General features: G+C 63.2%; 54 protein-coding genes (2 of these 54 only partly in view). 28 read left to right on the top strand and 26 right to left on the bottom strand.

All coding sequences use genetic code 11. The annotated features are described in order from the left end of the window. Both tssF and VPH40_RS18195 read right to left on the bottom strand, forming a co-directional pair. Window positions 1–1,542: the 5' portion of a type VI secretion system baseplate subunit TssF gene (tssF, locus tag VPH40_RS18200; protein WP_328574121.1), read on the bottom strand. The gene continues 324 nt to the left of window position 1, outside the view; the window shows 1,542 of its 1,866 coding nt (coding positions 1–1,542); the start codon lies at window positions 1,540–1,542; the stop codon falls past the left edge of the window. A 78-nt stretch (window positions 1,543–1,620) separates the two neighbouring features. After that, window positions 1,621–2,433 (bottom strand): outer envelope protein, encoded by an 813-nt coding sequence (locus VPH40_RS18195; protein ID WP_081922859.1) that lies wholly within the window; start codon window positions 2,431–2,433, stop codon window positions 1,621–1,623. Window positions 2,434–2,873: 440 nt separating this feature from the next. Here VPH40_RS18195 and VPH40_RS18190 point away from each other — a divergent pair, with 440 nt between their 5' ends. From VPH40_RS18190 to VPH40_RS18165, 6 genes are all read left to right on the top strand, one after another. Further along, a complete protein-coding gene (locus VPH40_RS18190) occupies window positions 2,874–4,388 on the top strand; it encodes an ABC transporter ATP-binding protein (protein WP_328574120.1) in 1,515 nt (504 codons plus the stop codon). Then, window positions 4,381–5,457 carry an ABC transporter permease gene (locus tag VPH40_RS18185; RefSeq protein ID WP_305056875.1) on the top strand — a complete coding sequence of 359 codons (1,077 nt, stop codon included), beginning with the start codon at window positions 4,381–4,383 and terminating at the stop codon, window positions 5,455–5,457. The genes VPH40_RS18190 and VPH40_RS18185 overlap by 8 nt, the downstream gene beginning before the upstream one ends. Continuing rightward, the gene (locus VPH40_RS18180; RefSeq protein ID WP_099665241.1) at window positions 5,450–6,379 is read left to right on the top strand and encodes an ABC transporter permease; all 930 of its coding nucleotides are present in this window, start codon (window positions 5,450–5,452) and stop codon (window positions 6,377–6,379) included. Before VPH40_RS18185 ends, VPH40_RS18180 begins: the two co-directional genes overlap by 8 nt. 21 nt (window positions 6,380–6,400) lie before the next feature. Continuing rightward, window positions 6,401–7,477, top strand: a complete 1,077-nt coding sequence (locus VPH40_RS18175) for a BMP family ABC transporter substrate-binding protein (protein WP_305054365.1) — start codon at window positions 6,401–6,403, stop codon at window positions 7,475–7,477. Window positions 7,478–7,598: 121 nt separating this feature from the next. Next, on the top strand, window positions 7,599–8,435 hold the full coding sequence (locus tag VPH40_RS18170) for an HDOD domain-containing protein (RefSeq protein ID WP_077400451.1): 837 nt from the start codon (window positions 7,599–7,601) through the stop codon (window positions 8,433–8,435). Between the two features lie 150 nt (window positions 8,436–8,585). Beyond that, complete coding sequence (locus VPH40_RS18165; RefSeq protein WP_328574119.1) at window positions 8,586–10,196, top strand: M28 family peptidase; 1,611 nt, start codon at window positions 8,586–8,588, stop codon at window positions 10,194–10,196. Window positions 10,197–10,242: 46 nt separating this feature from the next. Here the strand turns inward: VPH40_RS18165 and VPH40_RS18160 are convergent, their stop codons facing one another. Together VPH40_RS18160 and VPH40_RS18155 are read right to left on the bottom strand one after the other, a co-directional pair. Next, window positions 10,243–11,463: an MFS transporter gene (locus VPH40_RS18160; protein WP_251349868.1), complete on the bottom strand. Its 1,221-nt coding sequence runs from the start codon at window positions 11,461–11,463 to the stop codon at window positions 10,243–10,245. Window positions 11,464–11,686: 223 nt separating this feature from the next. Further along, a complete protein-coding gene (locus VPH40_RS18155) occupies window positions 11,687–12,685 on the bottom strand; it encodes an LLM class flavin-dependent oxidoreductase (RefSeq protein WP_289918190.1) in 999 nt (332 codons plus the stop codon). Window positions 12,686–12,899: 214 nt separating this feature from the next. Between VPH40_RS18155 and VPH40_RS18150 the strand changes: the two genes are divergently transcribed. Together VPH40_RS18150 and VPH40_RS18145 are read left to right on the top strand one after the other, a co-directional pair. Continuing rightward, window positions 12,900–14,405 (top strand): dipeptidase, encoded by a 1,506-nt coding sequence (locus VPH40_RS18150; protein WP_289913371.1) that lies wholly within the window; start codon window positions 12,900–12,902, stop codon window positions 14,403–14,405. A gap of 194 nt (window positions 14,406–14,599) precedes the next feature. Beyond that, window positions 14,600–15,727: a peptidase M24 gene (locus tag VPH40_RS18145; protein WP_328574118.1), complete on the top strand. Its 1,128-nt coding sequence runs from the start codon at window positions 14,600–14,602 to the stop codon at window positions 15,725–15,727. Between the two features lie 117 nt (window positions 15,728–15,844). Here the strand turns inward: VPH40_RS18145 and VPH40_RS18140 are convergent, their stop codons facing one another. Continuing rightward, window positions 15,845–16,333, bottom strand: coding sequence for a hypothetical protein (locus VPH40_RS18140; RefSeq protein ID WP_328574117.1), 489 nt, complete (start codon window positions 16,331–16,333; stop codon window positions 15,845–15,847). A 220-nt stretch (window positions 16,334–16,553) separates the two neighbouring features. Here VPH40_RS18140 and VPH40_RS18135 point away from each other — a divergent pair, with 220 nt between their 5' ends. Further along, the gene (locus tag VPH40_RS18135) at window positions 16,554–16,832 is read left to right on the top strand and encodes a hypothetical protein (protein WP_143451371.1); all 279 of its coding nucleotides are present in this window, start codon (window positions 16,554–16,556) and stop codon (window positions 16,830–16,832) included. A gap of 21 nt (window positions 16,833–16,853) precedes the next feature. On the opposite strand, the gene VPH40_RS18130 is transcribed toward VPH40_RS18135, so the two are convergent. From VPH40_RS18130 to VPH40_RS18110, 5 genes are all read right to left on the bottom strand, one after another. Then, the gene (locus tag VPH40_RS18130) at window positions 16,854–17,279 is read right to left on the bottom strand and encodes a VanZ family protein (RefSeq protein ID WP_328574116.1); all 426 of its coding nucleotides are present in this window, start codon (window positions 17,277–17,279) and stop codon (window positions 16,854–16,856) included. A 549-nt stretch (window positions 17,280–17,828) separates the two neighbouring features. Further along, window positions 17,829–18,593, bottom strand: a complete 765-nt coding sequence (locus tag VPH40_RS18125) for an SDR family NAD(P)-dependent oxidoreductase (RefSeq protein WP_099665232.1) — start codon at window positions 18,591–18,593, stop codon at window positions 17,829–17,831. A gap of 87 nt (window positions 18,594–18,680) precedes the next feature. Continuing rightward, window positions 18,681–19,202, bottom strand: a complete 522-nt coding sequence (locus tag VPH40_RS18120; RefSeq protein WP_251349873.1) for a TPM domain-containing protein — start codon at window positions 19,200–19,202, stop codon at window positions 18,681–18,683. After that, window positions 19,202–20,038 carry a TPM domain-containing protein gene (locus VPH40_RS18115; RefSeq protein ID WP_289899917.1) on the bottom strand — a complete coding sequence of 279 codons (837 nt, stop codon included), beginning with the start codon at window positions 20,036–20,038 and terminating at the stop codon, window positions 19,202–19,204. The genes VPH40_RS18120 and VPH40_RS18115 overlap by 1 nt, the downstream gene beginning before the upstream one ends. Before the next feature lies 1 nt (window position 20,039). Beyond that, window positions 20,040–20,654: a LemA family protein gene (locus tag VPH40_RS18110; RefSeq protein WP_034759964.1), complete on the bottom strand. Its 615-nt coding sequence runs from the start codon at window positions 20,652–20,654 to the stop codon at window positions 20,040–20,042. Between the two features lie 167 nt (window positions 20,655–20,821). Here VPH40_RS18110 and pyrF point away from each other — a divergent pair, with 167 nt between their 5' ends. Beyond that, a complete protein-coding gene (gene pyrF, locus VPH40_RS18105) occupies window positions 20,822–21,646 on the top strand; it encodes an orotidine-5'-phosphate decarboxylase (protein ID WP_328574115.1) in 825 nt (274 codons plus the stop codon). A gap of 43 nt (window positions 21,647–21,689) precedes the next feature. Here the strand turns inward: pyrF and sbcB are convergent, their stop codons facing one another. After that, a complete protein-coding gene (sbcB, locus tag VPH40_RS18100; protein ID WP_328574114.1) occupies window positions 21,690–23,138 on the bottom strand; it encodes an exodeoxyribonuclease I in 1,449 nt (482 codons plus the stop codon). Window positions 23,139–23,285: 147 nt separating this feature from the next. Between sbcB and VPH40_RS18095 the strand changes: the two genes are divergently transcribed. After that, a complete protein-coding gene (locus tag VPH40_RS18095) occupies window positions 23,286–23,900 on the top strand; it encodes a DUF5610 domain-containing protein (RefSeq protein WP_289899920.1) in 615 nt (204 codons plus the stop codon). A 106-nt stretch (window positions 23,901–24,006) separates the two neighbouring features. Here the strand turns inward: VPH40_RS18095 and VPH40_RS18090 are convergent, their stop codons facing one another. The 5 genes from VPH40_RS18090 to VPH40_RS18070 form a co-directional block, all read right to left on the bottom strand. Next, entirely contained in the window at window positions 24,007–24,972 is a 966-nt protein-coding gene (locus VPH40_RS18090; protein WP_092612043.1) for a GGDEF domain-containing protein, read from the bottom strand. 258 nt (window positions 24,973–25,230) lie between these two features. Continuing rightward, window positions 25,231–25,608: an HPF/RaiA family ribosome-associated protein gene (locus VPH40_RS18085; RefSeq protein ID WP_034781728.1), complete on the bottom strand. Its 378-nt coding sequence runs from the start codon at window positions 25,606–25,608 to the stop codon at window positions 25,231–25,233. Window positions 25,609–25,832: 224 nt separating this feature from the next. Continuing rightward, window positions 25,833–26,498 (bottom strand): DUF1345 domain-containing protein, encoded by a 666-nt coding sequence (locus VPH40_RS18080; RefSeq protein WP_099665226.1) that lies wholly within the window; start codon window positions 26,496–26,498, stop codon window positions 25,833–25,835. A 38-nt stretch (window positions 26,499–26,536) separates the two neighbouring features. Next, window positions 26,537–27,808 carry an MFS transporter gene (locus tag VPH40_RS18075; RefSeq protein ID WP_328574113.1) on the bottom strand — a complete coding sequence of 424 codons (1,272 nt, stop codon included), beginning with the start codon at window positions 27,806–27,808 and terminating at the stop codon, window positions 26,537–26,539. Between the two features lie 71 nt (window positions 27,809–27,879). Then, the gene (locus VPH40_RS18070; RefSeq protein WP_251349880.1) at window positions 27,880–28,905 is read right to left on the bottom strand and encodes a CDP-6-deoxy-delta-3,4-glucoseen reductase; all 1,026 of its coding nucleotides are present in this window, start codon (window positions 28,903–28,905) and stop codon (window positions 27,880–27,882) included. Window positions 28,906–28,917: 12 nt separating this feature from the next. On the opposite strand from VPH40_RS18070, the gene VPH40_RS18065 reads away from it, so the two are divergent. From VPH40_RS18065 to VPH40_RS18050, 4 genes are all read left to right on the top strand, one after another. Further along, complete coding sequence (locus tag VPH40_RS18065) at window positions 28,918–29,835, top strand: SDR family oxidoreductase (protein ID WP_328574112.1); 918 nt, start codon at window positions 28,918–28,920, stop codon at window positions 29,833–29,835. 83 nt (window positions 29,836–29,918) lie between these two features. Next, the gene (locus tag VPH40_RS18060) at window positions 29,919–30,179 is read left to right on the top strand and encodes a hypothetical protein (RefSeq protein ID WP_034759943.1); all 261 of its coding nucleotides are present in this window, start codon (window positions 29,919–29,921) and stop codon (window positions 30,177–30,179) included. Between the two features lie 235 nt (window positions 30,180–30,414). Further along, window positions 30,415–30,639, top strand: coding sequence for a hypothetical protein (locus VPH40_RS18055; RefSeq protein WP_251349881.1), 225 nt, complete (start codon window positions 30,415–30,417; stop codon window positions 30,637–30,639). Window positions 30,640–30,881: 242 nt separating this feature from the next. Beyond that, window positions 30,882–31,121 carry a hypothetical protein gene (locus tag VPH40_RS18050; RefSeq protein ID WP_029496207.1) on the top strand — a complete coding sequence of 80 codons (240 nt, stop codon included), beginning with the start codon at window positions 30,882–30,884 and terminating at the stop codon, window positions 31,119–31,121. An 87-nt stretch (window positions 31,122–31,208) separates the two neighbouring features. On the opposite strand, the gene VPH40_RS18045 is transcribed toward VPH40_RS18050, so the two are convergent. From VPH40_RS18045 to VPH40_RS18035, 3 genes are all read right to left on the bottom strand, one after another. Next, window positions 31,209–31,982, bottom strand: a complete 774-nt coding sequence (locus VPH40_RS18045) for a glycine-rich domain-containing protein (RefSeq protein ID WP_328574111.1) — start codon at window positions 31,980–31,982, stop codon at window positions 31,209–31,211. A gap of 189 nt (window positions 31,983–32,171) precedes the next feature. Continuing rightward, entirely contained in the window at window positions 32,172–34,031 is a 1,860-nt protein-coding gene (locus tag VPH40_RS18040; RefSeq protein WP_328574110.1) for a CHASE domain-containing protein, read from the bottom strand. A 201-nt stretch (window positions 34,032–34,232) separates the two neighbouring features. Next, complete coding sequence (locus tag VPH40_RS18035; protein ID WP_328574109.1) at window positions 34,233–35,999, bottom strand: glutamine--tRNA ligase/YqeY domain fusion protein; 1,767 nt, start codon at window positions 35,997–35,999, stop codon at window positions 34,233–34,235. Window positions 36,000–36,160: 161 nt separating this feature from the next. Between VPH40_RS18035 and VPH40_RS18030 the strand changes: the two genes are divergently transcribed. The 4 genes from VPH40_RS18030 (at window position 36,161) to VPH40_RS18015 (ending at window position 38,745) form a co-directional block, all read left to right on the top strand. Continuing rightward, a complete protein-coding gene (locus VPH40_RS18030; protein WP_010395442.1) occupies window positions 36,161–36,454 on the top strand; it encodes a DnaJ domain-containing protein in 294 nt (97 codons plus the stop codon). A gap of 96 nt (window positions 36,455–36,550) precedes the next feature. After that, entirely contained in the window at window positions 36,551–37,063 is a 513-nt protein-coding gene (locus tag VPH40_RS18025; protein ID WP_034781751.1) for a hypothetical protein, read from the top strand. Beyond that, on the top strand, window positions 37,053–37,853 hold the full coding sequence (locus tag VPH40_RS18020; protein ID WP_034781755.1) for a hypothetical protein: 801 nt from the start codon (window positions 37,053–37,055) through the stop codon (window positions 37,851–37,853). Before VPH40_RS18025 ends, VPH40_RS18020 begins: the two co-directional genes overlap by 11 nt. Before the next feature lie 19 nt (window positions 37,854–37,872). Beyond that, on the top strand, window positions 37,873–38,745 hold the full coding sequence (locus VPH40_RS18015; protein ID WP_077400518.1) for a hypothetical protein: 873 nt from the start codon (window positions 37,873–37,875) through the stop codon (window positions 38,743–38,745). 28 nt (window positions 38,746–38,773) lie between these two features. On the opposite strand, the gene VPH40_RS18010 is transcribed toward VPH40_RS18015, so the two are convergent. Further along, window positions 38,774–39,676: a LysR family transcriptional regulator gene (locus tag VPH40_RS18010; protein WP_328574108.1), complete on the bottom strand. Its 903-nt coding sequence runs from the start codon at window positions 39,674–39,676 to the stop codon at window positions 38,774–38,776. Window positions 39,677–39,783: 107 nt separating this feature from the next. Between VPH40_RS18010 and VPH40_RS18005 the strand changes: the two genes are divergently transcribed. Continuing rightward, window positions 39,784–41,058, top strand: coding sequence for an MFS transporter (locus tag VPH40_RS18005; RefSeq protein ID WP_289918211.1), 1,275 nt, complete (start codon window positions 39,784–39,786; stop codon window positions 41,056–41,058). A 5-nt stretch (window positions 41,059–41,063) separates the two neighbouring features. Here VPH40_RS18005 and VPH40_RS18000 read toward each other — a convergent pair whose 3' ends face one another. Then, window positions 41,064–41,708 (bottom strand): hypothetical protein, encoded by a 645-nt coding sequence (locus VPH40_RS18000; RefSeq protein ID WP_328574107.1) that lies wholly within the window; start codon window positions 41,706–41,708, stop codon window positions 41,064–41,066. A gap of 177 nt (window positions 41,709–41,885) precedes the next feature. Between VPH40_RS18000 and VPH40_RS17995 the strand changes: the two genes are divergently transcribed. After that, a complete protein-coding gene (locus tag VPH40_RS17995; protein ID WP_070257487.1) occupies window positions 41,886–42,212 on the top strand; it encodes a hypothetical protein in 327 nt (108 codons plus the stop codon). A 5-nt stretch (window positions 42,213–42,217) separates the two neighbouring features. Here the strand turns inward: VPH40_RS17995 and VPH40_RS17990 are convergent, their stop codons facing one another. Both VPH40_RS17990 and VPH40_RS17985 read right to left on the bottom strand, forming a co-directional pair. Next, entirely contained in the window at window positions 42,218–43,081 is an 864-nt protein-coding gene (locus VPH40_RS17990; protein ID WP_328574106.1) for a LytR/AlgR family response regulator transcription factor, read from the bottom strand. Continuing rightward, window positions 43,078–44,196 (bottom strand): sensor histidine kinase, encoded by a 1,119-nt coding sequence (locus VPH40_RS17985; RefSeq protein WP_305054381.1) that lies wholly within the window; start codon window positions 44,194–44,196, stop codon window positions 43,078–43,080. Before VPH40_RS17985 ends, VPH40_RS17990 begins: the two co-directional genes overlap by 4 nt. 197 nt (window positions 44,197–44,393) lie before the next feature. Between VPH40_RS17985 and ugpQ the strand changes: the two genes are divergently transcribed. Next, window positions 44,394–45,137, top strand: a complete 744-nt coding sequence (ugpQ, locus tag VPH40_RS17980; protein WP_328574105.1) for a glycerophosphodiester phosphodiesterase — start codon at window positions 44,394–44,396, stop codon at window positions 45,135–45,137. 115 nt (window positions 45,138–45,252) lie between these two features. On the opposite strand, the gene VPH40_RS17975 is transcribed toward ugpQ, so the two are convergent. Then, on the bottom strand, window positions 45,253–47,310 hold the full coding sequence (locus tag VPH40_RS17975) for a TonB-dependent receptor domain-containing protein (protein ID WP_328574104.1): 2,058 nt from the start codon (window positions 47,308–47,310) through the stop codon (window positions 45,253–45,255). Window positions 47,311–47,468: 158 nt separating this feature from the next. Between VPH40_RS17975 and VPH40_RS17970 the strand changes: the two genes are divergently transcribed. From VPH40_RS17970 to VPH40_RS17945, 6 genes are all read left to right on the top strand, one after another. Next, the gene (locus VPH40_RS17970; protein WP_305054384.1) at window positions 47,469–47,927 is read left to right on the top strand and encodes a Fur family transcriptional regulator; all 459 of its coding nucleotides are present in this window, start codon (window positions 47,469–47,471) and stop codon (window positions 47,925–47,927) included. A gap of 119 nt (window positions 47,928–48,046) precedes the next feature. Then, window positions 48,047–50,659, top strand: coding sequence for an alanine--tRNA ligase (gene alaS, locus VPH40_RS17965; protein WP_328574103.1), 2,613 nt, complete (start codon window positions 48,047–48,049; stop codon window positions 50,657–50,659). Between the two features lie 235 nt (window positions 50,660–50,894). Further along, a complete protein-coding gene (locus VPH40_RS17960) occupies window positions 50,895–51,122 on the top strand; it encodes a sulfurtransferase TusA family protein (RefSeq protein ID WP_010395510.1) in 228 nt (75 codons plus the stop codon). 256 nt (window positions 51,123–51,378) lie between these two features. Then, entirely contained in the window at window positions 51,379–52,128 is a 750-nt protein-coding gene (locus VPH40_RS17955) for an electron transfer flavoprotein subunit beta/FixA family protein (RefSeq protein ID WP_034759884.1), read from the top strand. Between the two features lie 40 nt (window positions 52,129–52,168). Beyond that, on the top strand, window positions 52,169–53,101 hold the full coding sequence (locus VPH40_RS17950; protein ID WP_077400542.1) for an electron transfer flavoprotein subunit alpha/FixB family protein: 933 nt from the start codon (window positions 52,169–52,171) through the stop codon (window positions 53,099–53,101). A gap of 92 nt (window positions 53,102–53,193) precedes the next feature. After that, the gene (locus VPH40_RS17945; RefSeq protein ID WP_328574102.1) at window positions 53,194–54,984 is read left to right on the top strand and encodes an acyl-CoA dehydrogenase; all 1,791 of its coding nucleotides are present in this window, start codon (window positions 53,194–53,196) and stop codon (window positions 54,982–54,984) included. 88 nt (window positions 54,985–55,072) lie between these two features. Here the strand turns inward: VPH40_RS17945 and VPH40_RS17940 are convergent, their stop codons facing one another. Beyond that, window positions 55,073–55,699, bottom strand: a complete 627-nt coding sequence (locus tag VPH40_RS17940; protein ID WP_328574101.1) for a glycine zipper 2TM domain-containing protein — start codon at window positions 55,697–55,699, stop codon at window positions 55,073–55,075. A 136-nt stretch (window positions 55,700–55,835) separates the two neighbouring features. Further along, window positions 55,836–55,936: the 3' portion of an NINE protein gene (locus tag VPH40_RS17935; RefSeq protein ID WP_305056856.1), read on the bottom strand. Its footprint extends 334 nt past the window's final position; only the last 101 of its 435 coding nucleotides appear in the window; the start codon falls outside the window, past its right edge; the stop codon is at window positions 55,836–55,838.

The raw sequence follows: 55,936 nt of genomic DNA, 5'->3' as shown, positions 1-55,936 counted from the left end.
TTTCTGGAATTCGCCCAGTCCCGCTTGCGTCAGGCTCGAGTAATTGAGCGACAGGTGTGCAATCAGGCGCCAGTGCGTGTCCGCCTGAAAGCGCATGCTCGGTGACGGTTTGCGCAGGAAGCGTGCGGGGATGCCGTCGGGCACGTCTTCGGCCAGCAGGTCGCCGCCGGGCAAGCCGTAATGCAACTGCGTGGGCAAGTCGCGGTTGCTGCACAGCAGCTGCGTCGAGACGGTGGCGCTGGCCGGGCTGTCCGGGGAGAATTGCGGGTCGATCAGGCTTAGGCGCATTTCATGGCCGGGGCTGATGGCGGCCACGGCTTCGTCGCGGCGCGCCAGCCAGTATTGACCATACTCCTGGCCACGCTCCTGGTCATATTCGGCCTGGGCGCCTTGCAGCGAGGCATACAGCGGCAGGAAGGCGCTCAGGCGATCGCCGGCCTGATCCTTGCGCACCACGGTGACGGCTTCGATGCTGTGGATGTCGTAGGCAAACGCATGCGTGGCATCGGCCACCAGGGCGTAGTCGGGCTCGGTATGCGTGAGGCGGATCGGCACGCCGGACTTGGCAAACAGGTTGACGACGGGCGTGCAGCCGAGCCGCAGGTTGTCGCGGCTGGCGCCGGACAAGAGCCGCGCTTCGTGGCTGTCGCTGCGCACGCCCTTGAGCGGCAGGTGCAAGGTGAATTGGCGGCACTGTTTCGGCAGCAGGGGCGCCAGCAGCGACCATCCGATATCGATGAAGTGAAATTTTTCCGGAAAGGCAAAGTATTCGGTCAGCAGGCGCAGGGCCGGGTGCGAACGGGCGGAAATGGGGATCAGCGCCTCGTCGTCCGCATAGCCGGCCGGCGCCAGCAAGGTGCCATTGACGGCTTGCCACGGCCCGTGTTCGTCCAGCGCCACGTAGGCGCCCGCGCCGTGCAGGAACAGGGCGTCGAGCAGGGCGGCGCGCACGGACGGTTCGCCATCGGCAAACAGGCGCAGGCTGGAAAAGCCGGCCTGGTCCAGGTGGTACTGTTCGCTGCTGCTGGTGAATTGAATGCTCAGCAAGGCGCTGGCGCCGGCGGGCAGGCGCAGGCCGGGCGGCGCGTCGAGGAGCGGTGAGAAATGCAGGCGAGAAATGGTCAGCGGCGCCAGGGTCACGTCATACGCGCTGGTGAACTTGCAAGCCACGCCCTGCACCGGCTGCGAGCGCAGCACCGTGCCGCGCGCCACATGCGCAAGCTGGGCCAGTTGGCCTCCACCCGGTGCTTCGTCGGCGGCGATGCGCACGATGGAGCACGAGGGAAACGGCCGCAGGTAGTGCGGGTACAGGGTTTCGAGCAGGGAATGGGTAAATTGCGGATAGGCGTCGTCGAGGCGCTTGGCGACCCTGGCCGTGAGCAGGGCGACGGACTGGATCAGGCGCTCGATGTGCGGGTCTTCGCATGTCTCGCCGGCGATCAGCAGGCGCCCAGCCGCCTTCGGATAGCGGCTGGAAAACTCGCGCGTGTACTGGCGGAACAGGCCCAGCTCACGCTCGTAATACGGCAATAGTTGTTCCACGGTCGCGCTCTCCGCCAGCAGGAAAGCTCCATGCTGGCATCAGGCGCGACCGTGTGTGTTGATGCGTAACAATGAATTTTAGAAATGGTACTCCGCGCGTATCATCGGCGTCTTCGCCGTCTGGCCCACGTTGCCCGTGGTGGCGGGCGAGTTGCCGAACTTGTTCTTCCAGTACTGGTATTCCAGGCCCACGCGGAAGGTGTTCTTGGCGCTGCCCAGGGCCGCGCCCACGTCGAACATCACTTGCATGTCGATATTCGTTTCCACCGCCGTCTTGCGCCCCACTTCATCGTTGCCTTTTGAATCGATGAGATTGAAGAAACCTTCGAACGAGAACAGCGGCGACAGGGGGATGCCCCAGGCGCCCGTCAGCATGGCGTGCGTTTTATACGTGTAGCGGCCCGTCACTTGCGAAATGGGCGGGAAGGCGCCGCTGGGGGCGTTGCTTTCGCGCAGCAACAGCAGGCTGGTGTTGAAGAAACCGGGCACGTCCCACATCAGGGTGGGGCCGGCCACCAGCATGCGCTTGCGCGAGTTGTAGCCGACGTCATTTTTCGTGTTGACGTCGAAGCCCAGGGTGACGCCGACGCCGCGCACGGGGCCGAACTTGATGTCGCTGCCGCGCACCTTGCCGATGTCGATGGTGTTGCGGTAGACCAGGTACGCCTCTTGCGCGCCGGAGGTTTTACCCAGCGCGCCAGGGTCCTTGCTGTCGGACATGAGGAAATCGAGGTTGACGAAGTTGCTGCCGTATTTGTAGCCGCTGGCGTGCGTGATGGCAAAGATGTTTTTCTTGATGTCGTCCGGATTGAACGGCTCGCGGTAGTCATTGCCGGCGCGCCAGCTCAGCGCGGTATCGCTCCATTCGGCAGCCTGGGCGGTCGCGCCCATGCCCAGGGTGGTAGTGAGGCAGAGCAACAGACACGGTATGGTTTTTGGCACTTTCGGCTCCTGATGGCGGTGTTGGAAAACGGGAAATGAAATAGCAGGGGGCGTAGCCCGCATGAAGCGCTGCGATGGGGCATATTGCGCGCCGTTCAATCCATGATGCGAGAAGCGCCGCGTCGGGCGATATGTCTTGGCTGCATACTTACTATCAGTTCTTGCATATAATCATCGCACCTTCTTACCCTTGCGGGGCAAGGCGGCCGCTGTAAAGCTGATAATTTTTTTCAAAATTGTATACAGGTGTTGTTTTTTTGTGGAAATAGAAATGCGCGCCGCCGCGTCATCCCCCAAGCGCCGCGGATGCCGATACGATAGAGACAAGAGCTTGAATTTCTCCACCGGCGACGATGCCGGCGACCTTGCAGCGAGGCACGAAAAAAACAATGACGGCACGCCTGGAATTACTCGATATCAGCAAGCGCTATCCGGCCGTGGTGGCCAATGACGGCATCTGCCTCACCGTCGCGCCCGGACAGATCCACGCCGTGCTGGGCGAAAACGGCGCCGGCAAATCGACCTTGATGAAAATCATCTACGGCGCCGTGCAACCGGACGGCGGCCGCATCCTGTGGAATGGCCGTGAAGTCGAGATCGCCAACCCGTCGGCCGCGCGCGCGCTCGGTATCGCCATGGTGTTCCAGCACTTTTCCCTGTTCGACACTTTGACGGTGGCGGAAAACATCGCCCTCGGCTTGCCGGCCGGTACCAACATGGCGGAGCTGGCGCAGCGCATCGAAGCGACGGCGCGCCAGTACGGCCTGGACCTGGAACCGCAGCGCCACGTGCATACGCTTTCCGTCGGCGAATGCCAGCGCGTGGAAATCGTGCGCGCCTTGCTGGCCAAGCCGCAACTGCTGATCCTCGATGAACCGACGTCCGTGCTGACGCCGGGCGCCGTGGAAAAACTGTTTACCACCTTGCGCCAGCTGGCGGCCGAAGGCTGCAGCATCCTGTACATCAGCCACAAGCTCGACGAGATCCGCGCCCTGTGCCATACCTGCACGGTGGTGCGCTCCGGCAAGAACGCGGGCGTGTGCGACCCCTCGCAGGAATCGGCGGCCAGCCTGTCGCGCATGATGATCGGTGCCGAGCCGCCCGCCGTCACGCGCGTGGCGCGCACGCCGGGCGCTGCCATGCTGAGCGTGCGGCAGCTGGATCTGCCGAAGAGCCACCCGTTCGCCACGCAATTGACGGATATCAATTTTGACGTGCGCGCAGGCGAGATCGTCGGCATCGCGGGCGTGTCCGGCAATGGCCAGCAGGAATTGCTGGCCGCGTTGTCGGGCGAGGACATGCGCGCGGCCGCCGGCAGCATCGTGCTGAACGGCACGCCGGCGGGCCGCTTGCCGCCGGGACGCCGCCGTGCCCTGGGCTTCGGCTTCGTGCCGGAAGAAAGGCTGGGACGGGGCGCCGTGCCCGACATGGGACTGGCCGACAACGTGCTGTTGAGCTTGCAGACACCCGCCACCATCCGCCACGGCTTCCTGCGCCGTGACGCGATCGCGCGGCGGGCGGCCGCCATCATCGCCCGCTTCCAGGTGAAGGCGGGCGGGCCGCAGGCGCTGGCGCGCAGCCTGTCCGGCGGCAACTTGCAGAAATATATAGTCGGACGCGAAGTCATGCGCGAACCCACCGTGCTGGTGGTGGCGCAGCCGACCTGGGGCGTGGACGTGGGCGCGGCCGCGCAAATCCGCGCCGAATTGCTGGCGCTGCGCGATGCGGGTTGCGCGCTGCTGGTCGTGTCGGAGGAACTCGATGAATTGTTCGACATCAGCGACCGCTTGCTGGTGATGGCAAAGGGAAAGATCTCGCCGTCGCTGGACGTGGGCGAAGCCAGCGTGGCGCAGGTGGGACAATGGATGAGCGGGCTGTGGCCGCAGGAGGCCATCCATGGCTAAGTTCGCCTTGCGGCTGGAAGCCCGTCCCACACCGTCGCGGTTGATGTCGTGGCTGTCGCCCGTGCTGGCCGTGCTGCTCACGGTGCTATGCGGCGCGCTGTTGTTTCTTGCGCTGGGACACGATCCGCTGGCGGGACTGGCCGTCTTCTTCGTGGAACCCTTGCGTGACGCGCACGGCTGGTCCGAGCTGGGCATCAAGGTGGCGCCCCTGCTCTTGATCGCCGTGGGCCTGGCCATCTGTTTTCGCGCCAACATCTATAACATCGGCGCGGAAGGGCAGCTGACCCTGGGCGCCATCTGCGGCGGCGCGGCCGCCCTGTACCTCGATGACGGTGTCGGCGGCGCGGCCATCATCGGCGTGTCCTTGCTGGCTGGCATGGCCGGCGGCATGGTGTGGGCGGGCCTGGTGGCCTGGCTGCGCGACCGCTACAACGCCAGCGAAATCCTCGTCTCGCTGATGCTCGTCTACATCGCCCAATTGTTGCTCAGCTATCTCGTGTATGGCGTGCTGCGCGACCCGGAAGGATTCAATTTCCCCCAGTCGAAACTGCTGTCCGACGGCTTGCTGCTGCCAATGATCGTGACGGATACGCGTTTGCACATCGGCATCGTATTCGCCTTGCTGGCCTCCTTGGGCGGCTGGCTGTATCTGTCGCGCAGTATTTCGGGTTTCCGCCTGCGCGTGGGCGGCATGGCGCCGGCCGCCGCCCGCTATGCGGGCTTTTCCTCGCGCAAGACCTTGTGGTCGTCCCTGCTGATCTGCGGCGCCCTGTCGGGCCTGGCGGGCGCCTGCGAAGTGCTGGGGCCGATGGGACAGTTGACGCCCACGGTGTCGCCCGGCTACGGCTTTGCCGCCATCATCGTCGCCTTCGTGGGGCGCTTGCATCCCGTGGGCGTGATTTTTTCCAGCTTCGTCATGGCCCTGTTTTATATCGGCGGCGAACTGGCGCAATCGCGCCTCGGCTTGCCCAGCGCCATCACGGGCGTGTTCCAGGGCATCTTGCTGTTTGCCTTGCTCGCTTGCGACGTGCTGATCCAATACAAACTGCGCTGGAGGAAACATGGATAACCTGGCTTTCACCATCGCGCCCCTGATCGCCGCCAGCATCAATGCGGGCACGCCGCTGATGCTGGCCGCCCTCGGTTTATTGGTGAATGAAAAGGCGGGCGTGGTGAACCTGGGCGCGGAAGGCATGATGCTGGTCTCCGCCATCACGGGCTTTGCCGTGGCCGTCAACACAGGCAGTCCCACCCTGGGCTTTCTCGCGGGGGCGGGCGCCAGCATGCTGCTGTCCGGCTTCTTTGCCTGGCTGACCGTATGGCTGGGCACGAACCAGTACGCGACGGGCCTGGCCTTGTCTCTGTTCGGCGCGGGCGCGTCCACGTACATCGGCTTGAAGTATGTGGGCAACAGCCTGCAGAATGGCCGCTTCGGCATCCCTTACCTGGAAGACATTCCTGTGCTGGGGCCGGCCCTGTTCCGCCAGCATGCCATGGTGTATTTATCCTTGCTGCTGTGCGTGGCCATCGCCTGGTTCCTGTACCGCACGCGGGCGGGCCTCGTGCTGCGCGCCGTGGGCGAGTCGCCCGCTTCCGCGCATGCGCTCGGCTACCCCGTGCGGCGCATCCGCCTGGCGGCCGTGCTGTTCGGCGGCGCCTGCTGCGGCCTGGCCGGCGCCTTTTTGTCGCTCGTCTACACGCCCTTGTGGGTCGAGGGCATGGTGGCGGGGCGGGGCTGGATCGCGCTGGCGCTGACCACCTTTGCCACCTGGCGCCCGGCGCGCGTGGTCGGCGGCGCCTACCTGTTCGGCGGCATCACGATATTGACTTTCCACGCGCAGGCGCTGGGCGTGCCGATCGCGTCGCAACTGCTGTCGATGCTGCCGTATCTGGCGGCCATCGTCGTGCTCGTGCTCATTTCCAGCAATGCCAATTACATCAAGCTCAACATGCCCGCTTCGTTGGGGAAAAATTTCAATCCCGGAAATTAATCACTCACCACAAGGAAAACCATGTCCAAGAAACTAGTATGCGCCGCCGTTTGCAGTGCTGTTTTGATGCCCGTCATGGCCGCCGCTCCCGCGACGGTGCCGCTGAATGTCGGCTTCGTGTATATCAGCCCCATCGGCGACGCGGGCTGGACCACCCAGCATGACCTGGCCCGCAAGGAAATGGAAAAGGCGCTGGGCAGCAAGATCACCACCAAGTATGTGGAAAACGTGCCGGAGAGCGCCGATGCGGAACGGGTGATCCGCGACCTGGCGCAAACGGGCAGCAAGCTCGTCATCACGACTTCGTTCGGCTACATGAATCCCACCTTGAAAGTGGCGAAGCAATTTCCTAATGTGAAGTTCATCCACCTGACTGGCTACAAGACCGCCGTCAACGTGGCCAACACGAATGCGCGTTTTTATGAAGGCCGCTACCTGGCCGGCGTGTTGGCGGGCAAGATGAGCAAGACCCATGTGGCCGGTTATGTGGCGGCGTTCCCGATCCCGGAAGTGTTGCAGGGAGTGAACGCTTTCACGCGCGGGATGCGCAGCGTCGACCCGAAGGCGGAAGTGAAAGTGGTGTGGGTGAATAGCTGGTTCGACCCGGGCAAGGAGCGCGACGCGGCCATCACGCTGATCGGCCAGGGCGCCGACGTGGTCACCCACCACACGGACTCGACCGCCGTGGTGCAAGCGGCGGAAGAGAAGGGAAAGTATGCGATCGCCTACCATTCGGACATGAAAAAGTACGGTCCGAAGGCGCAGCTTGCCGCCGTCACCCACCATTGGGGCGACTACTATACGAAGCAGGCGCAAGCCGTGCTGGACGGCACGTGGAAGTCCAGCAGCACCTGGGGCGGCATCAAGGACGGCATGGTCAAGCTGGAAGGCATCAACGCCGCCGTGCCCGCCGACGTGAAACAGTTTGTATTGGCGCGCGAGAAAGACTTGGTAGCTGGCAAGCTCAATCCATTCAGCGCGCCGATCAAGGATAACGATGGCAAAGTGCGCCTGGACAAAGGCGTGCTGGACGATGCAGCGCTGACGAAGATGGATTATTTTGTCGAAGGCGTGGCAGGGAAAGTTTCCGGAAAGTAATAGGTTTGAGTATAAACTTGCTGTAATATTGCCGGAAACGGGAGCAGGGCCGGGGATACATGCGCGTTCCCGGCCCACCCACAGAGCAGAGCTTGAACAAGCCCGTACCGGAGATTGACCCATGGATAGACTGGAAGTATTCAAGATTATCGCGCTGCAAGCGAGCAAGGGCGAGCTGACGTTCCCCGCCAACGTCAAGGCTACCTTGAAGCTGCAGGAAGCGCTGGACGACCCCGATTGCCATATCGAAGCGGCCGCCCGCATGGTCATGGCCGAGCCGCTGTTGTCGGCCAGGGTCGTGGCCTTGGCCAACTCGGCCGCCTACAACCGTTCCGGCAATGAAATCGCCAACGTGCGCGCGGCCGTCTCGCGCCTGGGCTTTGCCACGTTAAAGTCGATGGTGGCGTCCGTCATCGTGCGCCAGCTGGGCAGCCAGATCACGGACCCGCAATTGCGCGCCAAGGCGGCCAAGCTGTGGGAACACACGGCCCACGTGGCCGCGCTGAGCCAGGTGATCGCGCGGAAAGTCACGCATGTCGATGTGGAAACGGCCATGTTCGCCGCCATCGTGCATGAAGTGGGCGGCTTTTATCTGCTGTCGCGCGCCGAGGAATATCCGGGTTTGCTGGACGACAATACCGAAGACTGGATCGAATACGGCGAAAAGCTGATCGGCCGCGGCGTGCTGCGCCAGCTGCAGGTGCCCGACATGGTCTTGCAGGCCGTGGAAGGCATGTGGCATGGCGGCAGTCCGTTCCCGCCCCGCACCCTGGGCGCGACCCTGGTGCTGGCCAACGATCTGTCGCCTGTCGGCTCGCCCCTGCATCCGCCGGAAAGCGCCGCGCGGCGCCAGGCGGCCGCGAAGATCGACTTCGGCATCGGCGGCAGCACCTTGCACACCATCCTCGACGAATCGGCGGAAGAGATCGAATCGCTGGCGGCGGCCTTGCTCGTGTAATTGCTGGTCTGACGCAGCTTCCATCGCCCATCCCCGCCCTTGCCGCGGGGATTTTTTTCGTCCGCATTTTGATCCATCTTTCCCCATGGCATACAATCGCCGGCTCGGCTATCCGCCGGACCGCTTTCCTCCTCTTACCCAAAGGATATTATGCAGAAGCTGTTTTCTTCCCTCGCCCTGACTGCGCTGGCGTTTTCCGCCCAAGCCGCCAGCGGTTTGCCCATCGTGCAGGAAGCGCCCCTGCGCGCCCACCTGGCCTTCCTGTCCAACGATTTATTGGAAGGCCGGGGCACGGGCCAGCGCGGCGCCGACCTGACGGTGGCTTACCTGGAAACCCAGGCGCAGATGGCCGGGCTGCAACCCGTGCGCGGCAACAGCTACCGCCAGAGCGTGCAAATTGCCGGCGTGAAATCCCTGCCGCAAGAGAGCAGCCTGCAAGCCGTGGCGGGCGGCAAGGCCGTGCCGCTGGCGTTCGGCCCGGACTGGGTCTGGGCCACGGGCGACTCCGTTGCCGCGCATACCTTCGATGCGCCGCTCGTGTTCGTCGGCTACGGCATCACGGCGCCGGAAGAAGGCTGGAACGATTTCAAGGGGGCCGATGTCAAAAACAAGATCGTCGTCATGATGGTCAACGACCCGCAGCCGACGCAAGCCGAGCCGAACCGTTTCGCCGGCAAGGCGCTGACCTATTACGGCCGCTGGACTTACAAATTCGAGGAAGCCAGGCGCCAGGGCGCCGCGGGCGTGTTGCTGATCCACACGAAACCGTCGGCCTCGTATGACTGGAGCGTGGTGCAGAACAGCTGGAGCGGCAGCGAGCGCTTCCAGTTGGCGGACCGCACTGCCGGCACGCCGCTGCAGGGCTGGATCGCGGAAGACGCGGCGCGCCGTCTGTTTGCGGCCGGCGGGCAGGACCTGGACGCCTTGCGCGCGCAGGCGGAAAACAAGGATTTCAAGGCCGTCGCGCTGAACGCCAAACTGTCGGGCGAGATGAAATCGGCCGTGCGCAAGGTGGAGCAATTCAATATCGCCGGCATGGTACCGGGCACGGACCCGAAACTGAAGGATGAAGCCGTCATCTACAGCGGCCACTGGGACCACCTGGGCAAGCAGGGAGACAGCGGAGACACGATCTACAACGGCGCCGTCGACAATGCTTCGGGCACGGCCGGCTTGCTGGCCATGGCGCAGGAAGCCGTCAAGCAACCCGCGAAGCGCACGCAGATATTCCTGTGGGTGGCGGCCGAGGAGCAAGGGTTATTGGGCAGCGCCGCCTACGCGGCCGACCCGCTGTGGCCTTTGGACAAGACGGCGGCCGCGCTGAACCTCGACAGCTTGAATTTCGTGGGCGCCACGCGCGACATCGGCGCGCAGGGCAGCGAGCGCACGGAATTGGGCGCGATCGCCGCCACGGTGGCCAAAGCCATGGGCATGCACATCGCGGCAGCCCGTCCCGACCTGGCGGGCGGTTATTTCCGCAGCGACCATTTCAGTTTTGCCAAGGCGGGCGTGCCCGCGTTTTCCATCAATGGCGGACGCGAGTACATCAAGGATGTCGAGGCATCGAAAGCCAAGGCGGCCGCCTACGGCCCCCGCTACCATCAAGTCACGGATGAGTACGATGCCAGCTGGGATTTGTCCGGCATGACGCAGCAGGCGCAGTTCACCCTGAACTTGGGGCAAGCCGTGGCAAATGGCGCGAAGATGCCGGCCTGGAAGGCGGGCGATGCGTTCGGCAAGGCGCGCGCGCCAGCGAAATAGGGACGAAAAAAAACCGCTCGGCCGAGCGGTTTTTTTTCGCGCTGGTTCAGGTGGCGCTTGCCCGTTCCAGCCGGCGCTGCGTGTGGCGATACTTGCTCCACACCAGCAGCATCAGCAGCGGCATGGCGCCGCCCACCATGCACAGGGCGGGCCAGCCGCCGGCGGCAAAGCTGGCGCTGGCCAGGGCCGAGCCTGCCGAGGCGCCGATGAAGCCGCCCGCGATGAAGACGGTGGTAACCCTTGCCCGCGCATGCGGCGCCAGTTTATAGATGATGGATTGGTGCGTTACTTGCAGGCCCATCACGCCCATGTCCAGCAGGACGATGCCGATCAACAACAGCACCAGCGAATGGGCGCCAAAGCCGATCAGGGCCCAGCCTGCGATCGAGGCGACGGCCAGCAGCCAGGTGGCCTGGCGCGCGTAGCCGCGGTCGGCCATGCGGCCCGCCGTGTTGGCGGCAAAGGCGCCCGTGGCGCCGGCCAGGCCGAACAGGCCGATCTGCATTTCCGAGTAGTGATACGGCGCGCCGCTGAGCAAGAAGGTCAGGCCTGTCCAGAACACGCTGAAGGTGCCCAGGCCCAGGCCCGAGAACAGGGCGCGCTGGCGCAGCAGCGGTTCCTGGCGGATGATGTCGGCCAGCGAGGCCATCAATTTTCCGTATTGCAGCTTGCCGCGTGGCGCCTCGTTTGGCAGGATGCGGCGCAGCATGACGAGCAGGGCGGCCACGACGATGGCGGCCAGCACGTAGACGGTGCGCCAGCCGCCGCTGATCTGCGACACCGTGCCGGACACGGTACGCGCCAGCAAGATGCCCAGCAACAAGCCCGTCATGACGGTGCCCACCATGCGGCCCCGGCTGTGATCCGGCGCATACGACGCCACCATGGCCGTGACGACCATCAATGCGCTGGACGTGATCCCCATCAAGACGCTGGCGATGGCAAAGACGATAATATTCTGGCTGGTAGCGGCCAGCAGCAAGGCGCCGATCTTGGCGATCAGCATCCACGTCAGCAACTGGCGGCGGTTCAGCACGTCGCTGAGGGGCACGAGGAACACGATGCCCAGCACGTAGCCGATCTGCGTGGCCGTGACCAGGTAACCGGCTTGCGGCACGCTGACGCCGAACGAGGCAGCCAGCATGGACGTGAGCGGCTGCACGTAATACAGGCTGGCGACGAGCACGCCGGCGGACAGGGCGAATAACAGGATGCGGGTGGAGCTCAGCAGGGTGCTGGCATCGACGGAAGAGCTTGCAGATTTCATGCGGTACAGCTTTCTTGGAATAATGCTTTTGGATGAGCATGATAGCGGGGCTGCACATTTCCTGCCGGGCCGGGCCGATTTTGCGGCAGGGGATAGGCAAGACGGCAGGCAAAACGGCAGGCAAAACGGCAGGGAAACACGCCAGGCAAAAAAATCCCGGCGATCGTTGCCGACGGCCGGGAAAAGGGTATAGGGGGATATACCGAGGGAGGAAAACGTTCAGTTACTGTTGCCGGGCCAGCTCCGCATGCACCTGCGCCGTGATTTCATACGAGCGCAGCCGGTGCTGGTGGTCGAAGATCTGCGAAGTGATCATCAGCTCGTCGGCGCCCGTTTCGGCGATGAAGGCGGCCATCTTCGCCTTGACGGTGTCCGGCGCGCCGATGGCTGTGCACGACAGGACGGAATCGAGCATGGCGCGTTCCTGCGGACCCAATTGTTCCAGGTAACCGGGCACGGGCGGCTGCAGGCGCGACGGGCGGCCCGTGCGCAGGTTGACGAACGCTTGCTGCATCGACGTGGCGCGCAAGTGCGCTTGCTCATCCGTGTCGGCTGCAAACACGTTAAAGCCCAGCATCACGTACGGTTTCGCCAATTGTTTTGACGGCTTGAAGTGTTCGCGGTAATACGCCACGGCTTGCATCATCATCTGCGGCGCGAAGTGCGAGGCGAATGCATACGGCAAGCCCAGGTGGGCGGCCAGCTGGGCGCCGAACAGGCTGGACCCGAGTATCCACACGGGTACTTTCGCGCCCTTGCCGGGCACGGCCAGCACGCGCTGGCGCGGCTCGTCGGACATGTAGTCGATCAATTCCAGCACGTCTTGCGGAAACTGTTCCGCGTCGGATTGCAGGTCGCGGCGCAGGGCGCGCGCCGTCGTCTGGTCGGAGCCGGGCGCGCGGCCCAGGCCCAGGTCGATGCGGCCTGGATGCAGCGCTTCCAGGGTGCCGAACTGTTCTGCGATGACCAGCGGCGAGTGGTTCGGCAGCATGACGCCGCCCGCGCCCACGCGGATGGTCTTGGTACCGGCCGCCACATGGGCGATCACGACGGCCGTGGCGGCGCTGGCGATGCCGGGCATGCCGTGGTGTTCGGCCAGCCAGTAGCGGTTGTAGCCCCAGCGCTCGCCGTGCTGCGCCAGGTCGAGCGTGTTCTTGAACGACTGGCTGGCGTCGCTGCCTTCGGCGATGGGGGCCAGGTCGAGTATGGAAAATGGAATCATGGTAGCGATATCGGGACGTGGTGGAAAATCACAATGGACGATTTGTCTATCCCCTGACCCCAGTAGGGTCGGCCTTGGAAGCGGCAGGGATGACAGGCTGTGCACATGATAATGCGAATCGGGAATTTGCGTACTGATCGGTAAAAAACTCGTATCGATTGGAAATCGGTGCGGGCGATGCTAGAGTTGGCCTCCCTACTTTATGCGCCCCGCCATGTTCAAGAAACCCATCCTGCTGACTTTGATGAGCCTGCTGCTGCAGCCCTCCGTTCACGCCGCGCCCGTCAGCCAGCAGGCGCAGGACACGGCCCGCTACGCGCTGGCCACCTATCCGGAACCGCTGATCGCCAGCCTGGCGAAGATGATCAGCTACAACACGGTGGCCGACCCGGCCGTGCCCTTTGCCGACAATCCACAGCACACGGGCTTCAAGCGCTACCTGGCGGCCGAGGCGCAGCGCCTGGGATTCGACTTCCAGGATCACGGCCACGTGCTCATCATCGGCATGGGCAGCGGCAGCGAACGGGTGGGCGTGATCACGCATGGCGACGTGCAGCCTGTGAACCCCGCGAAATGGGCCCGTTCGCCGTTCGAGCTGGACCGCAGCAGCGAACCGGGCAAGCTGCTGGGACGGGGCACGGAAGACGACAAGGGGCCCATCGCCACGGCCCTGTATGCGATGAAAGCCATCCAGGACAAGCAGGTGCCGCTGAGCAAGCGCATCGAGCTGTACGTGTACATGGCCGAGGAATCGGACTGGGAACCGTTGAAACAATTCCTGAAAACCCATACGCCGCCGCAGGTCAACATCACCATCGATGCGGAATACCCGGTGGTGACGGCCGAGAAGGGCTACGGTTCCATCAAGCTGACCCTGCCGCCGCGCACGGCCTTGCCGGCCAAGGGCGGCCCCGTGCTGGCGAAGCTGGCGGGCGGCTTTTTCGGCAGCCAGATCCCGGAAGACGCACAAGCCGTGATCGACCACGCGCCAGCCGCGCTGGAAGCGGCCATCCGCGCCCGCGCGCAGGGCCAGCAGGGCGTGCGCTACAGCTACGCGCGCACTGGCGATACCTTGACGGTAACGGCGCTGGGCGTGTCGGCCCACTCGTCGAAGCCGGAAGACGGCGTCAACGCCATCAGCATGCTGGCCGACGCGCTGGCCGTGCAGCCCTGGCAGGGCACGCAGGCGGCCGACATGCTGTCGTTCCTGAATGAACTGGTGGGTACCGGCATCTACGGCGAGCGCTTCGGCCAGATCGCCTACCGCGACGGCTTCATGGGACCGATGACGGTAGCGCCTACCGTGCTCAAGCAAGATGGCGGCGCGCTGGAACTGAACATCAACCTGCGCCGTCCGCAAGGCAAGACGGCGGCCGTGCTGCAGCAGCAGGTGACGGCCGCCTTCGATGGCTGGAAGGCGCGGCGCCAGGTACCCGCTACCCTGCAGGTGCAGATCGGCGAACCGTGGCTGCAGACGGACGCGCCGCAGATTCCCACCCTGCTGTCCGTGTTCGGGCACTACACGGGCATCGCGCATCCGCAACCGGTCGCCATCGGCGGCGGCACCAATTCGCGCCTGTTCCCGAACGCCGTCAGCTTCGGCCCGGCCATGCCGCACACCGTGTACACGGGGCATTCCGAACACGAGTTCATCACGGAAAAACAGCTGCTGCTGAATCTACAGATGTACACGGCTGTCCTGATCGAGCTGGCGAAATAGCGGCTTGCAAAAACAGAGGGAAGTCATAGACTGCAAGCCTGAGACGCATCCGGGCACTGAACTTTTGATGGGGGCGCCGGTCTTACGTTTCCATGTAGGAAGGGAGCAGCTATGCATGCACAACAGGAGACCCGGCTGGCGCCAGGCAGGGCAGGCGGCGTGGCGCCGCGCCGGCGCCCGCACGAGGGGCGGTCATGAACTGGCCGCTGGAACTGGAAGTGGCGCACAAGCTGGCGCAGATGCGGGGCTGGCTGGAAGACCAGCGTGCCGGCGCCGTGCGCCTGCGCGGCGTGGATTGGTTTGCGTGGGCCACGGCGGGCGCGTCGAACAGCCACTACCATACGGCCGAGTGCGGCTGCGCGGAAGTGCTGGTGACGCGCGACGCCGCCTATATCTTGACGGACGAAGCCGAAGCCATGCGCATGCGCGAGGAAGAGGTGCGCGGGCCATGGACGTGGCAAGTGTCGCCCTGGATGCAGCCGCAGCTGTATGAATTGCGCGAGCATTTCGTGCAGCATGCGGCCGGGGGCGCGCCGGTCCTGTCCGACCGGCCGGGTTTGCACGAACGCAGCCTGCCCGTAGCTTTGCGCGAAGAGCGTCTGGTGCTGCTGGAATCGGAACAGCTGCGCTACCGGCAGGTGGGGCAGCTGGCTGCCCGCGCGGCCGCGGATGCGTTGCGCCAGGCCCGCCCCGACTGGAGCGAGCTGGAACTGGCTGCCGCCTGCGCGCGGGCGTTGTGGCTGCGGGGCTTGCAGGCCGTGCACGTGCTGGTCAGCGGGGCGGAGCGTCAACAGCGGTATCGTCGCGCACCGCCAGCCCAGGTGGAGCTGGGCCCGCAAGCCGTGCTGGCCCTGTGCGCACGGCGTTTCGGCCTGTGCGCTAGCCTCAGCCGTCAACGGCGCTTCGGCCCGGCGCTGCATCGCGCCGATGGCGCGGCGGTGGTCATGGACGATGCCGATGCGGCCATGCTGGCGCTGGAAGCGGTGGCGCTCGATGCTTGCGAAACGGGCCATGCGCTGAGCATGGTGTATCACGCGCTCGACAGCGCCTACGCGTATGCAGGCCAGCCCGACACGGTGCGCACCAGCCGGCAGGGCGGCATCCACGGCTACCTGGCGCCCGAAGTGGCGGCCGGCGCGCACACGGAAATCATCCTCAAGCGGGGCATGGCGCTGGCCTTCCACCCCAGCCTGCCCGGCAGTACGGTGGAAGACACGTTTTTGCTCGACGGCAGCCAATTGCACAACCTGACGCATGACCCGGCCTGGCCCTCGGCCCTGGTGCAGGGGCGCAGCCGGCCGCTGACCCTGGCCTTGGCTTGAAAATGATAACTGCGTGCCAACTGCGTATCAAGTGCGCGCCAAGTACGTGCCAAGTGCGGCCAGGCGTGGAGGAAATCGGCCAGCGCCGGCCAGCGTTGATACCGATCAATATACCGATCAATAGCGCTGCATCACGCCTTTTTGCACGCTGACCTTGTCGCCGATCTGGAAGGCGGGCTGGGTGTTTTGCACAAAGGTGCGCGTCGTGCCGTCGTCCAGGCGCAAGGTGACGCGGTACAGCATGTTGCCCGCCGCCCCCGAGGTGCTGCCGGCCGTGCCCGACGTGCCCGCCTGCATGTCGCCACTGCCTTGGTCCATGCTGCGCGGCACGGTTTCTATCGACTGCACCGTGGCCGAGCTGATGTTCATCGTGGACTGGTTCGCGTCGTTGCGCATGTCGCTGCTCATGGCGCTCTGGGCGTTGCTGGTATCGGCGGCCGTGCTGCTGGCGGTGCTGGCCGTGCTGCTTTGCGGCGTCGTGCCAGCCGGTGCGGCATAGGTTTCGCCGCTATTGCTGCGCGCCAGACTGGTTTTGTCCGTGGAATGGCAGGCTGCCAGCAAGGCGCATGTCAGGCCGGTCAGCAGCAGGGTGGTTTTTGATCTCATCTTGGTCTCCTCATGGTCGCACACTCAGGATCGGCACCCGCGGTGATGCGGATGGCGGCGATTGCTGCATGTAAGAGCATGGCGGAACAGGGATGTTCGGCGGCCGTCATTGTCGATTGAGCTAGATCAAGTGTCTAATTGCCGTGCTTGGTATAAACGATGCTGGCAATTACCACTTCGTGCGGCTGCACGTTTCCTCACTGTTCAATCGGGAGAAAAAATGTCATCTGGCCCTACAGCAAAACTGATCGATGAATTGGTGCTGGCCATCGGCGGCACTGCGCACGATGTCCGTGCGCGCCATGTGCTGGCCCAGGCCTTGCATGGCCTGGTGCGGCTGGCGCGCTCGGAACAGTTGCTGGAGATGCAGCGCGATACGGCACGCGCCATGGGGGCCGGCAGCCGGCGCGAGACGCGCGCCCTGATGCGGCGACTGGGCAAGCGGGGCCAGGGACAGTTGCGGCTGGCATTGCAGGATAGCGAAGCGGACCGCGCCTGACGGGCGCGAGCCATCCCCCGTTCAGGCTTCGGGCAGCGGCGCGTCCTTGCCAAGGGCGGCGGCGACCATTTTCGGCCACAGGAAATACAGCGGCAGGCAGACTGCCGTGGCGGCCGTGATATCGACCACCCAGTCGCTGACGGCGCCATGGCGGTAGGGCAGGAAACTTTGGATGAATTCGTCCAGCGCGCCCATGGCCGCCACCATCAGCACCGACAGCAGCGCCCGGCGCGCCATGCCGCCGCCCGTGCCGCTGAACAGGATCAGGGCCAGCACGCCATAACCGAAGGAATGCAGCACGCCGCCCGACGCATACTGGCCCACGTCCGCGCGCACGCCGGGAATATCGCCGATCAGGATCACCAGCACATATAGCACCAGCGCGGTGCGGTAGCGCAGGCGTTCGTAACGGTCGGCAAAACACAGTTCGGGCAAGGGTGCGAGCATGAGGCGTCAGGACAGGTGGAAAGGACGCCACAATATCATGGGCAGGGCGGGCCACCGTGTTTTTGCGCAAGAGCTTGCTGGACGGGCAAAAAAAAGGCCCGCGGGGGCGCGGGCCAAAAACCCAAATGAAATGGGTCAAGAGTTGAGAGTTGCTCGGTACTTACCATGTCGTGCGCCTTGCGGGCGCCCGCCACGGTCATGAAAGGGGAGTGGTGTGCCATCGCGGCACACCTGTCTGTAGTCAGGCATATCGGTTGCCTGTACAGCAGATGAAGCAAGTATAGGAGGTGAAGATGACGGCCTGATGACACGCCGCAACATTTTTTTGCGGCAGCGCAAATTGTCGGAAAGAGTGTGGAGCATGGCAAGAATAGCCATGTTTCAAGACTGATAGCGAAAAAAAAGCCCGCTGGTGAAAGCGGGCTTAAAACTATTTTCTTGGAGGAGAATAGTGGAGACAGGTGCATTATGCTGCGTTGCACGATATGTGTCTAATGATCTTTTCGGATAACCATTATTCTTTTTTGATATAACTTGCCGCGCCTGCCTTCATTCCTTCACGGCCACCGTGTAATTGAGCGCCATGCGCCCGCCATCGACATAGATGGTCTGGCCCGTCATGTAGGTGGCGTCGTCGCTGGCCAGGAAGGCGGCGATGCCGGCCACTTCTTCCGGTTCGCCGCAGCGGCCCAGCGGCGTGCGCGACAAAATCGTGTGGCGCGCTTCCGGGCTCGACAGCACCGCCTGCTTGGCCAGTTCCGTCAGGATGGTGCCTGGCCCGATGCCGTTGACGCGCACGCCGTGCGAGGCCAGGTTCAGGGCCATGACCTTGGTCAGCTGGTTGATGGCGCCCTTCGACACCACGTACGGCACCTGGTTCGGAATGGCCAGTTCCGCATTCACGCTGGACATGTTGATGATGCAGCCGCTGTTGCGCTTGACCATTTCGCGCGCCACGGCCTGGCCGCACAGGAACATCGATTTCAGGTTGATGCGCATGACCCGGTCGAAATCGTCTTCGCAGACGTCGAGGAAGTCGGCCGCGTGCGTGACGCCCGCATTGTTGACGAGGATATCGATGTGGCCGAACTGCGCCAGGGTTTCCTTCAGCATGGCGTCCACGTCCGCCTTCTGGCTGACGTCGGCGCAAAAGAAGCGCGCCTGCGGGCCGAGGGCAGCGGCCGCCTGTGCGCCTTCTTCCTTGATGTCGACCAGCATCACTTGCGCCCCTTCGGCGATCAGGCGGGTGGCGCAAGCCAGGCCGATGCCTTGCGTGGCGCCCGTGACGATGGCGGTTTTATTGACTAATTTCATGTGTGCTCCTCGGCGGGGTATGGGGGCCGCGCTGACAGGAACACCAGCCCGCGCGGCAATGGGCAGATTTTAATCCCTGGGCAGGAATCAGAGGAGGATGGGCTCGTTCGGCAACTGGTTGCCGCGCGTGCCGTTGGCGGGGAAGTGGCTTTGCAGCAGGGTATTGAGCTGCGCCAGCGCTTCCAGGGTGCTGTCGTGGTAATTGCCATCCTTGAACCCTTTGGTCATGGTGCGGCACACGGCTTGCCACTGTTCCGGCGTGACGCGGCGGCCCACGTTGCGGTCGGCCACGATATCGACCTGGTGCTCGGCCAGGTTGATGTAGATCAGCACGCCGACGTTGTCTTCCGTATCCCACACGCCATACTGGGCGAACAGTTCGCGCGCCCGCTCGCGGTTGCTCACGCCCTGGTACGCCATGCCCGGCGTCAGGGCCGCTTCGACGATCAGGCGCACTTCCGCCTGGTGCATCGCTTCACCGCCGGCGATGGCCGTCTCGATGGCTTTCAGGGTGCGTTCGGGAAAGGCGTGCCGCGCCGTCGCCGGCGTGCCCCGCAAATGTTTCAATGCCCGTCCGCAGCGTTGTCCGAATGTCAGTTGTTTCGTCATTACCAATCTCCCGAGGCGCCGCCGCCGTCAAATCCTCCGCCGCCGCCACCGAAACCACCGCCGCCACTGCTGCCACCGCCAAAACCACCGCCGCCGCCGAAGCCGCCACCGCCGCGGTTGTTCAGCGCCTGGCTGAGGATGCTGCCCAGCACGACACCGGTGGCGCCGCTGGACCAGTTGCTGCCGCGCTGCAGCCGCGTCGGCCCGCCGCGCGAGCGGAACAGGGTCAGCACGACGAGGAAGCCGAAGAACAGCAGCGGCAGCCAAAAGGTCATGCCGCCCGCTTCCACGGTGGCTGGCGCCTTTTGCTGTGCCGCAGCGGGGAATTGCTCCTGGTTCAGCAGGGTGGCAATCGAGCCCACGCCGGCCACCAGGCCGCCGTAGTAATCGTTTTGCTTGAAATGGGGGGCGATCACGTCTTGCAGGATGCGTTTCGATTGCGCATCCGTCAGCACGCCCTGCACGCCACGGCCCGCCTCGATGCGCAGGCGGCGCAGGGACGAGGGGTTGTCCTTCGCCACCATCAGCAGCACGCCGTCATCGACGCCCTTGCGGCCCAGCTTCCAGGCATCCGTCACGCGGATGCTGTATTGCTCGATGGCTTCCGGTTCCGTGCTCTTGACCAGCAGCACGGCGATCTGGCTGCCCGTCTTGGCTTCGTAATCGGCCAGCACGCCTTCCAGCGCCGCCTTTTGCTTGGCGTCCAGCATGCCGGCGTTGTCCGTCACGCGCGCGGCCAGCGGCGGCACGGGCTGCAAGCCCTGTGCGCCGGCTGGCGGCATCGTCCACAGCAGCAGCGCCGTCGCCAGCGCCGCGAGATAGGACCAGGCTTTCATCTTATTTGCCAAAGTTGACGGTCGGTGCGGTCGAGATGGCTTTTTCATTTTCCACCGTGAACGATGGCTTGACCTTGTAGCCGAAGACCATGGCCGTCAGGTTGTTCGGGAAGCTGCGCGCATGCACGTTGTAATCCTGCACGGCGACGATGTAACGCTGGCGCGCCACGGTGATGCGGTTTTCCGTGCCTTCCAGCTGCGACTGCAAGTCGCGGAAGCTGGTGTCGGCCTTCAAGTCCGGGTATTTCTCGGACACCACCATCAGGCGCGACAGGGCCGACGACAGCTGCCCCTGCACTTGCTGGAATTTCTCGAACGCGGCCGGGTCGTTCAGCACTTCGGGCGTGATCTGGAAACTGGTGGCGGCGGCGCGCGCCTTGGTCACCGCTTCCAGCGTTTCGCGCTCGTGCGTGGCATAGCCCTTGACGGTATTGACCAGGTTGGGGATCAGGTCGGCGCGGCGCTGGTACTGGTTGACCACTTCGCCCCAGGCGGCCTTGGTGGCTTCATCCTTGCTCTGGAAGTCGTTGTAGCCGCAGCCCGTCAGGATGCCGGCCAGGACGGTGACGCTCAGCGCCAGGCGCAGCCATTTGGTGAATTGATTGGTGATTTGCATGATGGGTTCCGTGCAGAGTAAGGGAGGTGAGGCAAATATACCTGAAACGGCCCGTAATGTCGGTTTAATAAGCGCCGGCCGCCGGCCCCGACCGCCTTGTGACGCCGTGGCAAGCCTGCGCCGCGTTACAATACGGGGTTTGCAACTGAATATAGAGAAGGTGTGCCGTGAATTTCATCAATAAATTATCCGCCGCGTGGACGGCCAATAATTCCCTGCTGTGCGTGGGCCTGGACCCCGACCTGGCGAAACTGCCGGCCGAACTGCGCGACCTGCCTGATGGAATCACCACCTTTTGCACGCGCATCATCGATGCCACGGCCGACCTGGCTTGCGCCTTCAAGCCGCAGATCGCGTATTTTGCCGCGCTGGGCGCGGAAAAGCAGCTGGAAGACATCTGCCGCTACGTGCGCGAGAATTATCCGCACATCCCGCTGATCCTCGACGCGAAACGGGGCGACATCGGCGCGACGGCCACGCAATACGCGCGCGAAGCGTTCGAGCGCTACGGCGCCGACGCCGTCACCGTGAACCCGTACATGGGCGAGGATTCGCTCGATCCCTACCTGGCGTGGAAAGACCGCGGCGTGATCATCCTGTGCCGCACGTCGAACCCGGGCGGCTCGGACCTGCAATTCCTGAATACGGACGGCGAACCGCTGTACCAGCGCGTGGCGCGCCTGGTGGCCGAAAAGTGGAATAAAAACGGCCAGTGCGCGCTCGTCGTCGGCGCCACCTTCCCTGAAGAACTGGCGCAGGTGCGCGCCATCGTCGGCGACATGCCGCTGCTGGTGCCGGGCATCGGCGCCCAGGGCGGCGACATCGCCGCCACCGTCGGCGCGGGCCAGACGGCGAACGGCATGGGCATGATGATCAGCTCGTCGCGCGCCATCATCTATGCCACGCCGCAGGCGGGCGAAGACTTCGCCGACGCGGCGCGCCGCGTGGCGATTGAAACGCGCGATGCGATCAATCAACACCGCGCGGTTTAAGTCGCATGCATAAAAAATGCCGGGCTAGCCCGGCATTTTGCATTTAGTCACGCTGTGGTGCGACGATCTCTGCGTAATCGTAGAGTTCTCCCAGAATTTCCTCGCCCCGCTCATCGACGGATTCCGACAGCACGTCGATTTCCGTAAACAGCATTTCGATGGTGCGGGCGCCGGCGTCGCCGTCGAACAGGCGGGCGGCGCGGTGCTGTTCCCAGCGCAGGCTTTCCGCTTCGCTCAGGGTTTGCGGGAAATTGCGGGCGCGGTAGCGGAACAGCAGTTCCTGCAGGCGTTCATCGGCAAACGAGGGGCGGGCCGTGGCCAGCTTGGCCGGCGTGTCGCGGCGCAGCGATTCGAGCAGGCGGCGGTCATCGTTGCTGACGAAACCATTGTACAAATCTTCATCCACGTCCAGCGCGGCATTCGCGCCCGGGCGCTGGAACACTTCGGCCCAGACGGCATCCATGTTCGGCGCCGTGGCGGCGAATTGCGCGTTGACCTTCGCCGCGTCCAGATCGATGCTCCATTGCGCGGCCATGGCTGGCGACAAGGTCTTTAAATTGCCGACCAGCATGGGCGACTTGTTCAGGTGCACGCTTTTCACGGGCAGGCGCGTCATGCCTTCCGGCATGGCGTCCTTGCGCGTGAACAAGCGCGTGCGGATGGTGTCGGCGTCCAGGGTAAACAGTTCGCGCGGGTCATAGGCGCAATCCCAGACGAGGATTTCATTTTTATTGCTCGGATGCGTGGCCAGCGGCCAGACGACGCCCAGGCAGCCCCGTTCGGCGGGGAACATGCCCGACACGTGCAGGAAGGGCTGGCGCTCGCTGGCGGCCAGGTGCATGCCCATTTCGCTGGCGACCCTGTCCTTCTTGTGCAGGGCCAGGCAGAATTCGAACAGTTTCGGCTGCTTTTCCTTGATCAGGCGTGCCAGGGCGATGGTGGCGCGCACGTCGGACAGTGCATCATGCGCCGCTTCGTGGACCAGGCCATTGGCCTTGCTCAAGTGTTCCAGTTTAAAACTGGTCTGGCCATCGTCGCGCTTCGGCCATGCGATGCCTTCCGGGCGTAGCGCATGCGTCATGCGCACCACGTCGAGGATGTCCCAGCGGCCGCAATGGTTCTTCCATTCGCGCGCATACGGGTCGATCAGGTTGCGCCAGAACAGGAAACGCGTGACTTCATCGTCGAAACGGATGGTGTTGTAGCCCACGCCGATGGTGCCTGGCTCCGAAAAGGCCGCTTCGATGGTGGCGGCGAACTGGTGTTCGGGCACGCCCAGCTGCAGACACTGTTGCGGCGTGATGCCCGTGATCAGGCACGATTGCGGGTCGGGCAGGAAATCATTGGCAGGCTGACAATACAGCATGATGGGTTCGCCGATCTCGTTGAGGTCGGCATCCGTGCGGATGGCGGCGAACTGGGCCGGGCGGTCGCGGCGCGGCTGGGCGCCAAAGGTTTCGTAGTCGTGCCAAAGAAAGGTCTGGTTAGTCATTGATGGTCGTTGCTTGATTGGTTATCCGGGCCGCCAAAAGCGGCCGCTGCTACAGTTTTCTGAAAACCTGCCGATACTACACGAGAGGATGGTCATCATCGCGTTTCCCGCATGGTGGCATACATTGCCCGTTCAAGGAGGTCTATCGTGTCAATTCCCATCGCCGCAAGCGGCAATTCCACCCCTTCCGTGACTTCCGTCAGTACGGGCGTTGCCGGCAAGGACGATAAAGTCCAGCAAAAGGACGGCGTCAACGCTGAAATGAGCGTGAATGACCGCACCAAGCTGCAATTGAACGCGTCCATCATGCAGGCGTCGCTGAACGTGTCGATCGGTTCCGAGAACGAACCGCTGGCGCTGCTGTACAAGACGGCCATCACCAACATCAATGAAGCGCTGAAGGGGCAGTACGGCGAGGACGCGATCCAGAACGCGGCTTCGCAGGACAACAGCGCCGAAGCGACGGCGAACCGCATTGTATCGCTGTCGACGGGATTTTTTGATGCCTTCAAGAAACAAAATCCCGGCCTGGACGACGATACGGCCCTGACCAAGTTCATGGACACCATCAGCGGCGGCATGGAAAAAGGCTTCAAGGAAGCGCGCGACATCCTGGGCGGCTTGAAAGTGCTGAATGGCGACATCGCCGGCAATATCGACAAGACGTACGAGCTGGTGCAAAAGGGCTATGCCGACTTCATCGCCGCGCACAGCAGCAAGAAGGATGATGCCGCCAAGCCGGCCGACAGCAAGGCCGCCTGATCATTATTACGCCGGAAGCGCCTGAGAAAATGTCCAGGGCTAGGCGCATTGCCGAAGGCAGTACGAATGTACGACGAGGCAATGCAACGACGCCATGGGCTTTTTATCAGGTGCTTACCCGGTTGCGGCCGCCGGCTTTTGCCCGGTACAGCGCCGCGTCGGCCGCGGCGATCAGCGCATGGTCGTCCTGTTCGGCCGCCAGGCTGGCCACGCCGAAGGAACCCGTGATGTGCGGCAAGGCGCTGCGCATGTCGGCGAAGATGACGGCGAGCTGCATGCGCTCGCACAAGCGCTCGGCCACCCGCAAGGCCACGTGTTCGTTGGTATCGGGCAAGATCACCATCATTTCCTCGCCACCGTAGCGCACGGCGAAATCCGTGGGCCGCAGGGCCGCGCCCAGCACTTGCGCGGCGATGCGCAGTGCCTGGTCGCCCGCCTGGTGGCCGTGCGTGTCGTTGAAGCGCTTGAAATGGTCGAGGTCTATCATCACCAGCGACAGCGGCGAGCCGCTGGCGTGGGCCGTGACGATCATGTTGGGCAGTAAATCCGTCAGCCAGGCGCGGTTGTACAAGCCCGTCAGGCTGTCGACCATCGACAGCTGGCGGTAGAATTCGCCCAGTTTCTGGCGCCGGCGCAGCAGGGCATTGGCGGCGCGGATGCGGAAGGACAGCAGCCGCAGCAGGTTGCGCGCCAGGCCGTTCGACTGTTCGATCAATTCCCAGACGATGGCCGCGTCGATCACCAGCAAATCGGTTTCTTCCAGGGCGGAAATGGCGGCCAGGTTGCTCGCTTCATCGAGCACCGATTGTTCGCCCACGCTTTCGCCGGGCAAGACCTTGCTGACGGTGCCGTCATCCATGCCCGTGTGGGTGTCGGCGGCCACGGCCAGCGAGCCGCGCAGGACGATGTACAGGCTGGCGCCTTGCGTGTCGGCAATGGCTTCGCCCGCTTCCAGGCGCATCACGGGGCAGGGCGCCAGCATGGCGGCCGTCTGGCTATCCGCCCCATCGCGAAATAGCTGTAAATCGCCGATGTTGCAGCCTGAAGCGCCGAAGTTGCCGATCTGTTCCACAATCACACTTTCAAAAAGCCGGCGCGCGAGCAGGGGGCCGGTAGCTTCATGATAGCGTAAAGCGGCCTTGGCTGTAACGCCAAAGGCTTGCTTGAGGTCACTTACTGTGAGAAATACGACAATTATTTCATTGCCGCGTCAATACGCTGGAATGCTTGTGGTTTTGTTATGGATATTGCCGCGCGCGAAAGGCGGGCCGGATGTGCAAAGGCAGCCTTGAACGGCTGCCTCAGTCTCTGGAAATCCTGCGGGTGGGGATTACTCGGCGGTTTCTTCCGCTTCGGCCGTATCGATCACGGCATTCTTGCCGGTGGCGTGGCGCTTGCTGTCTTGCAGGCGGCCCAGGGCGCTATCGATGGCGCGTTTCAGTTTATCGGTGGCGCCGGCAACGGATTGATGCACGGTGGCGTTCTGTTCGGTCACGGCGATCGGTTGATAGCCAGCAACGCGTGCTTCCATGACGCAGCGGATATCGTCGGCGCCGCCTTTCGGGCCATTCGTGTCGCTGATGTGGACTTCGATGCGGGTCAGGTTGTCGCGGAAGCGGTTCAGTGCGCTTTCAAGTACGGATTGCACATGTTCGTTCAGTCCAGCGGTGTTGGCGATGGTGCTGTCGGTATGAATATTGATTTGCATATGCTTACTCCTGTCAATTCAAAAAAAACCCATCTCAGGCGCCTTGCATGGCAGTGGGCAAACCCGCTGCCAGGGCGCGTCGGCGCCTGGTTCTTGCCTCATGCACTTGATCCCTGTGCATGACTTATCTTACTCCTCTTTCCAGTATTTCAAGAGGGTGCGCACGATTAAGATGAGCTTAACCCTTCAGCCAGGTCAAGTTTCCACTACGAAATTATTTACCCTCAGCCATTGATGAGACCGGCCGCGATATTGATCGACAGCCCCAGCACGACCAGGTTGAAGAAAAAGCTCAGCACGGATTGTCCCAGCACGATTTGCCGCATCATGCGCGTCTGCACGGAAACGTCCGACGTTTGCACGGCGACGGCGATGGTGAAGGCGAAATACAGGAAATCCCAGTAGTCGGGGCTTTGCTCGTCGTCGGGAAACTTCAGGGGGCGCAGCGCGGGATCGGCCTGGTAGTACAGGTGGGCATAGTGAAAGCAGAACAGGGTGCCGACGAGGAACCAGGAACCGACCAGGGTGAGGATCGTCAGGCCGTAATGCAGCGCGCGCTCGTCCGGCGCCATGTCTTTCATCGAGGACAGCTGCGAAACGATGGCTACCAGGCTCATCACGGATGCGACGGACAGGGCCGACAGGACGGTTGCCGCCCGCTCATCCTGGCGCGCCGCCATGGCTTTGACCTTGTGGTGGTTGGCGCGCATCATCATCCAGGCCATCGTTGCCAGGTAGAACCAGACGGCGACATTCCACGCCGTCAGCAGGCGCGTCATCTGTTGCCAGGATGCGGGCAGCAGCAGGCCGGCCGCCACGCCGATGGCCGTGGCCATGCTCAGGTGGGGGCGGCTGCGGATGAAGCCGTGGAATGGAAGCGTGATTTTCATGGTGCGGATTCGTCAGTGAGGATAGCGCATCTTAGACCTTATGCGCTCGCCGCGGTGGCCGTCCTGGCGGCCGCTTCCTTCTCGTGGTGGGGGAAGCGGTCCATGCGCGACAGCACGGGGAACAGCACGGCCCACACGCCCGTCACGGCCAGGGTGGCGGCGCCGCCGAAGAGCACGGCGCGCACGAGGCCGAACCAGCCGGCCGTCAAGCCCGATTCGAATTCGCCCAGCTCGTTCGAGGCGCCGATGAAGACGGCGTTCACGGCGCTGACCCTGCCGCGGATCTCGTCCGGCGTCTCGAACTGCACCAGCAGGTGGCGGATGTAGACGCTGACCATGTCGCCGGCGCCCATCAGGAACAGCGCCGCCAGGGCCAGCGGGAAATAGCTGGTGCTGCCCAGCACCAGGGTGCCCAGGCCGAAGACGGCCACGCCGCCGAACATCCACGCGCCCACGCGGCGCGTGATGGGAAACATGGCCAGCGCGATCGAGCACAGGGCGGCGCCGGCGCCCGGCGCCGTGCGCAGCAAGCCCAGGCCGCTGGGTCCGGCATGCAGCACGTCATGCGCGAGCGCCGGCAGCAGGGCCGTGGCGCCGCCGAACAGCACGGCAAACAGGTCGAGCGAAATGGCGCCCAGCACGATGGGCTTCGACCAGACGAAGCGCAAGCCTTCGAGCAGGGTATGCCAGCTGACGGGTTCGCGTTTCACCACTTGCGGCGCCGGGGTGGTGGCGCGCATCAGCAGGACGGACACGACCAGCAGCGCGGACGAGATCAGATACACCACCTTGGGGCCGAAGTAGTACAGCAAGCCGCCCAGAGTGGGGCCGAGGATGATGGCCACGTGCGAGCTCGACGAACTGAGCGCGACGGCGCGGCTGAAGTGTTGCGTGGGCACCATGTTGACCAGCACGGCTTGCGTGGCCGGCATCATGAAGGCGCGCGCGCTGCCGAACAGCACCAGCACGGCAAACACGGGCCAGACGACGGAAATATTGCTTAACGTAAACGCCAGCAGGGCCAGCGCGCACGCCAGTTGCGCCGCCAGGCACCACGCGATGATGTTGCGGCGGTTGTAGCGGTCGGCCACGTGGCCGGCCGGCAAGATGAGCACGAGGAAGGGGGCGAATTGCGCCAGGCCGATCAGGCCCAGGTCGAACAGGCTGCCCGTGATCTGGTACACCTGCCAGCCGATGGCCACGCTTTGCATCTGCACGGCCACCGTGCCCAGCACGCGGGCGGAAAGATAACAGGCGAAGTTGCGGTGACGCAGGATACTGAAGCCGTTGCCGGCAGAGGCGAGAGACATGAAATTTCCAGGAAACAGCGGGGTGGAGCGGCAGCGGATGCCGCGCCAGCAGCACCCCGCTGCCTGGATGCTTACTTGGCCAGGTCGGCTTCCGTGGTGAAGGCGTCCGCGTAAAACTCGTCGGCCGGCAATTGACACAATTGCACGAAATCGCGATTGGCCGACTCGACGACGATCGGTGCGCCGCAGGCATACACTTGATACGCGGACATGTCGGGCAAGTCGGCGATGACGGCCTGGTGCACGAAGCCCGTGCGGCCTTGCCACGCGTCTTCCGGCAGCGCGTCCGACACGACGGGCACATAGGTGAACTGCGGCAAGTCGGCGGCCCACTGGCGGCACAGGGCGTCCATGTACAGGTCGTGCGGACGGCGGCCGCCCCAGTACAGGGTGATCGGGCGCGGCGATTGCTCGTTGATCATGTGCTCGACGATGGCTTTCAAGGGGGCAAAGCCCGTGCCCGAGGCCAGCAGCACGACGGGCTTGTCGGAATCTTCGCGCAGGAAGAAGGTACCCATCGGGCCTTCGAAGCGCAGGATGTCGCGCTCCTTCATGCTGCCGAACACCTGGTCGGTGAACAGGCCGCCCGGCATGTGGCGGACGTGCAGGCTCACGGGGCCGCCTTCGACGGGCGCGCTGGCCATGCTGTAGCTGCGGCGTTTGTTGTCGCGCAGCATGATTTCGATATACTGTCCGGCGCGGTAGTGCAGGCGCTCGCTGGCTGGCAATTGCAGGGTCAGCACGACGACGTCGGGCGCGACTTTCTCGATGGTGGTCACGCGCGACGGCATTTTCTTGATCGGGTAATCGCTGCTGCCCGCCACTTCGCGCGCCTGCACCACCAGGTCGCCCTGGGGCACGGCGCAGCACAGCAGCGAGTAGCCGGCCGCCGCTTCATCTTCCGTCAGGGAGCGGGCCTGGTATGGCTTATGCTGTACGCTGCCGGACACGATCTTGCCCTTGCAGGAACTGCAGGCACCGCTTTTGCAGCTGTACGGCAGGCCGACGCCGGCGCGTATCGCCGCCGACAGGACGGTTTCGTCCGCTTCGCAGCTGAATTGGTGGCCGCTGGGCTGAACAGTAATTTGAAAAGTCATACAATCCTTGAGATGAAAAATATGTTAATGCACTCTTTGCGCAAGCCGTTAGGCTTGCCGCGCTTGCTGATCCTGGGCTGCGGCGACGTCGGCATGCGGCTGCTGCCCCTGCTGCGCGCGCGCTTTCGCGTCTTTGCCGTCACCAGCCAGCCAGCGCGCTGCGCGCAGTTGCGGGCGGCCGGCGCCGTGCCCATCGTGGCCAACCTCGACGAGCGCGCCAGCCTGAAACGGCTGGCGGGACTGGCGACGATGGTCGTGCACCTGGCGCCGCCCATGTCGTCGGGCTTGCTGGACCGGCGCACGCGCAATCTGGTCGCCATTTTACCCGAGCATGCACGCATGGTGTATGTGAGCACCAGCGGCGTGTATGGCGATTGCGGCGGCGCCTGGGTCGATGAGACGCGGCCGACGGCGCCGGCGAATGCGCGCGCGAAGCGGCGCGTGGACGCCGAACAGGTCTTGCGCGGCTGGGGCGCGCGCCGCGGCGCCAGCGTGGCCATCCTGCGCGTGCCGGGCATTTATGCGCAAGACCGCCTGCCGCTGAAGCGCTTGCGCGAAGGCACGCCAGCCCTGGAGGCTAGCGACGATGTGTACACCAACCATATCCATGCCGATGACCTGGCGCGCGTCATCGAGCGGGCCCTGTGGCGGGGCAAGCCGGGACGCGTGTATCACGCCAGCGATGACAGCGAACTCAGGATGGCCGAGTATTTCGATGCCGTGGCCGATACGTTTGGCCTGCCGCGCCCGCCGCGCCTGCCGCGGGCCGAGCTGCGGCAAGTGGTCACGCCGATGCTGCTGTCGTTCATGTCCGAATCGCGCCGCCTGCACAATACCCGCCTCAAGCGCGAGCTGGGCGTGCGCCTGCGCTACGCGCGCGTGGCCGATGCCTTGCAGGCGATGGCAGCCGATGGCGCCGGCATCGGGTAAAATGGCCGGTTATCTGCGCACTTTGCTGGGCCGGCGCGCAGCGCGCCGTTCCCGCGCTGCGCCACTCACTTAAGGACTACAGCATGAGCACCCTCACTTACGAAGAATACCTGGACGAGGTCACCACCGTCCTGACGGAACTGTACGACCTCGACGACGAGGCCGCCATCAAGCTCGTCGTGGCCGCGCAGGACGCCGAATTTTTTGTCCCGCACGATGCGCATGAGGAAATGCGTACCGTCGAACAAGCCAAGAAAGATGCGGTCACCTTGTTCGAGCGCAAGCAGAATCGCCAGCAAACGCAGGAAAAGCAGCAGCAGCGCGTGCGCCAGCAAAAGAAATAAGAATATGGGCCTGGCCGCTGGGGCCATGGCGCAGTACGGGTCTCGGCGCAACACCGGGGCCGTGACCTTTGACGCAGCGCAAACGCGTCATGGCGCGCTGGCGATATGGTGAGCAATGTCGTCACGCGTCTGGGCTCTTGTGACGGGCTCTGCATAGCGTGACGCTGTTTCCCGTCAGCAGGAGCGAGCCATGCGAGCTACGAGTCACCCCAGCAAGGAACAGGTACGCGCTTACATGCGCCGTCGCGAACGTGCGCTGCAGCCGCCGCCGCCGCCCGATGAAATCCGCCGGCAACTGGCCTGGTGCCGCGTGGATGCCGTTTCGGGCACGTGCCCGCTTGCCACCCCGGCCGGCGTGGCCGCGCAAGGCTGGCATCTATCTGCCGAAATGGCGCGTCTGAGCGCCCTCATGGCCATAGCTTGGCTCATGCATAGCGGTGTTGCTCATCGTAAAAATTGATGACTTGCAGCAAATTTTTCCAATTTGAGTTATCCTCTAGCACATTCCAAGTGCGTCAATTCTCTTCAATTATCACAATTTTGCGTTAAGTTACGCAAAAATCAACAATAGCGTGTATTATATTGTTTGCGGCGTAAAAGCCGCATAAGTGATGGCGCTTTTTAGTGTGTTTACCCTGAATTATTGCAGAAGAGACATTCGGTTTCTTTTTGCTCTAATACAACAAGTACGGATTTTCGATCATGTCTCTCAAACAAATTACCTCTTTGCCTACCTATAACCCGAATCGCGTCCTCGATGCGATCATCGACAAGCTGCAACTGAAAAACGATGCCGCCTTGTCGCGAGCCCTGGAAGTGGCGCCACCGGTCATCAGCAAGATTCGTCACAATACCTTGCCGATCGGCGCCACGATCCTCATCCGCATGCATGAAATCAGCGATTTCAGCATTCGTGAACTGCGCGAGTTGATGGCTGCCTAAGAGCGCCTGACAGACGGCAAACTGAGAGGTGCCGTCTGGGTACGTCAGGCTTGCCGCGTGCGGCAGCCACATCTGTTTTCCGCTTTTCTATTGCGGGTCGCGGTTCAGCACCGGACGATCGACATAGAAGCGCCCCATTTCCAGGCCAGTCGAGGACGACTTGACCACCGCTGCGGCCAGTGAGGCAGGGGCGCTGGAAAATGCGGTGTTGGCAGCCCCGGTCGCGCGGCCCGAATACGCCGTCGCCTGTACCGCCGCACTGGAAAACGCCGTTTGCACGGCCCGGCCCGAGTAAGCCGTCGCTTGCACCGCCGCACTGGAAAACGCCGTTTGCACGGCCCGGCCCGAGTAAGCCGTCGCTTGCACCGCCGCACTGGAAAACGCCGTTTGCACGGCGCGGCCCGAGTAAGCCGTTTCCTGCACCGCACGTCCCGAATACGCCGCCTGTACGGCGCGCCCCGAATACGCGGTTTCAGCGCGGATATAATCTTCCCCGAACGTTTGTTCATACAACTGCTTCATGCGCTCGCCCACGCGATGGTGCGCCGCTTCGTCGTCCTCGCCGCGCAAGCCGATGTAGGGGAAGTGATGAAGGAAGTAGCCGAACACCTGTTCGCAGTCGGCCGCATATTTCAGGGTATCGAGGATGTGGTAGTGCCAGAAGGTATCGACATCCATCAAGGGCGCCGTCTCTTCTTGCGGAAACTGTTTCATCAGGATCAGGAAGCGGCGGTATTCGAATTCCACCGCGTTGGCCTTCTCCAGACTCCATCCTTCGCCTGACTCCCGGTGCATCAGTTTGACCTTGATCGCGTCCAAATTCAAATCGGCAATAGCCTTGAAACTGTCGTTCGTATCCATGAATGTCCTTTGGTAAAGAGCGTTGTGGGAAATACGGTGAAACAAGGGAAAGCGGCGCGTGTGTACTCCTGGCAAGTAGTCGAGGAATGCCTTGCCCATGGCGGGCAGGCGCTAAGTTGTTCTACATCAATATTGCATCTTATTACGAAATATGCAAGCTGAGCTTGATTCATGCGGGGCGCGTGCCGGTCAGCCGCTGGCCCGGCTTTCTTCCTCGTAGGGAAACGCGGTGGCGTCCGCGCCCAGCGGCACGCTGACGTGCACGCTCATGCCGGCGCCGGGGCTGCTTTCGATGTAAAAAGTGCCACCCAGTAACTTGATGCGTTCTTCTATCCCCACCAGGCCAAACGAACCGAGCTTGTTGCGCCCGTCGATGGCCGCGCCCACGCCGTTGTCGCTGACGCTCATCGACACCGTATCGCGGCACTTTTCCAGCTTGACCTGCACGCGGCTGGCATTCGCATGCTGGGAAATATTGCTGAGCGACTCTTGCAGGATGCGGAACAGGGCCGTCGCGCATTGGTCGCTGAGGCAAATGTCGTCATGGCTTTCGCTCACTTCGCAGGCGATGCCCGTGCGCTGGCGAAATTGCGCCACCTGCCATTCGACGGCCGCATTCACGCCCAGGTCCAGCACGGTAGGGCGCAAGTCGTTGATGATCTGCCGCACGCTCTTGATGGTGGCGTCGATCTGCTCCAGGGTTGAGCGGGCGCGGGCGTTCAGGCGCGGGTGGCGGCGCTGCGTGCGCGAGGCAAGCATGTCGGCGTCGATGCGCAGGACGAGCAGATTCTGTCCCAGGTCGTCGTGAATTTCGCGCGCGATGCGCTTGCGCTCTTCTTCCTTGATCTGGTCGGCGTGCGCGGCCAGGCGGCGCAGTTTCTGGTGCGACAGTTGCAATCGGATCTGGCTGGCGCGCAACTCCTCCGTCATGCCCGTCGCCATCTGGATGGCGCGCCGGCGCGACGACGCCAGGGTGTGGAACAGCACATACAGCAGCATGGTGCTGGCAAAGCCGATCAGCAGGGCCAGCCACGGCAGGAAGGCGTCGAAGCGCGAATACAGGTCGCTCTTGCGCACGCTGAACAGCGCTTGCCAGGCGCGGCCATTGTGCTCGATCAGCAGCGTGCTGCTCAGGTAGCGGCCCGAACTGCCGGGCTGCCACCATGGCGCATGCATGCCCGCCGTCGTGCTGTCGAAGATGGGGCGCATGTCGTGCGGCAACTGCAGCGGCACGTCCCGCTGTTGCAGCGCCTGCGGGCCGATATCGAACAGGGTCAGGCGGACGTTGCGTACCGGCATGTCGGCCAGCGCGCTGCGCATCATCGTCACCAGGTCGTAGCCGATGCCGACGGACCCCTGGTAGGCCGCGCGCCTCTGCTCCACCGTCTCGACGGGCATGCCGAAGCGGTACACGGGCAGGCGCATGGCCATGCCCGTCAACTGGGGACGGCCGTCCATCGGCACGGGCACGCCGGAATTGCTGATGTGGCCGGAATCGCGCGACTGCGCCAGCGCTTCGGCGATCTGCGGGCGCGAGGCGATGTCGTAGCCATACTTTTCCGGGGCGCTGGCAATCGGCTCGATGTATACGAGCACGGAATACTGGGCGCGCGGGCCGGGCGGGTGGATGGCAAACGCCGGATAGCCGTCGCGCCCGGGCGGATAGTCGCGCCGCATGGCCGTTTCGTAGGCGGCGCGCTGCGTCTCGTCGAGTTCCTGGCTGTAATTGAGATTCATCACGCCCGGATAGTTCTGTTGCAGGGCGATGTTGGCCACGTAGCGGTGGAATTGCTCGCGGCTCACGTGTTCGTTGGCCTGGAACAGGCTGGCCGTGCCGCGCAGCAGGTTGGCATACGACTTGGTGCGCGATTCGATGTTTTTCTGGGTGTTGCGCGCCAGATTGTTGAATTGTTCGCTGGCATCGCTTTCGATCGACAGCGAAGCGGCCATGTAGAACAGCAGGCCCACCATCGTCGACACGACAAAGCCGAACAGCCACAGCGGTCTTTTTTCAGCAGCTAAGGGGTGTTCGCCGGCAGTAGAAGACATCGCCATCCGCATCAGGAAGAGGAATCGGGTGCCGCCTGTGTGGTGGTGGCTGTACTCAGTTGCACAAGGACTATCGAAATTGCAAATTGCTCAATAGCTGCCCAATATACAAAACTATCGTGAATATAGTCAACAGGCAATATTTCTCTTTGAAACGAAAAAAAACCGCCGCAGCGGTTTTTTTCGTGTGCCGTCCAGCCCTTATTTGGCGGGCTGCCAGCTGTCTTTCAGGGTGACGATGCGGTTGAAGACGGGCTTGCCCGGCTGGCTGTCGACCCGGTCGGCCGCAAAATAGCCGTGGCGTTCGAACTGGAAGCGCTGTTCCGGCTGGGCCAGTTCCGCGCCCGGTTCCAGCCACGCCTGCACCACTTCCTTGGCCAGCGGATTCAGGGCCAGCTTGAAGTCCTTGCCGCCCGCGTCCGGCTGCGGGTCCGTAAACAGGCGGTCGTACAGGCGTACTTCGGCGGGAATCGCCGTCGGCGCGCTGACCCAGTGCATATTGCCCTTGACCTTGTAGTTGGCGCTGCCTTCCGTGCCCGACTTGCTGTCCGGGAAGTAGGTGCAGTGCACGGCGATGACCTTGCCGTTTTCATCCTTGTCAAAGCCCGTGCACTCGATCACGTAGCCGTAGCGCAGGCGAACCTTGCTGCCCGGCTTGTCGTCGATCGGCGGATACAGGCGGAAATAGCCCTTGTTCGGCACTTCCATGAAGTCGTCTTCCTCGATCCACAGCTCGCGCGAGATGGGGAAGGTGCGCAAGCCGCGCTCCGGGAAGTGCGGGTGCACGGGCGCCGTGCATTCCACGCTGTCGTTTTCAGGGAAATTGTCGATGATCAGTTTCAATGGACGCAGCACGGCCACGGAGCGGGGCGCCTTCGGGTCCAGGTCTTCGCGCAGGCAGCCTTCGAGCACGCTGTAGTCGATCCAGCCATCGGATTTCGTCACGCCCGTGCGTTCGCACATCAGTTGAATCGCTTCCGGCGTGTAGCCGCGGCGGCGCATGCCCACCAGGGTCGGCATGCGGGGGTCGTCCCAGCCGTCGACGATTTTTTCTTCCACCAGCTGGCGCAGCTTGCGCTTGCTGGTGACGATGTAGGTCAGGTTCAGGCGCGAGAATTCAAACTGGTGCGGCACCGGTTGCTGGAAGAAGCCGCCGGCCGACAGGGTTTCCAGCAGCCAGTCGTAGAACGGGCGGTGGTCCTGGAATTCCAGGGTGCAGATCGAATGCGTGATGTTTTCCAGCGCGTCCGAGATCGGGTGCGTGTAGTCGTACATCGGATAGATGCACCAGGCGTCGCCCGTGCGGTGGTGGTGCGCATGGCGGATGCGGTAGATGGCCGGGTCGCGCAAGTTCATGTTCGGCGAACTCATGGCATCTTCGCTCATCTTCGCGCGCAGGATGTGCTCGCCATCCTTGAACTGGCCCGCCTTCATGGCGCGGAACAGGGCCAGCGATTCGTCGCGCGGACGGTCGCGGAACGGCGAATTCTTGCCTGCCTGGCCGAAATTGCCCCGGTTGGCGGCCATGTCTTCGGCGCTCTGGCTGTCCACATAGGCAAAGCCGGCCGTGATCAGGTACTCGGCCATCGCGTACAGCTGGTCGAAATAGTCGCTCGCGTAGTGCAGGTGGCTCTGGCCATCGGCCTGCTTCGGTTCCCAGTCAAAGCCCAGCCATTTCACGCTGTCCATGATGGTGTCGACGTATTCCTGCTCTTCCTTCGCCGGATTGGTGTCGTCGAAACGCAGGTTGCACTGGCCGGCGTAATCGCGCGCCAGGCCGAAGTTGACGCAGATCGACTTGGCGTGGCCCACGTGCAGGTAGCCGTTCGGCTCCGGCGGGAAACGCGTGATCACCTGGGGCAGGCCGGGACGCACATGGGCGCCGGCAGCCAGGTCGGCTTCGATGATGTTACGCAAGAAATTGGGCGCCAGCGCCGGCGCGGCGTTATTCGGTTTATCGTTGCTCATTGATCAATGCGGAAGAGTGACAGTAAAAAGCATTTTACCGTACCGCAAGCGCTTTATAAGCACGTATTTGCCCCCATTTCCCGGCATGCAAGCGACGCGGGCGCCGTTCTATAGGATAATTCGCCTTTAATTAGTAGAAAAACGTGACCCCGGAGCCTTTTATGGAAAATTTATATAACGTCCTCGGTGTCGCGCCCAATGCCAGCGACGATGAAATCAAGAAGGTTTACCGCTCGCTGGCCATGCGCTTCCACCCCGACCGCAACCAGGCCCCCGGCGCCGAGGCGCGCTTCAAGAGCGTCACCAAGGCGTATGAGATCCTGGCCGACCCGGCCAAGCGCGCCGAATACGACCAGAGCGTGAACCACCGCATCATCATCGATCCGGAAGCGGAAGCCTATGCCCTGTGGTGCGGCGTGTTCCGCCTCCACGGTACAGTATTACCTGCCGATTAAATCGATGCGGCCCGCATCAGCCGGCCAGAATTACTTGAAAAACAACAACAACGGCGCTGTTAATCCAGCGCCGCGCATCACATTGGAAAGCACAGCATGAGAAGAGTACACCCTGAATTCGCGTATCAGTCGCGCGAGCTGGAAGGCCAGATCGAAGGCATCCTCGGCGACCCGCCGAACCGCAAGAACTACAAAAGCATGGTCGACGCGCTGGTGGGCGAATACGCGAGCGGCGGCGGCATCGAAGACGTGAACATGCTGGCCTTCGCGCTGGTCGACCACATCACCTTCAGCGACCCGAAAGGCTTGCTGGCCGAAAGCGAAGACTACGAATTCGGCGATACGGCCCGCGTGTTTTCCATGGCCGCGTGCGCCGCGCCGGAAGCGGCCAAGATGTACGCCGCCATCGAGGAAAGCTTCCCCGACCTGGCGCGCCAGGCCATCATCACGGCCTTCCTGCACAAGAATCCCCGCCTGTGGGACGACGACGACCAGTCGCTGGACCAGCTGGCCGCCAATGACGACGGCGACGACGAGCACGATGAAGACGAAGCGACCGACGATTTCGCCCAGATGTTTGACCAGGATGGAGATGACCATGGCCGATAATGACAAGCAAAATGCGGATCAAAAGAGCAATCTTCCCGCGCTGACGAAACAAGTCACGGAATTGGTGCTGTCCGGTTCGCTGGGCCACGCCGAGCAGGCGTTTGCCGACGCGGCCGACCAGTACGGCGATCTTGCCGTGGTGGAAGTGTTGAATGCCATCCCGCCGCAAGTGACGGCCCTGCACCTGGCCGGCTTCGACGGCGGCAAGATGTCGCTGGCGACCTTGCTGGTACCGCCGAAAGCCTGGGCCGACAGCCTGGCCTTCATCGCCGCCACCTGGAGCGACGACCAGATCGAGGATGATCCGGAACGCATCGCCGAAGCCCTGTTCGCGCACATCCACGGCGTCGTGTTTTCCACCGACGACGCCGAGCGCCGCCGCGAGCTGCTGCTCGAAGCGTCCGCCACCGACTGGGGCGCCACGGCGTTCGCCATCCTGTTCTCGATGGCGCCGAAGGAAATCCTCGAAGTGGCGGGCGAGATCGTCATCAAGGGACCGTATGTGACGGGCGTGACCTCGTCCGACAACGACGTCGTGCCGCTGGCCATTGAGCTGGCGCAAGCGAATGAAGACGGCTGGGACCGCTCGTTGTTCGAACTGTTCCCCGACTTCCGCCACAGCGCCGACCTGGCCGACGCGGAATACTCGGACGACCCGGACGAAGAGCCGACCATGTTGCAGCGCAGTACCAAGGAATTGCTGTACCGCCTGCGCAAGCAAGTGCCGAGCACGCGCAGCGCGCCGCGTTCCAGCACGCGCCGCAGCCTGGGCACGGGCATTTTCTCGTAATGAAAGCAGGGAACGTCTAATGCTGCCAGCAATTGTTGTAGAGAATCTTCCGCGCCTGGTGCGCGCCATCAAACTGTTGCCGGGCGACCCGCGCGAAGACGCGGCCCTGAACCTGGCCGATGAATTGACGGGCATCACGGCCATGGTGGCCGAGAAGTTCACGAATGAACGCACGGCCGACGGCATCCAGAAAGCGCTGTATCTGACGGTGGGCGGCGTGTCCTTGGGCCTGGAACAGGCCGTCACGCATGAAGGCGACCAGGCCGCGCTCGATTTCCTCGTCGAGCACGGCGCCGAGCACGCGTTCCAGGTGGGCTTTCGCCTGATCAAGGAATTGTCGCAGCTGCCGGAAGACGCCCTCGTCGGCGAATACGACCAGGACCCCGTCTACCTGCAGCGGCGCCTGCGCGAGCTGTTCATCGATATTTGCCAGGCCGACCCGAACCAGAACTGGGCCGGCTATGAAAAGTATGCGTTGCAGTTGCAACAGCGCAAGGAAGTGCAAGCCGTCGTGCGCCTGGCCGGCTGGCTGCGCCGCCACCACGACAATGGCCCCGTCAGCGACAGCGACTTGAATGCCGAGGGCGTCATCGCCCTGGCCATCATCTTCGCCATCGAAGGCGGCGGGCGTGTCATCGCGCGCACGGGGCAGAAGGAGTTCGAGCGTTTCGTGCGTTCCGTGCGCAAGAACAAGCCCGACTTCGAGGAAGGCTGGGCCGCCCTGGTGGCCAAGGTGCCCGTGCAGCATCACCCGGTGTTGCTCGACCGCATCGCCTCGTACCGCCGCAGCTGCACCGTCGTGCATAAAATCCTCACGCGGGCCAGCATGAAGAGCCTGTTCGAGGACCTGGAAAACTACGCGGGTTCGGAGCTGGACGCCGACTACTCGTAATGCAGTACGTGGGCCGGCGCCTGCCGGCCTACGCTCCCCCTTCCAGCGCCGCTTCCTCGGCCAGTTTCACGAATGCCGCCACCAGCGGCGACGTTTCTTCTTCCCTTTGCGCCAGTAACAGACTGGTCGTCGCCTGCGGGTCGTCGATCGGGCGGTAGCACACGCCATCCATGCGGATGCGGTCGAACGAGGCGGGCAGCACGGAAATGCCGCAGCCAGCCGCCACCAGGCCGATGATGGTCGACGCCTCGCCCGCTTCCTGCGCCACCTGGGGCACGAAGCCGGCTGCCTTGCACAGGCGGAAGATCTGCGGATAAATCCCCGTGCCCGCATCCTTGGGATACATGACAAAACCTTCGCCCGCCATGTCGGCGATGGCAATCGCCTCCTTGGCCGCCAGCGCGTGGGCGACGGGCAGCACGAGGAACAGCGGGTCCTGGCGCAGTTGCGTCAGCTTGATATCGGAGGGGTACGTCGTTTCCGGCGGGCGCACGAAGCCCAGGTCCATGGTCCGCCCCGAGATCGCTTCCAGCTGATGCAATGTCGCCATTTCGTGCAGGGTCAATGTGACGTGCGGAAAGAGTTGGCGGTAGCGGTTGATGACGGTGGCGAAATACGGCGTGAACGGCGTGGAAAAGGTAAAACCGATGCGCAATTCGCCCGCTTCGCCCCGTTGGGCCCGGCGCGCCGTGACGGCCGCCTGCTCCGACAGCGCCAGGATGCGCCGCGCATCGTCGAGGAACAGCGTGCCCGCCTGCGTCAGCCGCACGGAGCGCTTGTTGCGTTCGAACAACTGCGCGTCCAATTCCGCTTCCAGCGCCTGGATTTGCTGGCTCAGCGGCGGCTGGCCGATGTGCAGGCGCTCGGCCGCGCGCGTGAAGTGCAACTCCTCGGCGACGGCGACAAAGTAACGCAGGTGGCGCAGTTCCATATTAGTCCAGTAATCGTTTTAAAGTATGAGTTGGGCCTTAAATATATATTGGACGATATGAGTTGGCAATCCTAAGATGAAGACTCGCTTCTTTCACGAACACGGCCATGTCTGATTCATCGCTCGCTTATGCCTCCGCCGCCACGCCGGCGCTTTCGCCTGCCGCTCCCGCTTCCCGCACGGCCATCGCCAAGGGTTCCATCGAATTCAAGCGCAGCAACCGCGCGCTGTTCTTCGGCGGTTTTTCCACCTTCAGCTTGCTGTACTGCATTCAGCCCCTGTTCCCGCTGCTGTCGCACCAGTTCCATCTGACGCCGGCGCAAAGCAGCTGGTCCCTGTCCGTGTCGAGCGGCTTGCTGGCCATCTCGCTGGTGCTGCTGAGCGCGGTGTCGGACAGGGTCGGGCGCAAGCCGCTGATGGTGGCGTCGATGTTTTCCGCCGCAATATTGACCATTTTGTCTGCGTTCGCGCAGGATTATGCGCAGTTGCTGGCGATTCGCGCCGCGCTGGGCGTGGCCCTAGGCGGCATGCCGGCCGTGGCCATGGCGTACCTGGGCGAGGAAATCGAAGGGCCGTCGCTGGGCTTGTCGATGGGACTGTATATCGCCGGCAGCGCGTTTGGCGGCATGTCGGGGCGGCTGGTGGCGTCCATGCTCAGCGATTTCCTGTCGTGGCGCTGGGCCCTGGGCGTGCTGGGCGTGGCCGGCGTGCTGGCGGCGGCGGAATTCTGGCGCAGCCTGCCCGCGTCGAAGAACTTCGTGCCCAGCACCAAGGGCTGGAATGCCTTGCCGCACGCGATCAGGCAGCATTTTTCGGATAAGGGCTTGCCGTGGCTGTTCTGCCTGGCCTTCGTGCTGATGGGCTGTTTCGTCAGCCTGTATAACTACATCGGCTACCGCCTGCTGGCCGCGCCCTTCGGCTTGCGCCAGAGTACGGTCGGCTTGCTGGCCTTTTTGTACCTGATCGGCATCTTCAGTTCCGTCTGGGCGGGCCGCCTGGTGGACCGCCTGGGGCGCCGGGGCGTGCTGTGGATCATGTTGTCGGTGATGCTGTCCGGCATTGTATTGACCCTGTTCGACTCGCTGCCGCTGATCGTCATCGGCATGGCGCTGGCCACCTTCGGCTTCTTCGCCTCGCACTCGATCGCCAGCAGCTGGGTCAGCCGCCGCGCCCGCGCGCCGCAGGCGCTGGCCTCGGCCTTTTATTTGCTGTTCTATTACCTGGGTTCCAGCCTGATCGGGTCCGCTTCGGGCATGATGTGGGGCTTCGACGGCTGGACGGGCGTGGTCGTCATGCTGGGCCTGTGCCTGGGCGGCGGCGTGCTGATCGCCTTGCGCCTGCGCCATTTGCAGCCGCTGGGCGCGCGCGAAGCGGTGGGCTGAGGCAGCTATTTGGGACACATGCCGATCATCGTTTCCCCCTGCTTGCCCGCGCGCGTGGTCACGCACAAGGTACCCAGCGCGCTAGTGATTTTATAGGTGCGGCTGCCCTTGGCCTCATTCGCGCCGATCTCCTCGATCCTTGACGCTTCATACCATTTCGGCGGCACGGCCGCGTAGGCCTCGGCAAATCCCTGTTGCATGCGCTTGAAGCCCGTATCGTCGAATTTCTCCCCACCCCGTTGCGGGAATTCCTTGCGCAGCTCCTTGTCGATCTTGCCCACGTCGCGCTTGGCTTGCGCCAGGATGTCGGCCGCGCTGGGCGGCGCGGCGAGCGTGATCGCTTCCGGCATTGCGGGCGCCGGCGCCTGTTCGGCGGCAGGAACGGGCAAGGGGCGGCTGACGGGCGCCGGCACGGGCAGGCGCGGCGGGCGTGCGGCGGCCGGTTTTGCGTCGGGCAACGGTACGTGGACCGGCTTGGGCGGCGCCGGGAGCGTGTGGCGCAGCCAGGCGATGGCCGGACCTTGCGGCAAGTGTTCATCCATGACGGCGCGGGGCCGTGACTGCAAGACGATATACGCAAAGCCAAGGTGCAGCAGGACGATCAGCAGCAGGCTGGGAGCGCGGCGGGGCAGGGTAGTTGGCGAGGTCATGGAGGGCATGGTGGTTCAGGTACGCCAATGTATCTGAAGGATTTGATAATTATCTAAAATGTCACCAGTGCTTACAAAAAAGTGCCATATGGAAATTTCAACGCCATGGCGGCTGGCGGGGAACCCTGCGCCAGTCTGGTGATCCAACCCCGGACACCACGCGAACAGGAGATCATCATGATGCAAGTAAAGGAAGTGGCACGGCGCTTTGGCGCCATTGAACATGCGATCGGTCAGGCGGCCCAGCTGTGCGGCAAGCAGCAGGGCATGCCGATGGACTTGAAGGATTGCATCAATCAGCTGGATCAGCAAAAGAACGCCGTGCGGCAAGCCATCGACACGCAAGACGATGCGCGCATCCGGCAAGCCGTCGACCAGATGGAATCGCTGGGCGACCGCGCCAAGCGGGCATGCGGCACGGCGGCCAGCGTGACGCCGGAAATGAAGAGCGCTGTGCTCAAGGTGCATGATGAATTGTCGGACCTGAAGCACCAGCTGCATTAGGCGTGCTACATCTGGCGGAACAAATGGGCATATAAAGGGCTGACGCGCAGCTGCGCCGGATGCCGGCGCAGGGTCAGCGACAGCTTGCCGGCCTCGTCGCGCACGGCCGTGGCGATGGCGCTGGCGTTGACGATGGTGCCCCGGTGGATTTGCCAGAATTGTTGCGGGTCCAGCTGGGGCAGCAACTCTTTCAGGCTCGTGCGTATCAGCGCTTCGCTGTCCTGGCACACGACGTTGATGTATTTGTCCAGCGCTTCGAAATACACGACATCGGCCAGGGCGATCATGCGCACGCTGTTGCCGACGGCGGCCCGTATCATTTGCAGGCGCGGCGCTGGCGGCAGCATGGCTTGCAACTGGCTCAGCAGGCGGGCCATGTTGCCGTCGCTGGCGGATTCGGCTGCCGACGTCGCTGGCGTTGGGCTTGCCGTAGCTGTAGCGTTGCCGTTGCCGTTGCCGCCAGCGCTGTCGCGCAAGCGTTGCTGCAGGCGTTCCACCGTCTTGCCCAGGCGCGCATCGTTGACGGGTTTTAAGACGTAATCGGCGGCCGCGTGTTCGAAGGCGGCCAGCGCATATTCGTCGTAGGCGGTGACAAACACGATGTGGGGGAAAGGCACGCCGTCCGGCCACTGTTCCGCCAGTTCCTCGGCCGCTTCCAGGCCCGTCTTGCCCGGCATCTTGATGTCGAGAAATAATATGTCGGGTTGCAGCGCCAGCCCTTGCCGCAAGGCTTCCACGCCGTTGGGGCAAGTGGCAACGATGTCGAGCTCCGGCCACAGCCGTTGCAAGGCGTGTGCGAGGGCGGCGGCGAGGATGGGTTCGTCTTCGGCGATCAGGGCGCGCGGCGCGCGTGGGGTATGTGGACTCATGCGAGGTGGCTCGTGATGGTGGGTGGAAGGGGAAGTGTCAGGCGGGCGGTCGCGCCTGCCGGATGGTTGGCGGTCAGCGACAGGCTGGCGGCGTCGCCGTGCATGCCGCGCAGGCGTTCGCGGATATTCGCCACGCCCAGGTGGGTGCCCTTGGTCTGGCCCGGATGGTCGAGGCCCAGGCCATCGTCGCTGACGGTGAGCAGCAGCACGCCAGCGTCCGTGGATGCCTGCACGTGGATGTGTCCGCCTTCGATCTTCGGTTCCAGGCCGTGCTGGATGGCGTTTTCCACCAGTGGTTGCAGCAGCATGGGGGGCACCTTGATCTGGCGCAAAGTGTCGGGCAAGTCCAGCGTAAAGCGTAGGCGCGCACCCATGCGTATCGACATCAGGCCCAGGTAGGCTTGCATCAGGGAAAATTCCTGCTCCAGGGTGGTGGACCCGGCGCGCGAGGAAGAGAGGGTGGCGCGCAGATACTGGATCAGCTGGTCGAGCAGCAACTGGGCGCGCTCCGGGTCAAAGCTGATCAGGCCTTGCAGGTTGGCCAGGGTGTTGAACAGCATGTGCGGCTCGATCTGCGCCTGCAGCAGCTGCAGCTGGGCTTGCATAGCCTGGCGCGCCACGGATTCGGCGCGGGCTTTTTCCTGGGCGGCTTCCATTTGCAGGCGGGCAATTTTTTCGCGGCTGGAGAAAAACAGCACGGCGCCGCCCGTGGCCAGCAGGGTAAATACGAGCGTGCTGATCATCTGGGTAGGCAGCAGGCTTTCGAAGCCGCCCACGTCCACGCCCGTCAGCCAGCTGAACAGGGTCAGGCCCAGCATTTGCGCCACGGGCACGGAAATGAGGATGATGAGCATGAAGGGCAGGAATTTCGGCCGCTGGCCTTCGCCCCACAGGGTCAGGCGCATGCCGTCAATCAGCAAGAAGGCGATCGTGCCGATGCACATCGAGGCGATCAGGTTTTGCCCGAAATGGCTGCCTGGATTGAGGATGAAGGTAATGACCAGTGCGCAAATCACGTTCAGCGCCAGCGCATAGCGCGCGTCGGGCAGCATGCGGTAGTACGGAGACCTGGCCTTGGCTGCTGGCGCTGCGGCGGATGTTGCGTCGGTTTTCATGGTGGTGTCTGCTGGTAGCGATGGGGCATTGTGTGCCAGCGCAAGCCTGGGCGCAACCGGGCTGCGACGAAACGGGGCTGGCGCGCCGCCATTCGCCGCGGAGGATCGCCAAACGGGGCCGCTTTACTTTTCAGGGCAGGCACGCAATAGTATGGCAAGACAGTCTGTATCCATGGAATTGCTATAAAGGAAGCATCATGTGGCCTTATCCACGCACCCTGGCGCACCGCGGCGGCGGCACCCTGGCGCCTGAAAACACCCTGGCCGCCCTGCGCTGCGGCCTGGCCTACGGCTATCGCGCCGTGGAATTCGACGTCATGCTGGCATCCGACGGCGTGCCCGTCGTCGTGCACGACCCCGACCTGGGCCGTACCGTGGCCGGTCGCGGGCAGATCAACGATTACACGGCCGCGCAGCTGGGCGCGATGGAGGCGGGCGCCTGGTTCGGCCCCGCTTTCGCGGGCGAAGGCGTGCCCACCTTCGATGCCGTCGTGAACTATTGCAAGGCGCAGCGCATCTGGATGAATATCGAAATCAAGCCGGCGCCCGGCTTCGACGTTCCCACGGGCAAGACCGTGGCGCTGGCCACGCGCGATCATTTTGCGCAGGAAATCGCTGCAGGGGAATTATTGCCGCTGCTGTCGTCGTTCAGCATTGCGGCGCTGGAGGCGGCGCGCCAGGCGGCCCCGGAACTGGCGCGCGGCTGGCTGGTCGAACAGATACCGGATGGCTGGGCGCGGACGGCCCGCGAACTGGGCGTGGTGGCGCTGCATTGCGACCACCAGCAGCTGACGCGCGCGCAGGCGCTGGCAGTCAAAGAAGAGGGATTGGGATTGTTTTGCTACACCGTCAACAACCCGGAACGGGCCTGCGAGCTGCTGGCCTGGGGTGTGGACGGGTTTTGTACGGACAGGATCGATCTGATCGGAGCGACGGAATAATGCGATGCATACTCAGCGGAAATCCGGGGTCAGTCCCTTCGGGAGTGGAATTTTCCCCATTGGAAAAAATTCCCCCGGACGGGGCTGACCCCAGCAGTTGCCGTCTAGTCAAACATTAAAAGGTGATACGCATGCCGACCGTCAAGTTGCGCCCCGTCAACGGCGCCGCATTCTTGATGAACGAGGTGTGGCTGTACGCCAGTTCATTCGTCAGGTTGTTCGCCTTGATGTAGAACTGGGCCGGCGTCGTGCCGATGCGCGTGTCGTAGTTGGCGGACAGGTTCAGCATGTTGTGGCCCGGCGTGGCCGTTTCGAACGCTGCCACTTTATCCTGTTTGCCCACGCGGTAGAACTCGGCCACGCCGCTCCATGCCTGCCAGTTGGCGTCGACCTTCACGCCCACGCGCTGGGCCGGGATGCGCGGCAAGTTGCCTCCGCCGTCGGCCAGCTTGGCCCGCACGTAGTCGCCGAACACGCTGGCGCCGAACATGGGGTTCAATTGCTGGCGGATCTGGCCTTCCACGCCAGTAAACGTGGCGTCGCGCTGGGCGTACTGGATCAGCTGGAAGCCTTCGTGGCTGTCCAGGGTGGAGCCGAAGATGTAATTATCCACCTTGTTGCGGTAGGCGCTGGCCGAGAAGGTCGTGGCGCCCGCATATTTGCGCAAGGTCAAGTCGATATTGTTCGACGTTTCCTTGCCCAGGTTTTGATTGCCCAGCTCATACGTGGCCGTGGCCATGTGCACGCCGTGCGCATACAGTTCCTCGGCGCTGGGCAAACGGTGCGTGCGGGAAATGGTCGAACCGAGCGAATATTGGGGTGCGAATTTCCACACGGCGCCCAGCGAGATGGACGTGCCCTTGGCGCTGCGGTCTTGCAGGGTGGCGCTGTCGACCGTGATGTCTTGCCATTCGTGGCGCAAGCCCGCTTCGAAGCGCCATTGGTCGAGCTTGTATTCCTCGACCAGGAAGGCCGCGTGCTTCTTCGTTACCGTCGGCGCCACGTACGCTTCCTCGCCCAGGGCGGAGAAATCGCGCTTCGACGTTTGCAGGCCGACCACGCCGCGCCAGCCGAAGACGGGATGGTGTTCCATTTCCAGGCGTGCGTCGTGGCCCTTGTTCTTGAAGGTGGTGGCGATTTCCGTGCCTTCGATTTCATCGTGCTTGTAATCGGTGAACGAAGCGCGCAGGCGCAGCTTGGCGAAGCCGGGCACGGGGTCGCGCAATTCGCCGCGCACGTCCCAGCGCTCGCTCTTCAGCTTCACGTACGGCACGCTTTCATGCTCGTGATCGTGGTCGTGTTCTTCTTCATCGCCATGGCCGTGGCCTTCGTGGCCGCCGCAATGCAGGTGCGTGCCGTGCGGGTGGCAGCTTTCAAATTCGTGGTTGTGGCCAGGCAAACCGTATTCCGCATGCTGGCTCGTGAAAGCCAGGCCCAGGAAGCCGCGCTGTCCCACCCACGACACGCCCACGCTGCCCGTGTCCGTCTTGTTGTAGCTGCCGGCCACCTTGGAACCGCCTTCCCAGCCGCTGCCGACCTTGTATTCCTTCGCGTCGCGCTTGACGCCTTCCGCGTGGAAGGCGATGTTGCCGGAGCCGCCAGTGACTTCAAAGGCGCCCGCCTTTTCGCGCGCGGCCGAGTTGGCGCGCACTTCCGCGCTGCCTTCAAAACCTTTCGCCGGCACGCGCGTGGGGATTTTCTTGTCGATCACGTTGACCACGCCGCCGACGGCGCCGCCGCCGTAGGCCAGCGCGGACGGGCCGCGCAAGACTTCGATCTGTTCCGACAGCATCGGTTCGGCCGCGACGGCATGATCGGGGCTGATGGTCGACGCGTCCTGCACTTCCGCGCCGTCGGACAGCACTTTCACGCGCGGGCCATCCATGCCGCGGATGATGGGACGGCTGGCGCCGGCGCCGAAATGGCTGGACGTGATGCCGGGCTGGCCGGCCAGGGTTTCGCCCAGCGTCGCTTCGCGGGCGCGCACCAGTTCCTCGCCTTCGAGCACGGTGACGGGCGTGCTCATGTCGTCGCTGCCCAGGGCCAGGGCGCTGGCCGAGACGGTCACGGCGGGCAAGGTTGTCGCTTGCTGCGCCACGGCGCTGGCAGGGGCGGCAAAGGCCAGCATGATGGCCAGCGCGAGGGGAGTGGGTTGGTGAGGACGGACGGACATGGGCAAGAATTCCTTTATCGGCGATCGGTTTGACGGGTCGGGGCAGGCCATTGCCGGATGGGGTGGCTGCCAGAAGATGATAATGATAACCCATTATCATTACTGTGTGACAGTTTTTCCGGGCAGAGGAGTCAGGCGGATGGTGTATTCTGTCGGCTATGGAACGCACAACACGTCAAAAAACCGCTATTCAAGCCGCCATCGAGTCGGCCCAGCGCCCCTTGTCGGCGCAGGAAATCCTCGAACAGGCCAGCTTGCAGGTGACGCAGCTGGGCATCGCCACCGTTTACCGCAACTTGAAATCGCTGGTGCTGGAAGAAAAGGTGCACGTGGTGACCTTGCCGGGTGAAAACCCGCGCTATGAGTCGAACACGGCCGCCAATCACCACCACCACCATTTCCAGTGCACCACGTGCCAGCGCGTGTTCGACGTGCATGATTGCCCGGGCGACTTGAAGCGCATGGCGCCGCAAGGCTTTGTCGTCGAGCGCCACGAACTGACCCTGTACGGCCGCTGCGCCGACTGCAATGCGGCCGCCGGCCCTACGCCATCCGCTGCGGCGGCCAAGGCCGCGCCTGCAACGCACGCCTGCGCCAGCCACCACGACCCGGCCTGAGCGGGCAGGTTGTCGATGTTGGCACGGGCGCAACAATGCCCTGGCCCGCCGTCATTGCCGCACCCCATATCACGTATAATCTTCCCTTTAAAGCTGCCGCCACTCTTTGCCAAAAAAACATGAAATCAACTGAAATCCGCGACAAGTTCCTCAAATTTTTCGAGTCCAAGGGCCATTCCATCGTCCGTTCCAGTTCCCTGGTGCCAGGCAACGATCCGACCTTGCTGTTGACGAACAGCGGCATGGTGCAATTCAAGGATGTGTTTACGGGCACGGACAGCCGTCCGTACACGCGTGCCACTTCCGTGCAGCGCTGCGTGCGCGCCGGCGGCAAGCACAACGACCTGGAAAACGTCGGCTACACGGCGCGTCACCACACCTTCTTTGAAATGCTGGGCAACTTCAGCTTCGGCGATTATTTCAAGCGCGACGCGATTCAATACGCGTGGGAACTGTTGACCAAGGTATATGGCTTGCCGGCCGACAAGCTGACCGTCACCGTGTACATCGAAGATGACGAAGCGTACGATATCTGGGCGAAAGAAATTGGCGTGCCGACCGAGCGCATCATCCGCATCGGCGACAACAAGGGCTCGCGCTACGCGTCGGACAATTTCTGGCAGATGGCGGACACGGGTCCATGCGGTCCATGCACGGAAATCTTCTACGACCACGGCGCCGACATTCCTGGCGGCCCGCCGGGCTCGCCTGACGAAGACGGCGACCGCTTCATTGAAATCTGGAACCTGGTGTTCATGCAGTTCAACCGCGATGAAGCGGGCGTCATGCACAAGTTGCCGAAGCCATGCGTGGACACGGGCATGGGCATGGAGCGCCTGGCCGCCGTGCTGCAGCACGTGCATTCGAACTATGAAATCGACCTGTTCCAGCACCTGATCAAGGCTGCCGCGCGTGAAACGGGCGCCACGGACCTGGAAAACAAGTCGCTGCGCGTGATCGCCGACCACATCCGCGCCGCCGCCTTCATGATCGTCGACGGCATCATCCCGGGCAGCGAAGGCCGCGCGTATGTATTGCGCCGCATCATCCGCCGCGCCTTGCGCCATGGCCACAAGCTGGGCCAGACGAAACCGTTCTTCTACAAGCTGGTGGCCGACCTGGCCATCGAGATGGGCGGCGCCTATCCTGAGCTGGAAGAAGCGAAGGACAACGTCGCCAACATGCTGAAAGCCGAGGAAGAGCGTTTCGGCGAAACCCTGGAAACGGGCATGAAAGTGCTGGAAGCGCAGCTGGCCAAGGATGCCACGGGCATCGACGGCGCCACCGCCTTCACCCTGTACGAAACCTACGGCTTCCCGCCGGACCTGACGGCGGACATCTGCCGCGAACGCGACATCACGTTCGACCAGGCCGGCTACGACGCGGCCCTGAAGGAAAGCCAGGAACTGTCGCGCAAGGGCGGCAAGACGCACAAGGACAGCAAGGTCGAGTACACGGGCGAGAAAAACACCTTCGTCGGCTACGATCAATTGACGTTCAGCAGCAAAGTCGTCGCGCTGTATGCAGCCGGCACGCAGGTAGCTGAACTGAAAGCCGGTGAAGCGGGCATCGTCGTGCTCGACACCACGCCGTTCTACGCGGAATCGGGCGGCCAGGTGGGCGACCAGGGCGTGATTTCCTCGGGCGCCGGCAGCTTTGCCGTCAGCGACACCCTGAAAATCCAGGCCGACGTGTTTGGCCACCACGGCGTGCTGGAATCGGGCGCGCTGAAGGTGGGCGACGCCGTCTCGGCGCAAGTCGACACGGCCAAGCGCGCGCGCACCATCCGCAACCACTCGGCCACGCACTTGATGCACAAGGCCTTGCGCGAAGTGCTGGGCAGCCACGTGGCGCAAAAGGGTTCGCTGGTCGACCCCGATAAAACCCGTTTCGACTTCAGCCACAATGCGCCGATGACGGCAGAGCAAATCGCCGCCGTGGAAACCATTGTCAATAAAGAGATCCTGGAAAACCGCGCCACGCAAGCGCACCTGATGTCGTTTGACGATGCCGTCAAGCATGGCGCGATGGCCCTGTTCGGCGAGAAATACGGCGACGAAGTGCGCGTGCTCGACATCGGCAGCTCAAAAGAGCTGTGCGGCGGCGTCCACGTGCAGCGCACGGGCGACATCGGCTTGTTCAAGATCATCGCCGAAAGCGGCGTGGCCGCCGGCATCCGCCGCGTGGAAGCCGTGACGGGCGAGGGCGCGCTGGCGCTGGTGCAAACCATCAACCGCCGCCTGGTCGAGGCAGCCAATGCCCTGAAGGCGCAGCCGGAAGAGCTCACTGCCCGTATCGGCCAGGTGCAGGACCACGTGAAGGCGCTGGAGAAGGAACTGGCCGCGCTGAAATCGAAACTGGCGTCGGGCCAGGGCGATGAACTGCTCACGCAAGCCGTCGATGTCAACGGCATCAAGGTGCTCGCAGCCGTGCTGGACGGCGCCGACGTGGCCCGCTTGCGCGAAACCATGGACAAGCTGAAGGACAAGCTGAAAACGGCCGCCATCGTGCTGGCCAGCGTGGCCGACGGCAAGGTCAGCCTGATCGCCGGCGTCACGGCCGACGCGACTGGCAAGGTCAAAGCGGGCGAGCTGGTGAACTTCGTTGCACAGCAAGTGGGCGGAAAAGGCGGCGGACGCCCCGATATGGCGCAAGCGGGCGGCACCGATCCGAGCGGCCTGGCGAACGCCCTGGCCGGCGTGCCGGCCTGGGTCGGCGAACGCGCGAAATAAGGCGTAAGCTAGGCTCCATGCGGGGTTTTCGCCCCACAGTCCCTTGAAAACGGCCCGCAGACGGTGTTTGCGGGCCGTTTTGCCGTGTGGAATCTCGTTGTGACACCACAACAGCCGATGAACTATTTTGGTGCAGCGCGTCAATGCCCCTGATTTAGAGTAGTATGTCGAAAATCAGTACAACAAAAATGGCGGGATATTGATGATGAGCGACACACTACTTGATACCGAGATTATGGAATTTCATAAAGAACTCGACGCGCGGGGCTTGAATTGCCCCTTGCCGATTCTGAAGGCGAAAAAGGCTTTGTCAGAGCTGCAGAGCGGGGAAGTGCTGCGCATCATGGCAACCGATCCCGGTTCCGTGCGCGACTTCCAGGCTTTTGCCAAGCAAACGGGCAATGCCCTGCTGTCGCATGTGCAGACGGGTACCGAATTCGTCTTCCTGATGCAACGCAAATAATTCTGCCAGCCGGGGCCGCCGTGGCGCGGCCTGGTGAATACCCTGCCGTGTGCGTCACTTTCGTGCCCTTTTGCTGCCTTGCAGCGTAGCGGCGGACTCCCCTGAAATCCTCAAAGCTGGACAGTTTAGATGGATTGCTCTAACAAAAAATCGCACGATCGTGCTTAAATTCGGTTCAAGATTCAAATTTCTCTTATAATCGAACGCACAATCAGCACTTGATCCGTCATTTTTATAATTTCCCAAAGGCATAGCTATGAAAGTCTTGGTACCCGTCAAACGCGTGGTCGACTATAACGTCAAAGTCCGCGTCAAGAGTGACGGCACTGGCGTCGATACCGCCAACGTCAAAATGTCGATGAACCCTTTCGATGAGATCGCGCTGGAAGAAGCGATGCGCCTGAAAGAAGCCGGCAAGGTCACTGAAGTGGTCGCCATCTCCTGCGGCGTGACGCAGTGCCAGGAAACCCTGCGCACGGCCATGGCCATCGGCGCCGACCGCGGCATCCTGGTGGAAACGACGACTGAACTGGAACCGCTGGCCGTGGCCAAGCTGGTCAAGTCCCTGGCCGAGAAAGAACAGCCGCAACTGATCATCCTGGGCAAGCAAGCCATCGATGACGACAGCAACCAGACCGGCCAGATGCTGGCAGCCCTGCTGGGTTGGCCGCAAGCCACGTTCGCCTCGAAAGTCGTGCTGGAAGACGGCAAAGTCACCGTCACGCGCGAAGTCGATGGCGGCCTGGAAACCCTGGCATTGACCTTGCCAGCGATCATCACCACGGACCTGCGCCTGAACGAGCCACGCTATGTGACCTTGCCGAACATCATGAAGGCCAAGAAAAAGCCGCTCGAGACCGTCAAGCCGGAAGACCTGGGCGTCGATGTTGCGCCACGCCTGAAGACCCTGAAAGTCGTCGAGCCAGCCAAGCGCTCGGCCGGCATCAAGGTCCCGGACGTCGCTACCCTGGTCGCCAAGCTGCGTACCGAAGCCAAAGTCATCTAAGCGGCTTTGCCGTCTACCCAGAACAATTACAGGACATATCATGGTCGCATTAGTTATTGCTGAACACGACAACGCTACCTTAAAGGGCAGCACCCACCACACCGTGACCGCGGCTGCCCAATGCGGCGGCGACGTGCACGTGCTCGTCGCAGGCTCGAACGCATCGGCCGCCGCCGCTGCCGCCGCGCAAATCGCCGGCGTGACGAAAGTCATCGTCGCCGACGCGCCATACTTCGCCGACGGCCTGGCCGAAAACGTGGCCGAGCAAGTGCTGGCCATCGCCGGCAACTACAGCCACATCCTGGCGCCAGCCACCGCCTACGGCAAGAACATCCTGCCGCGCGTGGCCGCTAAGCTGGACGTGGCGCAAATCTCGGAAATCACCAAGGTCGATTCGCCGGACACCTTCGAGCGCCCGATCTACGCCGGTAACGCCATTGCCACCGTGCAGTCTGGCGACAAGGTCAAGGTCATCACCGTGCGCACCACCGGTTTCGACGCCGCTGCCGCCACCGGCGGTTCGGCTGCCACGGAAACCGTCGCCGCCGTCGCCGACGCGGGCAAGTCCGCCTTCGTGGGCCGCGAACTGGCCAAGTCCGACCGTCCTGAACTGACCGCCGCGAAAATCATCGTGTCGGGCGGCCGTGGCATGGGTTCGGCGGAAAACTTCCACATCCTGGAACCGCTGGCCGACAAGCTGGGCGCCGCCATGGGTGCTTCGCGCGCCGCCGTCGACGCCGGCTTCGTGCCGAACGACTGGCAAGTGGGCCAGACGGGCAAGATCGTCGCGCCATCACTGTACATCGCCGTCGGTATCTCGGGCGCGATCCAGCATCTGGCCGGCATGAAAGATTCGAAGACCATCGTCGCCATCAACAAGGATCCGGAAGCGCCGATCTTTGCCGTGGCCGACTACGGCATCGTGGGCGATCTGTTCGAGATCGTGCCGCAACTGGTCAAAGAACTGGGTTAAGTCACACCCCTTCCGGTTTTGTTACTGACAAAGCCACGCCGGCCCGCCCCACACGGCGAGCCGCGCGTGGCTTTTTTCTTGGAGAAAAGAAGATGAGCTATCAAGCCCCGCTGAAAGACATGTTGTTCGTGATGAACGAACTGGCCGGCCTGGCCGAAATCCACACCTTACCCGGCTGCGAAGACGCCACGCCCGACACGGCGGAAGCCGTGCTGGAAGAGAACGCCAAGTTCTGCGGCGGCGTGGTGGCCCCCTTGAACGGCACCAGCGACAAGGAACCGAGCTTCTGGCACGACGGGCAGGTCACGACGTCGAAAGGTTTCAAGGACGCGTTCAAGGCGTATGGCGAAGCGGGCTGGCAGGGCGTGCAGCACCCGACGGAGTTCGGCGGCCAGGGCTTGCCCAAGCTGCTGGCCACGCCCTGCATCGAAATGCTCAACTCGGCCAGCATCTCGTTCGCCCTGGTGGCCCTGCTGTCGGACGGCGCCATCGAAGCGCTGCTGACGGCCGGCAGCGATGAGCAAAAGGCGGTGTATCTGGAAAACTTGGTGTCGGGCAAGTGGACGGGCACCATGAACCTGACGGAGCCGCAAGCGGGATCCGACCTGGCCGCCGTGCGCACGCGCGCCGTGCCGCAGGACGATGGCACGTATAAAGTCTTCGGCACGAAGATTTTCATCACGTACGGCGAACACGACATGGCGGAAAACATCGTCCACCTGGTGCTGGCCCGCACGCCGGACGCGCCCGCCGGCGTGAAAGGCATCTCCCTGTTCATCGTGCCGAAATTCCTCGTCAATCTTGACGGCAGCCTGGGCGCGCGCAACGACGCCCATTGCGTGTCCATCGAGCACAAGCTGGGCATCAAGGCCAGCCCGACGGCTGTATTGCAGTTCGGCGACCACGGCGGCGCCATCGGCACCTTGGTGGGCGAGGAAAACCGCGGCCTCGAATACATGTTCATCATGATGAATGCGGCCCGCTTCGGCGTGGGCTTGCAAGGCATCGGCCTGGCCGAGCGCGCCTATCAGCAAGCCGTGGCGTTCGCCAAGGACCGCGTGCAGTCGCGCGACCTGGCCGGCTCGCCGGGCCCCGTCTCCATCATCCACCACCCGGACGTGCGCCGCATGCTGATGTCGATGCGCTCGCAAACGGAGGCGGCGCGCGCGCTGGCCTACGTGGGCGCGGCCATCAGCGACGTGGCGCACCACCATCCGGACGCGGACGTGCGCGCGGAAAGCCTGGCGACGTATGAATACCTGGTGCCCGTCATCAAGGGTTGGGCCACGGAAATGTCGCAAGACGTCACGCGCGACGGCGTGCAAGTGCATGGCGGCATGGGTTTCATCGAAGAAACAGGCGCCGCCCAGCATTACCGCGACGCCAAGATTCTCACCATTTACGAAGGCACGACGGCCATCCAGGCGAACGACCTCGTGGGCCGCAAGACGGTGCGCGACGGCGGCGCCGTGGCGAAAGCCATCATCGCCCAGGTGCGCGCCACGGAAGCCCAGCTGGGCGAACTGTCCGGCGCCGACTTCCAGGCCATGCAGCGCCACCTGGCCGAAGGCAGCGCGGCCCTCGAAGCGGTAGTCGAGTATGTGGTGGCGAACATGAAGACGGACATCAAGGCCGTGTTCGCGGGCAGCGTGCCGTATTTGAAACTGGCCGGCATCGTGCTGGGCGGCTGGCAAATGGCCCGTGCGGCCGTGGTGGCGCAGCAAAAGCTGGGAGAGGGCAGCGGCGACGCTTCGTTCTACAAGGCGAAGATCGCCACGGCGCGCTTCTTTGCCGACCACATCCTGTCACAGGCGCCAGGCTTGCGCGCCACTATCATCGATGGCAGCGCCGGCGTGATGGCCTTGTCGGAAGAGCAGTTTTAAGTTGAAACTTGGCCGGCGCAAGCTGGCCTAATGCAAAAAAGCGCTGGAGATCACTCTCCAGCGCTTTTTTTTTTACTCTTTCAAAAGCTTATCTTCTGGCAATGCCGTTGCCGGAATTGCGCACCAGGTCGCCAGCGGCCAGGCCAGGGTCCTGGTCAAACGCGAAGTCAGCCTTGGCGCCCGTTTCGTACTGCACGGTAACGGTCCACACCTTGCTGTTTTTCATGTGGCCTTCGACTTGCTTGCCGGCAAAAGCGCCGCCGGCGGCGCCGGCCAGGGTGGCCAGGTCCTTGCCGCGTCCGCCGCCGACCTGACGGCCCAGCAGGGCGCCGGCCACGCCGCCGCCGATCATGCCCAGCGCGCCGCCTTCGCCCGCTTTTTCAGCGACGTTGACTGCCAGCACCTTGCCGCACTCGGCGCAGATCTGTTGCTGGGCTGGTTTGCTGTTCTGGCCCGCATACGAATTGCCCGCCTTTTGCGCGGCCTTGGCGTTGATGATGGCCTGGTCGTATTCGCCCTTGGCGTCGCGCAGGCATTGCATGCGGGCTTTCGAGCTGGTTTCTTCTGCGCACAGTTTCTTGTCGTCCGCATAGCGCGTGTTGGCTTGCTTGGTGTCGTACGCGTATTGCGCTTTCGGCGACAGGTTTTGCGCGAAGGCGGAGGTGCTGAACAGGGCCGTGACGGCGACTGCAAGGACGAGTGGGCGACGAATCATGATCTTCTCCTAGGGGGTGTTGAATGTGCCAGTAATGTCGGCATTGTGAATGCAGTATAGAGGAAAATCATGATTGCTTACCAACACTTACATGTGCGTGCGGCAGGCGCGATCCGATGCTATTTCCGGGTGGAAATTAACCGTAGGCGCCGCCTGTGTACAGCAAGTCGAACAGGCGCGCCATGGTGGCGATCAGCACGCCCGCGCCTAGCATCAAGGTAGCGACCAGCACCACGG

It is taken from the genome of Janthinobacterium sp. P210005 (genome assembly GCF_036231865.1).
GTDB classification, from domain to species: Bacteria; Pseudomonadota; Gammaproteobacteria; order Burkholderiales; family Burkholderiaceae_D; genus Janthinobacterium; species Janthinobacterium kumbetense.
The sequence above is the reverse complement of the archived record's forward strand: the minus strand, read 5'-3'. Positions and strand labels throughout refer to the sequence as shown.

Bases quoted from the DNA above. Each gene is read 5' to 3' on its own strand.
- VPH40_RS18075 (WP_328574113.1), bottom strand. From the start codon at position 27,808: ATGTCTCTCGCCTCTGCCGGCAACGGCTTCAGTATCCTGCGTCACCGC.
- VPH40_RS18020 (WP_034781755.1), top strand. From the start codon at position 37,053: ATGGCCGATAATGACAAGCAAAATGCGGATCAAAAGAGCAATCTTCCC.
- VPH40_RS18055 (WP_251349881.1), top strand. From the start codon at position 30,415: ATGCGCCGTCGCGAACGTGCGCTGCAGCCGCCGCCGCCGCCCGATGAA.
- VPH40_RS17985 (WP_305054381.1), bottom strand. From the start codon at position 44,196: ATGAAAACCGACGCAACATCCGCCGCAGCGCCAGCAGCCAAGGCCAGG.
- VPH40_RS17975 (WP_328574104.1), bottom strand. From the start codon at position 47,310: ATGTCCGTCCGTCCTCACCAACCCACTCCCCTCGCGCTGGCCATCATG.
- VPH40_RS18060 (WP_034759943.1), top strand. From the start codon at position 29,919: ATGAGCACCCTCACTTACGAAGAATACCTGGACGAGGTCACCACCGTC.
- alaS (WP_328574103.1), top strand. From the start codon at position 48,047: ATGAAATCAACTGAAATCCGCGACAAGTTCCTCAAATTTTTCGAGTCC.
- VPH40_RS18085 (WP_034781728.1), bottom strand. From the start codon at position 25,608: ATGCAAATCAATATTCATACCGACAGCACCATCGCCAACACCGCTGGA.
- VPH40_RS18180 (WP_099665241.1), top strand. From the start codon at position 5,450: ATGGATAACCTGGCTTTCACCATCGCGCCCCTGATCGCCGCCAGCATC.
- VPH40_RS18150 (WP_289913371.1), top strand. From the start codon at position 12,900: ATGTTCAAGAAACCCATCCTGCTGACTTTGATGAGCCTGCTGCTGCAG.
- VPH40_RS18125 (WP_099665232.1), bottom strand. From the start codon at position 18,593: ATGAAATTAGTCAATAAAACCGCCATCGTCACGGGCGCCACGCAAGGC.
- VPH40_RS17970 (WP_305054384.1), top strand. From the start codon at position 47,469: ATGGAACGCACAACACGTCAAAAAACCGCTATTCAAGCCGCCATCGAG.
- VPH40_RS17995 (WP_070257487.1), top strand. From the start codon at position 41,886: ATGATGCAAGTAAAGGAAGTGGCACGGCGCTTTGGCGCCATTGAACAT.
- VPH40_RS18185 (WP_305056875.1), top strand. From the start codon at position 4,381: ATGGCTAAGTTCGCCTTGCGGCTGGAAGCCCGTCCCACACCGTCGCGG.
- VPH40_RS18190 (WP_328574120.1), top strand. From the start codon at position 2,874: ATGACGGCACGCCTGGAATTACTCGATATCAGCAAGCGCTATCCGGCC.
- VPH40_RS18035 (WP_328574109.1), bottom strand. From the start codon at position 35,999: ATGAGCAACGATAAACCGAATAACGCCGCGCCGGCGCTGGCGCCCAAT.
- VPH40_RS18030 (WP_010395442.1), top strand. From the start codon at position 36,161: ATGGAAAATTTATATAACGTCCTCGGTGTCGCGCCCAATGCCAGCGAC.
- VPH40_RS18040 (WP_328574110.1), bottom strand. From the start codon at position 34,031: ATGTCTTCTACTGCCGGCGAACACCCCTTAGCTGCTGAAAAAAGACCG.
- VPH40_RS17950 (WP_077400542.1), top strand. From the start codon at position 52,169: ATGGTCGCATTAGTTATTGCTGAACACGACAACGCTACCTTAAAGGGC.
- VPH40_RS18120 (WP_251349873.1), bottom strand. From the start codon at position 19,202: ATGACGAAACAACTGACATTCGGACAACGCTGCGGACGGGCATTGAAA.
- sbcB (WP_328574114.1), bottom strand. From the start codon at position 23,138: ATGACTAACCAGACCTTTCTTTGGCACGACTACGAAACCTTTGGCGCC.
- VPH40_RS18005 (WP_289918211.1), top strand. From the start codon at position 39,784: ATGTCTGATTCATCGCTCGCTTATGCCTCCGCCGCCACGCCGGCGCTT.
- VPH40_RS18140 (WP_328574117.1), bottom strand. From the start codon at position 16,333: ATGAGATCAAAAACCACCCTGCTGCTGACCGGCCTGACATGCGCCTTG.
- VPH40_RS17990 (WP_328574106.1), bottom strand. From the start codon at position 43,081: ATGAGTCCACATACCCCACGCGCGCCGCGCGCCCTGATCGCCGAAGAC.
- VPH40_RS18145 (WP_328574118.1), top strand. From the start codon at position 14,600: ATGAACTGGCCGCTGGAACTGGAAGTGGCGCACAAGCTGGCGCAGATG.
- VPH40_RS17940 (WP_328574101.1), bottom strand. From the start codon at position 55,699: ATGATTCGTCGCCCACTCGTCCTTGCAGTCGCCGTCACGGCCCTGTTC.
- VPH40_RS18050 (WP_029496207.1), top strand. From the start codon at position 30,882: ATGTCTCTCAAACAAATTACCTCTTTGCCTACCTATAACCCGAATCGC.
- VPH40_RS18110 (WP_034759964.1), bottom strand. From the start codon at position 20,654: ATGCAAATCACCAATCAATTCACCAAATGGCTGCGCCTGGCGCTGAGC.
- VPH40_RS18155 (WP_289918190.1), bottom strand. From the start codon at position 12,685: ATGATTCCATTTTCCATACTCGACCTGGCCCCCATCGCCGAAGGCAGC.
- VPH40_RS18025 (WP_034781751.1), top strand. From the start codon at position 36,551: ATGAGAAGAGTACACCCTGAATTCGCGTATCAGTCGCGCGAGCTGGAA.
- VPH40_RS18070 (WP_251349880.1), bottom strand. From the start codon at position 28,905: ATGACTTTTCAAATTACTGTTCAGCCCAGCGGCCACCAATTCAGCTGC.
- VPH40_RS18000 (WP_328574107.1), bottom strand. From the start codon at position 41,708: ATGACCTCGCCAACTACCCTGCCCCGCCGCGCTCCCAGCCTGCTGCTG.
- VPH40_RS18010 (WP_328574108.1), bottom strand. From the start codon at position 39,676: ATGGAACTGCGCCACCTGCGTTACTTTGTCGCCGTCGCCGAGGAGTTG.
- VPH40_RS17960 (WP_010395510.1), top strand. From the start codon at position 50,895: ATGGAATTTCATAAAGAACTCGACGCGCGGGGCTTGAATTGCCCCTTG.
- ugpQ (WP_328574105.1), top strand. From the start codon at position 44,394: ATGTGGCCTTATCCACGCACCCTGGCGCACCGCGGCGGCGGCACCCTG.
- VPH40_RS18080 (WP_099665226.1), bottom strand. From the start codon at position 26,498: ATGAAAATCACGCTTCCATTCCACGGCTTCATCCGCAGCCGCCCCCAC.
- VPH40_RS18130 (WP_328574116.1), bottom strand. From the start codon at position 17,279: ATGCTCGCACCCTTGCCCGAACTGTGTTTTGCCGACCGTTACGAACGC.
- VPH40_RS18195 (WP_081922859.1), bottom strand. From the start codon at position 2,433: ATGGGCGCGACCGCCCAGGCTGCCGAATGGAGCGATACCGCGCTGAGC.
- VPH40_RS17955 (WP_034759884.1), top strand. From the start codon at position 51,379: ATGAAAGTCTTGGTACCCGTCAAACGCGTGGTCGACTATAACGTCAAA.
- VPH40_RS18015 (WP_077400518.1), top strand. From the start codon at position 37,873: ATGCTGCCAGCAATTGTTGTAGAGAATCTTCCGCGCCTGGTGCGCGCC.
- VPH40_RS18175 (WP_305054365.1), top strand. From the start codon at position 6,401: ATGTCCAAGAAACTAGTATGCGCCGCCGTTTGCAGTGCTGTTTTGATG.
- VPH40_RS18045 (WP_328574111.1), bottom strand. From the start codon at position 31,982: ATGGATACGAACGACAGTTTCAAGGCTATTGCCGATTTGAATTTGGAC.
- VPH40_RS18160 (WP_251349868.1), bottom strand. From the start codon at position 11,463: ATGAAATCTGCAAGCTCTTCCGTCGATGCCAGCACCCTGCTGAGCTCC.
- VPH40_RS18170 (WP_077400451.1), top strand. From the start codon at position 7,599: ATGGATAGACTGGAAGTATTCAAGATTATCGCGCTGCAAGCGAGCAAG.
- VPH40_RS18165 (WP_328574119.1), top strand. From the start codon at position 8,586: ATGCAGAAGCTGTTTTCTTCCCTCGCCCTGACTGCGCTGGCGTTTTCC.
- VPH40_RS18135 (WP_143451371.1), top strand. From the start codon at position 16,554: ATGTCATCTGGCCCTACAGCAAAACTGATCGATGAATTGGTGCTGGCC.
- VPH40_RS17945 (WP_328574102.1), top strand. From the start codon at position 53,194: ATGAGCTATCAAGCCCCGCTGAAAGACATGTTGTTCGTGATGAACGAA.
- VPH40_RS18065 (WP_328574112.1), top strand. From the start codon at position 28,918: ATGAAAAATATGTTAATGCACTCTTTGCGCAAGCCGTTAGGCTTGCCG.
- VPH40_RS18115 (WP_289899917.1), bottom strand. From the start codon at position 20,038: ATGAAAGCCTGGTCCTATCTCGCGGCGCTGGCGACGGCGCTGCTGCTG.